A 57671-nucleotide genomic window follows, 5' to 3' on the forward strand; every position below is an offset into this window, starting at 1 on the left:
TAAGAGGATGTTTGAAAAGTTTTTAATGTATAAATAAACCCCTCTCCAAACCTCTCCCCGACGCGGGGAGAGGCTTTGAAACCCCCATTCCCTTGTAGGGAAGGGGGGAAGGGGGGTTAGGTTTCTAGAGATTATCGGGTTCATCTAATACTTTTCAAACAACCTCTAAGGGACTTCCAATTAAAAAAATACTCAAAAATTTCTTGTAGTGCGGGCATCTTGCCCGCTAATCATCAATGACGGGCAAGAATACCCATCCCACAAAATTGGGTAATTTATTTTTTGGTGTTCCCTAAATCCTCAAATCCTGGACATCCTGATTCTGACAGTAAGTATTTATAATATTGATATTATAGATTAATTTAATCAATCTGTAATGACTTTATCATATCTTCTACAGGTTTAATCAACTTATCATAATCATCTATGGGTGCAGTATAAGCAATTAAATAAGCTTGATTTTTTCTCAAAGTCATTACATACATATTTTTGATTTTTTGTTGTTCATTTTTACCAGTGACAATTATTTTTTGTCCTGTTTGATTTGCGATAATAGTTGAACTTCTTTCTATGATATTTGATGATTCTAGGTTACTTTTGATCATCTTCTCCTGGTCTTTTCCGTAATTTTCTAAAGTTCCCGAATATTCAGAACTACTAATAATCAATCTAGCTTTTTGTTGAGGTTGAACAAATGTAACTATTTTACCAATTCCAATGACTGAGATAGGAGTTTCGTCCGCGAACCAACATTCAGGATATTCAATTTCTATATTATGTTCCTGATTTTTATAAGTTGCTAATTTTCCATCACATTCAGAAATAGGACGGTTTGAAAATACAATTATTCCTATGATTACGATTAATCCCAAAGGGGCAATTTTCAGGAATAAATGATAAATTTTAGGTGGTAGTAATGGACTTTTTCTAGATATTATAGATATTTTTTGTAATGCTGTTAATACTTCTGTTACTGTCTGATAACGGTCTCTATGATCAGATTTGACCATTTTATCTAAAATGTCTGCAAGTTGATCACTAACTTTAATTTTACTATAATAACGCCAACTTATTTCTTGGTTATTGTTATCATTATTGATATCTTTAGCCTCTATTCCTGTAAGTGCTTGAATTACAATCATTCCTAGAGAAAAAATATCACTATTGAATTCTGGTTTACCTTCTCCTTGTTCCCTGGGTGCATATCCTTTAGTGCCAATTCTTGTAGGATTATAATTACCATTCTCTTGGTTAATAAGTTCATTACCAATTATTTGAGTATCATCTTCTTGGTTATTAATTGGTTTAACAGGTTTAACTATCCCAAAATCAATGATGACTATTTTATTATCTATTTCTTGTCTCATGACATTACTTGGTTTTAAATCACGATGAATTACACCTTCACCATGAATATATTCCAATACTTCCAGAATATCTTTTAATAATTTAATAACAAATGGTTCACTGATATTAGTATTGGTAGATGTAGGTGGTAATTCTTTCGTTAAATCATGTCCTTTAATAAATTCTTGAACTATGAAAAACTGTTGATTTTCGGTAAAAAACGCTAAAAGTTTGGGTATTTGTGGATGATTGAGTTTTTGTAAAATTCCTGCTTCTCGTTCAAATAATTCTTGAGCTTTTTCTAATTGCTCTGGTTTTGTAGTTAATGGTGTAAAATGCTTAACCACACAAACGGGAGACCCAGGACGTTGGGTATCCTTGGCTAAATAAGTAGTTCCAAATCCACCCTGTCCTAACCTGGTAGTAATACAATAGCGTCCGCCTATAGTCGTACTTATCATCAGATTCACACCCCACCTGATTCCTTGTTTTGGGAAATATGGGGTTAATTATCGCACATTTGTCGCCATATTGGCGAAATTATTTGAGAGGTTAATTAATTTCAAATCCCCAACTCCTTAAAGAAGTCGGGGATATTAAAAGATATAAAAATACTGATTTAGTCTAAACTCCAGTTGCTACTAGCTGTTGATTGGTAACAGGAGTGAAAATATCTTCGTAACTTGGGAAAATTTCAAATACTGAATCAAGCTGGGTAAGTTCCAAAATCAACTTAACTGGAGCTTTAACGTTGCAAAGAACCAACCGACAACCAATTTGACGCGCTGTGGTAAGTCCCTTGACAAGTGGAACCAATCCAGAACTATCCATGAAATCTACTTCTGATAAATCTATAACCCAGAGTTGGTGATGCTGAGGTTCAATTGCAGCCATCTGTTCGCTCAAGATAGTACCACTATCGAGGTCTATACTACCTTGGGGTTTGAACAAAATTACTTGGCGTTCTTGTGTAAGAGTCATAAATTTAACTGAGTATTTAAAACACAAAAGAAAGGGCAAACTGACATCCATACTGTTTATAATTCAACCGCATAATGACTGTTTTCGCAAAGTTTATGAGAATTAACAGCAGCACAGTTGAAAAAATCTTTTTCAGTATTTATGCCGTATAATTTGTTTATATGTCTTTCTAGTATAAGCATAATTTACCGTTAATTTCGGTAACGAACTTATCATTATCTCAAATTACCATAGCAATCCGGTTTGATTGGTGATTGGTGATTGGTGATTGGTCATTGATAAAAACTATTCTTCTTTCTTCTTCTTCCCCCTGAACTCCTGACTCCTGAACTCCTCCTATTGCGGTTTGATTGACACCATAGCCAAAAGCAAGCAAAGATATGGTAAAGGTAAAAATTTGTAAACTCGGTGGTGTTGGATGTCTTTTGAGCTACTTTCACTAGAAAACATCCAAGAAATTGCTCATAATTATGGTTATTTAGCGATTTTTTTGGGAATATTGCTAGAAAATTTGGGCATTCCTCTTCCTGGCGAAACCGTAACGATTGTTGGTGGTTTCCTTGCCGGTAGTAATGAATTAAATTACTGGCTAGTTCTCGGTAACGCTGTGGGAGGTGCTGTAATTGGCGGTAATTGCGGCTATTGGATAGGTAGAGTGGGTGGTTGGCCTTTTCTGCTACAAGCTGGGAAGATTTTCCGCATTTCCGAAGTCCGACTACTAAGTATTAAAGAGCAATTTACGGAAAACGCCGCTAAAGCTGTATTTTTTGGGCGCTTTTTCGCTTTGTTGCGAATTTTTGCTTCGCCACTTGCAGGTATAGCGGAAATGCCCTTCGGTAAATTCCTAATTTATAATCTAGCTGGAGCGACTGCTTGGGGTAGTGTCATGGTGACATTAGCTTTTTTCGCGGGAAGAATTATTTCCCTGGAACAATTGGTAGCCTGGGTCAGTAAATTTGCAATTTTGGCGTTACTGATTTTAGTTGCTGTGATTGCTGTACCAATTTGGTTAGAGTCCCGCGAAGTTAAGCAGCAAACGGAAGAGTAGGTATTGGGGACTGGGGACTGGGGACTGGGCATTGGTAATGAGAATAATGATTTCCCCCTGCTCCCTGCCCCCTGCCTTCTACTTATTCTGCTGCGCCCAAATGCGGGTAGGTAGTCCCCAAACGTAGATGAAGCCTTCTGCGGCTTTGTGATCAAATTGATCTTCTGCGCCGTAGGTGGCTAAATCGGGAGTGTAAAGGGTATTGTCACTCCAACGCCCAACTATGATGGCGTTACCTTTGAAAAGTTTTAACCGCACTACACCGGAAACTCTTTCCTGTGTTTGTTGAATAAAGGCATCTAAGGCTGCTTTGAGTGGACTATACCAAAGTCCGTTGTATACAAGTTTGGTATAGGTTTCTTCTATGCCTCGTTTGTACTGAGTGACATCTGCTGTTAGTGTGAGGCTTTCTAAGTCACGGTGGGCGTTAATCAGAACTATCATGGCTGGTGATTCGTAGATTTCCCGTGATTTGATGCCTACTAAACGGTTTTCAATCATGTCAATGCGGCCAATTCCATGATTTCCCACGATTTTATTGAGTTGTTCAATTAACTCAACAGGCTGTTTTGATGTGCCATTGATAGTGGTAGGAAGCCCTTTTTGGAAGCCAATTTCTAGATATTCCGGCTCGTTGGGAGTATCAGCTATGGCTTTGGTCATTTCATAGATTTCTTCCGGTGGCTCGTTGGCTGGGTCTTCCAATGTACCAGCTTCAATACTGCGACCTAGCAAGTTTTTATCTATACTAAAAGGAGAGGATTTTTTCACGGGTGCAGGAATACCAAATTTCTCACCATAGGCGATGGTTTGTTCCCGACTCATACCCCATTCTCTGGCTGGTGCTAGGATTTTCAGGTTAGGGTTGAGGGCTGTACAGGCAACATCAAAGCGTACTTGATCGTTACCTTTACCTGTACAACCGTGAGCGATCGCATCTGCACCATATTTCGCAGCCGCCTCTACCAGTATCTTAGCAATCAAGGGTCGAGCCAGGGCTGTACCAAGAGGATAGCGGTTTTCATAGAGCGCGTTGGCTTGAATCGCCGGAAATGCGTAGTCTTTAACAAATATATCCTTAACATCCGCTACCAAGGATTCACTTGCACCGGACTTAAGAGCTTTTTCTCGAACTGGTTCTAATTCATCTCCCTGACCTAAATCTGCTGCTAGGGTAATTATCTCCTCTACTCCCCACTCTTGCTTGAGATAGGGAATGCAAACAGAAGTATCAACTCCACCAGAATATGCTAGAACAACCTTTTTAGCGCGACCCATGAATTTCTCCACTTAGGAAAACAAAGAATGAGTCATTATTATATCTGACTTGCCTAGCGGATATTTTTTTATGCAACTGTGACTTTGCTATATTTGTTTTATCCTAAATATGGGTAATAATTTTTTGGGTGCAATTGTGTTTTTGAGTATTGTCATTCCTACATATAATCGTTTACCAATTTTGGAAAAGTGCCTCCGCGCTTTGGAGAGTCAGGAGTTCAGCAATAAAACTTATATAGAAGACTATGAAGTTGTGTTAGTAGATGATGGCTCTACCGATGGTACTTTAAATTGGTTAGCTTTACATAAAGATGAGTTTCCCCACGTCCGCTGTTTTGAACAAAATCATGCAGGTCCAGCAGCAGCGCGAAATTTAGGGGTGGAAAAAGCGCAAGGTGACACAATTATTTTTATTGATAGTGATTTAGTGGTTCTGTCTAATTTCCTCCAAGCTCATACAAATGCTTTGGTACAGGGAAGGGAGAAATTAGGGAGCGATCGCTTTTTTACTTACGGTGCTGTAATTAATACTTGTAATTTCAATAATCCTACGGGTGAACCTTATAAAATCACAGATTTTTCTGCTGCTTTCTTTGCTACGGGTAATGTGGCTATTCCCAAACATTGGTTAGAAAAAGCTGGATTGTTTGATAATAGTTTTCAACTTTATGGTTGGGAAGATCTAGAATTAGGTGTTAGGTTAAAAAACTTGGGTTTAAAATTAATTAAATGTCCTGAAGCCGTTGGTTATCACTGGCATCCACCATTTAGTTTACAGCAAATTCCTAAGTTAATTGATCAGGAAATTCAACGGGGACGCATGGGAGTTTTGTTTTATCAAAAACATCCCACTTGGGAAGTAAAAATGATGATTCAAATGACCTGGTTTCATCGTCTATTATGGGGGATTCTTTCTGTAAACGGATTATTGAATGAAAGAACTATGTCTCCGTTTTTACAATGGTTAATTAATATTGGTAAACCGCAATTGGCTTTGGAAATTGCCCGGATTTTCTTGAATTGGTATAATGTCAAGAGTGTTTATGCGGCTCATGCTGAAACAAAAAGTAAGTAAATCAAATTTATATACATCCTAGCTCATTAGGGTGGGCATTGCCCACCATGATCCATCATGTTAAATTAATAACCCTATTAATCATCGTGATCATCAAAGGGATCATCTAATTCCTGACTTGGAGGTCCAAAAGATGTATAAATTGCCATACCAGTAATAGCAACCAATGCCGAGCAAAAGGCAATTCCAAGCACCGTAGCGGGTTCTAAGTCCATAAATTTAGATACATATTATGAAAGCCATATTTATAGAATATTACAAAATTTAACTTATCGCACATTGTCCCGGAAGTCAGGAGTCAGGATTCCTAACTCCTTCTCTGAACAAGCAACTACTCATCAAGAATCAATACCACGTGAGTTCGGAGTTCGGAGTTTCTCCTTCGGAGACGCTACGCGAACGGAGTTATGATTTTTTCAAGGAGAGAATAAGGGCTTGAGACTCCTACGTGGGGTGAGTTTTCCACAAATTATCGTTATGTCGAACTCACGTAATACCAGTAAAATTCTGGGTATTGCAAAGATTCATTGCCTTTTCTACTCCCTGTTTAAAACTAAATTCTCCACACTCAACAACAAAGTTTAAAACCTGAGACATAACTTTATTCTCAGCAGTGGAAAATCGTCCCAAAACATGAGAAACAGTATGAGAATTATCCCCATCTATTGCGCCCTTTGGCTTACCTATGCCAATTCGCAATCTGGGGAAATTTTGGGTATTTAGATGAGAAATAATGCTTTTCATACCATTATGTCCACCCGCAGAACCGGATAAACGTAAGCGAGTTTTGCCCAAAGGTAAATCTAAATCATCATAAATTACTAATACTGATTCAGGCGGTATTTTGTACCAATTTGTCACGGCTTGAATAGCTTGTCCTGAAAGATTCATATAGGTTAAGGGTTTAAGCAAGCGGATTTTACCCTTACCCGCTGCATTCCCTTCCCCAAACTCTCCTTGAAACTTGCGATTTTCAGCTAGAGAAATTTGCCACGCGCGAGCTAGGGTATCTATGGCTGCAAAGCCAATATTATGACGAGTTTGATCATACTTAGGCTCTGGATTTCCCAGTCCGACAATTAGCTGGGGAATTACCAAAGCCGTTGGTTTTAATTGTTCATCTTTCATCCTTGTATATTTTCTGGCTGGTTTTTTTCAGCTTCAATGTGTTTATGCTCTAATTTAGCGGTTGTTTGCACAGTTTCTTTTAGTTGTTCAGATTCTTTTTTGAACTCGCTTTGAAATTCATTAGAGGCTTCTTGAAAACTGCGAATGGTTTTTCCCAAACTGCGACCAATTTCTGGTAATTTCTTGGGTCCAAAGATTAATAATGCAACTACCATAATGACACCCATTTCTGGTAACCCGATACCAAATATATTCATTCTTCTCTCCTGTGTACAGAAAAACCGCCACAACTACCTTATAGCTTTGGGATCTAGATTAATTTTATCCCTATTTTTCAGCATTTTTTTCAAGAATAAAAAAACCCGGACGAGCCGGGTAGATGCTAATTGTCAGCTTGATGACTGGATAGTCATTAGCCGCCTAAACCGCGCCAATCCACAAGCACATCCTGAATTAACAGAGACTTGTTATAAACTTGGAGAATAATTAGCAGAAATACGAAGAATAAACCCATAAATACAGCCATTAAGGGTGTTGTTCCCCAACCTGGAGATACCTTACCATACTCAGCATTTAAGGGTCTGAGAATATCTCCCAACCTAGTCCGTTGTGCCATAGTTCACCTAAGAATCAGTTGCCAAAGCTTTTTTTAATTTTTTTAGACATTCCTAAGCCTTTACAGGCGAAGGATTCTTGGTTTAAACCTGTATGTTTTAGATTGGTCTAATCACAGATTTAACAGTTCATACTTACTCGTGCAATTGCCACGAATAATTACCCAAGCTTTTATCCAGATAGTGGATAAGTTCCCGGTTGTCTCACGGTACATGGATTAATCCAAAAGCTGTTCTTAAATTATCGCAGTTTGTGATCTTTGTTTAGCGATATTGCTGAAGGTTTTCGCCACATTTACAAAAATACATGATTTTCGGCGTGTTGATGCGGCAATTTTACCCTGCGGTTTTTCACACCACTCTTGCCAAAAATAACCCAATCATCTCCAAAATACCACAATCTACACCATAATCAGGTTGCTTGGGAAAACAAGATCAGATCAAACCCTTGATACCTAATTCTAGGCGTTAATTTATGCTACAAATCCAGTTTATAGTAATCAAATAAATCAAAATTGAGTATCGAGTGAGTATCAAATATGGTTAAAAATTTCCAGGCTAAAGCAGCTAAAGGTTCTATTGGCTTAATGTCAGAGAACAATAGACTAAAGGGGTTACTTCTCATCCAATATCTGCTGCTCATATGTTTGCAGTTGCAAATTGATTAGAGGAATAGGAGCCTCACTCGTTGCTGGTAATTCGAGAGGCTGTGGAACACTCTCTGTTGGCACAGAGACAGGCGAACTACTTTCCTCAATCTTGGGGCGGGTTACAATCAAAATCATTGCCGCTAATATCATGTTAGCGCCAATAAAATCGTGAATCTCAAATGTCTCGCCCAGTAGCCAAAACGAGATAATTGCCGTCACCAATGGCTCCAGGGTTTGCAGGATTGCTACTTCGTTAGCCGGAACCCAGCGTTGTCCTATCATTTCCAACCAAGTAAATACAACAGTATCAACTACCACTAGATAGATGAGACCACTGAGATTGACACTGAGACTGGCAACAATCGCCTCAAAATGAGTAGTTAGTTCGGGAACAGCCCATAACAAACCTGCGACTGCTGGCATCCATAATGAAACTGCAACTAGTTGCACAGTTGGATGACGTTGTACAAACTGCTGAATTGCTATTAAGTAAGCTGTGTTGAACACGGCGCAAAGGAGCAGCCAACCTGCACCGTTAAGAGACTCTCCACTCCCCCAAAACATTACCCCAATTCCGTTGAAGGACAGCACGGCTCCTAGTATGGCTCTGGGAGCTATGCGCTTGCCCAACAACAGATCAAACAGCATCACAAAGATCACGCTTAGTCCGAAGGCGAATGCCCCTCGGTTGGCAGAGAATGTCTCCAGCCCAAAAGTCGCGCTAACACTGGTACACCAAGACAACAGTCCGAGGATTGCCCCATCACGCACTAGGCGGACATTCAGATTACGAAGGAATGGGGCAAAAACTACAGCTGCCATTGTAAAGCGAACTGCTATTAGCACTTCTTTAGAGACCTGACTGATTAAACCCTTAGTAATTGGGAAGATTGAGCCATAGATTAGAGTTGCCAGAATAATTGACAGCACACCCAAAATATATCGGTTATTTTCTGGGGCAGATGTTGTCATCTCAACCTTATCCAAGCTATTTTGGAGTTCTGTTAAATCTTGCTTTGTCATCTCAACTTCCAATAGTGAAACAAATTTAAAGAAAAATAGTAACAGACTTAACTGCTAAGAAACACATTCGGTGGTGTTAAAAGAAATACAGAAAATTGAACCTATGGGTCTACAAAAATATCTCGGTCGTGTCAAAGAGTATGGACGCATTGAAAGACGGTACAGCAGTTTTTACATTCAGTAGACCGAAAACTTTTGAAAGTTGACGAAAAAAATAAGGATTTTAGCCGTCGTTTTGGAGGCTGGCGAACTGCTTGCAGCAGCGCTTCGCTATCGCTTGCCTCCTGCCTTTTTCGATAGTTTGAAGTTAAATACCTAAAATTAAGACCTCATTTTCATTTCTAGACGCTCAGCAACGGGCATTAATTGACGTATCAGATCGAAGTTTCCTACGTTCTTTCTCATCCAATCTAATAAGAATTTTTCTCCTTCATTGAGCTTACCGTCATCATCAATAAAAACCATCTGTTCGCACCAATCTACAAATCCGGAATTAGTCATCTCATAGACTAAAATAAGAGGAGGAAAGTGTGCGAATCCCATGGTTTCAATGACTTCCATGCAAATCAGTTTAAATACTTGTTCGTTTGTCAACTCAGTAGACATAATGAGCTTCCTCTTAATCAGTTCTGTCTTTTATCATACCACAGAATAATATAGAACTAATATTTTATTTTTGAAAAATGTTATCGAACCTAGTGAAACCCCTATGATTGTCTGTATCTCTTCATATAAGTAACTTTGATAAACCAGCTTAATTGCTAATCCCTTCCTCACCTCACGGACATTTGGATTTTGATCTATAAATTCCTGTAGTTCAGCTATGACTCCACCCACCACTGGCATCTCTTGTTGTAAATACTTGTTTATCATTGTTTTCTTTTAGACTGGCACATCCTATCCGTATTATCTCTTGGTTTTTTTCAAATATCAAATATTATTCCTATAACTCTAGGACTTACGCACTGTACAAATTTACCATGATGTGCATGAACGGAAATCCGTCGTTTCAGGCTTTTGGCGATTAACTTCCGATCAATAGCGAACTGCTTGCAGCAGCGCTTCGCTATCGCCCAAAAATAATTAAAAAATCACGTTAAAATGCCCGAAACCCATACCTCATATTTGGTTGATCCTGTCAATGCGTAAGTCCTAAACTCTTGGGCTTGAGCGTACATTATTCAGTTTCTGTCAATGTGTAAGTCCTAACTTATTACTGGAGAGAGTTGCAGGGGCGTACCTCAGATCGACCTTAGGGGCGATAGAAGAAAGGAAGGATTCAGTGACAGATATTTGACTAATGGTAGTTTCCGCTTCAACTAAAACAGCATCACAAATGTCGAATAGTGATTGAGGATATCTATTCATATTCATGTAGGTCAGAGCAGATTCCATCGGAGACATGGATGAATGATAAGCAGCGTTTTCAGCGTACCGACCTGTAAATATATTCCCATGGGAATCTTTTAACGCTACCCCTGCAAAATTTTTCGTATAGGGAGCATAACTTTGATTGGCGGCGGATAGAGCAGCAAGCACAACATCATCGGTAGAACAAGTCTCTAGACCATGAAATACTTTTTCCATTAATCCACTCGTAAGTCCAAGATTTGGCGGTCCAAAGGCCTCGGGTAGGAAATATGGGAGTCTATTTGAAGTATAAGTTTGCTCTATTTGTGTCTTGTTGGACTTTAGGAGAATAACAAAATCCTGATTTACAGTTGCCATCTCGTATAAAAACTGTCGGCAATATCCACATGGTGCCTCATTGATTGCTAAAGCTTGCAAACCAGTCTCTCCATGCAACCACGCATTGATGGTAGCGGACTGTTCTGCATGAACTGAGAAACTAAGTGCCTGCCCTACAAATTCCATATCGGCACCAAAATAAAGAGTTCCAGAATCCACCTGATTCTTGGATTTTGGTTTACCAAGAGCGATCGCTCCTACATAAAACTGCGATATTGGTACCCTAGCATAGGCCGTGGCTACTGGTAGTAACTGAATCATTAACGTACCAATATCAATACCAAGTCGATCAAGCCAAGAGGTGACAACACTTGAGTCAATTACAGCATGTTGGGTAAGAATTGTCCTTAACTCTGATTGAATAGAAAGTGGAACCTGAGCAATCGCCTGTTCTAATGTTACATGGGTCATTTGGGTTATTTCTCCTTTTGTAGCAAAACCCAAACTCCTTCCAGAGCTTTAATTGCTTGGTCTATCTCCTCTTCGGTATTGGCAGCCGTAATCGAAAACCTTAAAGCACTTTTATTTAAAGGTACGATCGGAAAAATAGCCGGAGTAATTAAAATACCATATTCCCAAAGAAGTTGACAGACATCAATCATATGTTGAGCATCTCCCACTAACACGCTGACGATGGGAACGTAACCATAATTATCCACTTCAAATCCAATGGCTCTTGCTTGTGTAACCAGTTTGCGAGTCAAGTGATAAATTTGTTTTCTTAACTGCTCCCCTTCCTGACGATTTACCTGTAGTCCAGCTAAGGCACTTGCCAAACTCGCAACAGGAGAAGGACCAGAAAATATGGCAGTCCAAGCGTTGCGGAAGTTGGTTTTGATCTGGCGATCGCCACAAGTTAAGAATGCTGCATAGGAAGAATAGGCTTTGGACAAACCGGCGACATAGATGATATTATCCTCTGCAAACTGCAGGTCAAAGTAATTCACCATCCCGTTTCCTTTATACCCGTAAGGCATATCGCTGCTGGGATTTTCGCCCAAAATGCCAAAACCATGTGCATCATCCATGTAAATGAAAGCATTGTACTCTTTTGCCAGACGCACGTAAGCTGGCAGATCGGGAAAATCTGCCGACATGGAATACACGCCATCAATGACAATAATCTTTACTTGCTCAAGCGGATATTTTGCTAGCTTTTCGGCTAAATCGTTCAAATCGTTATGTCGATATTGGATGAACTGGGATCCTTTTTGCTGCGCCAGACAGCACGCTTCATAAATACAACGATGTGCAGCTATGTCACCCAAAATGACACCATTACTCCCAGTTAATAGCGGTAACACTCCTATCTGAAGCAGCGTTACAGATGGAAATACTAAAACATCAGGTACGCCTAAAAGTTTGGACAATTCTTCTTCTAACTCTTCATAGATTACCGGGGAAGCAACAAGCCGAGTCCAGCTTGGATGTACGCCCCATTTTTCCAAAGCCGGTGGAATCGCTTCCTTAACTTTTGGATGCAAGTCAAGACCTAAATAGTTGCAAGAAGCAAAGTCTATTACCCAATGTCCGTCAATTAGTACCTTGCGACCTTGTTGTTCTGTGACGACTCTTGTGACTTGAGGAATTTTTTGTTGGTTAACTACGTTTTCTAGAGTGTTGATTTCGTTGGCTAAGTCAACAGGTGAGGCTAGATCAGATTGTTTCTCTTGTACTACTTGGTTTTGGAAATAAGTAATGATGGCAGTTGGAGTGTTATTTTGGAAAAAGAACGTCCCAGAGAGATTCACCCCTAAACGTTTCTCTAGCAGCGTTTGCAGTTCTGATAAATCTAAAGAATCTAATCCCATATCCAGCAGTTTTTGTTCTGGAGCGTAAGCTGCTTCCCGTTGGGAACCCATCACTTTTAAAACGCATTCTTTGACCAGAGCGGCTACAGTTTTGTTTTCCTTAGTTGCAGATGTTGCTGGCAAAGTTGGTACTGATGAACTAATTGCTGAGTTGGTATACAGCGCTTGGCGATCGCCAAGGGGGTGCAAAGCACTATCGCGCAGGTTATATTCAATCAAAATACCCATGCCGAAATTCTCTGCATCTTCTGGACGGTAATTAGCAATAATTCCCCTAATTTCGGCTCCTCCCGACACATGGAACCCCACAATCGGATCTAGAAGCTGCCGTTGCTCGTTGTGTAGCTTCAAATACTCCGTCATCGGCATTTGGGAATAATTGACATAATTGCGACAGCGAGTTACACCCACCACGCTCTCAATGCCGCCTTTCAGGGTACAGTAGTAGAGCATAAAGTCCCGCAATTCATTTCCCAACCCCCGCGCCTGAAACTCAGGCAGAATATTTAGTGCGAGTAGTTGAATAACTGACCCTTGGGGAGTATGTAACGACGGCACTTGCTCATATTTTACATTCTCTAATACCTCAGTGCTGGTGATTGTTTGGGAATAAACCGCACCAATAATTTGATCTTCTGTAATCAGCACTAAATTCCCCTGTGGGTTTAGCTCAAGTCTTCGCCGAATTTCATTAGCAGATGCCTGTAAATGTTCTGACCAACACTGGACCTCCAAGTTAACTAAGGCAGGCAAATCTGACAAATAGGCATTACGAATTTTGTAAGGTCTTTTCTCAAAGTAATTAAGCGTAATGCGAGTTAAAGGAAACGTTTTCGGGTATCTTTTAGAAAGCTCTAATTTTGGAAATAGACCTACTTCTGCAGCAGACCTGAGAAAAACATCGGCTTCGACAAGATACTGCTGAGAAAATCCCTGAAACGCATCGAAATGTAAGTTTTCGCTTTTGTCTAAAAACTGATAGACTACCTTTGGTTCTAAACAATGGACTTCCAAAATCATTAAACCGTGCTTAGTGACCACTCGAGACCATCGTTCTAAGTGTTCTACCAAACTCTGCACCATAACATGAGGAGGAATAAGCTCTCCTTGACCATCGACACAGACTGCTTGGTAAGGTAAGTGAGCACGCTCTTTCACTTCGTTCCTTTTCTGGGGAGGAATAAAGGGACGATCATGGTCGAGGAAGGAACGGATGTGCAGGATATTTTCGGGATCATGAATACCATGAGCCTTTAAAGAAAGCACCATTTGTTCCGGGTTCCCAATATCTCCCTGCAAAACTAAATGGGGAAGGTCACCAAGGGTATATGTGGTAGCTGTTAAAGAAGCTTCGTTATAATCCACACCTATAAGACGCAAGGGATACTCTTTGATCGCTTTTCCCCTAGCAGATTTGAACTGAATGGTTTCCCAGACTCGTTTCAGGAGAGTTCCATCGCCACACCCCATATCAGCAATGTATTTGGGCTGTTCTTCCAATGGTAACTGATTGAATACTGAGAGGATACTTTCTTCTAAATCGGCAAAATATTTCTGGTGTTGAAATCCACTCCCGATCACGTTGAGGGTACGATCAATGTGGCTTTCGTGACCAGAATCATCTGTTTTAAATACTGAAAGACAATCGCCAAACAGTACATCATGAATGCGAGACAACATAGGGGTGTAAGAAGCAACTACGGCGGTATTCAAGGCTCGCCCCCCCATAAATTGACCGAGTTCTGTTAGAGTCAGACGACCTGGTTTAAGATCAGCCCAACCAAGGCGGAAAAATAAGTTGCCCAATTCTTCTTGCACTGTTCTGCTTAATGAGGAGAACAAGGGTTTCTCTTCCGACTCTGCAAGCAAGTTGTGTTTGTGGAGTGTCAGCAGGAGTGGGATCAGCAGTAGTCCATCTAAAAAATCTGCTATTAAGGGATTATCCAGATTCCACAGTTGGCAAGAACGATCAATCCATCTTCCCAGCAACTTTTCTTGTTTTCCTTGTAAATAAGACTCAATTGGTAGGTGGTACAACTCGAGAACGTCTTCTGGAATTTGGTTGTGAATCGCTGCTTCTGAGGTCAGAGAATATTTAAGTTGCTCATTTCGGGAAAGCCAATGTAAAGATTCGAGCATCCTCAAAGCAACTTGGAAATGTCCGGTATTAGCTCCCAGATGCTTGACCATTTGCTCTAAGGAGAGAGGACTTTCATGGGCTAGTAGCTCGAAAAAACCTTTTTCTCGACAAGCGAGGATCACTGGAATCGCAACAAATCCGTGGGTATAGCGGTTAATTTTTTGTAACATTTAGGTACAGTGTGGATGTTCTTGAATATTATGAAGTGGATTTTTCGTTTTGCTAGAGGGTCAAAGTTCTACTCTACGCCTTATGTGAGTTAAAAATGCCCCGGTCATTTTAAGGGTTTCAGACTCCACTTTACTAGCAAGGCCTAGCCTTACGAACGAGATTGCGTTCTTCCAGCCTCCAACTCACATAAGGCGTACTCTACTATTTTTTGATATTTAGTACACTTGCGCACTAGTGTAATAGTTAATATTTCAGACAGGTCTGATGATAATTTTCATTTGCGTGCATAATTAATTATTTGGTAATAGTTACTTGGCCACCATTGCTGCAAGAAGAGCCAGTATAGTCGTAAATATCTACTAAAAAGCCATTGGATAATGCAGTTAATGCAGCTTTATAACCACGTGTATGAATGTCTCGATTTAGTACTGCTGAAGCAGGTAAGATGATCACTCTATCTGCACAAGGACCAACTCCCTCACTGATACTAATAGCATAATTATCGCCGTTAGAAGAAGTATTTTGAACATTGGTAATCTTTCCACCTTGAACTAAATAGTCAGCTTTGGCAATGCCAACTCCGGTAGTTAAGAAAATACCAAATGCGAAGACGAATACTAGTGTTCCCATAAAGAAATGCTTGAAAGCTTTCAACATGATGTAAATATACGTTATGACCGAAATCAAGTAACTGTTTAATTGGCACTCAAATTTTAAAACAATAACAGGACTTATGCAAATGGCACAATTATCTCTGTGAAAACAAACAATTTCTCTCCAATCCTCAAATCCTTAGCGTATTTGTACTATCCCATTATTCAAATAGCACTAGTTTATGATCAGTATTCAAGTCGCTATTGTTTTTTCTGCCGTATCCCCAACCTAAGATGCGACGATATTCACCCATAATGCCACTGTCAATTAAATCATCCTCGTTAACTGCAACATTGACATGAGATTGCGGCGCAACATAGAGCGCATCCGCAGGACAATATGCTTCACACATAAAACAAGTTTGACAGTCTTCCTGTCGGGAGATCACAGGTGGTTGGTTGGGAACTGCATCAAAGACATTGGTAGGGCATATTCGGACACAAGCATTACAATTAATACAGAGTTTATGGCTGATAAGCTCGATCATGATACTGCTCCTGCTACAACTTTAATACTGAGGCTGTGGTTTGAGTGTTTAATACTGGTGGTGTGGCGATCGCATCCTTCACCCAATCACGTCTCACCCAAAGCCTTTCTAAGCCGCCTGTGGCTTGGTAATAAATCTGACTTGGATCGGTTTCGGGATAGTCTATGCGAATATGTTCACCGCGTGTTTCTGTGCGATGCAAAGCACTAAAGTATGCCCATCGTGCTACAGCTACAAGAGCAGCCGCCCGACGAGAAAATTCCATGTCGCGCACAGTATCTTGTTTCGGGTTTCCTTGTACTTGCAGCCACAGCATTTCTAATTTGGCGAGGGAATCCAAAAGTCTCTGCTCACAGCGAAAGTAATTCTTCTCTAATGGGAACATTTCGGCTTGTACACCGCGCACAACTGTCTCGCTATCGAATGTTTCGGAACCGGGGTACTGGGAACGTAATCCGGCTTGACCTGCTGGACGCACAACTCGTTCATGGGCATGAGCGCCCAGACTCTTAGCAAAGGCGGCTGCGCCTTCCCCTGCCCATTGTCCTGTAGATATTGCCCAAGTAGCATTAGGACCGCCACCCCCAGAAGCTAAACCGTCTAAAAACTCCCGCGATGCTGCATCACCAGCGGCATACAGTCCAGGAACTTTTGTACCACAACTATCATTCACAAGCCGAATTCCACCTGTACCACGGACTGTACCTTCTAAAACCAGTGTTACGGGTACCCGTTCTGTATAAGGGTCAATGCCAGCTTTTTTATAGGGTAGAAAGGAGATGAAATGAGACTTTTCAATCACTGCTTTGACTTCAGGTGTAGCTCTATCAAAGCGGGCATAAACGGGAGCTTTCAGGAGGGCATTAGGCAGGAACGATGGATCGCGACGACCATTGATATAGCCACCAAGATCATTACCTGCCTCATCGGTGTAACTAGCCCAGCCAAAGGGAACAGCCCTTGTGACTGTGGCATTGAAAGCGGACGAGATGCCATAGTAGTTAGAAGCTTCCATACTGGAGAGTTCACCGCCAGCCTCCACCGCCATCAGCAGTCCATCGCCTGTATTGGTATTGCAACCTAAAGCTTTACTTAGGAATGCACAACCGCCATTCGCTAGAACTACCGCACCAGCCCGAACAGTATAGGTGCGATGATTTTGCCTCTGTACACCTCTAGCTCCAGCCACGGAGCTGTCCTCGGCTAATAACAGTTCTAGAGCCGGGCTTTGGTCTAAAATTTGCACACCCACACGCAACAAGTTTTTGCGAAGTATCCGCATATATTCCGGACCATAATAACTCTGGCGCACGGATTCCCCATTTTCTTTGGGGAAACGATAGCCCCAATCTTCCACTAAGGGCAAACTCAGCCAAGTTTTTTCAATTACACGTTCAATCCAATGTAAGTTAGCAAGGTTATTTCCTACGTGGTAACATTCTGATACAACTTTCTCCCAATTCTCCGGAGAAGGTGCCATGATGCCATTACCACTAGCAGCAGCAGCACCGCTCGTACCTAGAAAACCTTTATCAACAATGATAACTTTAACACCTTGGGACGCGGCTGCCCATGCTGCCCATGCGGCGGCAGGACCACCACCAATTACCAGCACGTCAGCAGTTAATTGTAGTTCAGTGTCGCTATAGACTATAGGCAATTGCTTTTCCTCCATGTTGGCATTCAAGTTTAGTTTATAGTATGGCTAAAAAGTTTTTTATACTCTTTTCATGATAGAATTCCAGTTTTTCGAGCCGTTGTAACCGTACATATCTTGATAGTAGGTATCAATAAGGTACTCGTTTTCGTGGAGCATTAGCCAGCTTTTTAACTCCGTTAATTTACGCTTTCCTTTTTCTGTTTCTTCTTGGTCATCCGAATCCTCGTCCAACTCCGCGTTCAACTCCCATAGATATTTATTAGTATCTTCAACAATCAAGTAGTCTCCAATTTTGAGACCGTTTTCATGAAAATATTCAACTACTCCCACCGTATTAACATGGGCATCTTCTATGATCAACCAGGGATGAGGAAGTCCAGAAAGCAATTCCGGTGGCATTATTTCACCCATATTGTTACAATCCCCCTCTAAAAAATGAACGCGAGAGTCAGTTTTTGCTTTCTCGTCGAGTAGGGAAAGATCGATATCGATAGAATAGACACAACCTTCTATCTGGAACAGTTCCAAGTGATCCGCTAGCCAAATCGCGCTACCACCACTTAATGCTCCTATTTCGATTATTGTTTTCGGGCAGAGTTCATACAAGAGCATTGGATAAAGGGCAATTTCGGTGGAACCTTTCGCGAAAAGTATCCCTTTCCAAGTTGACAAATCGCGGTTTTCCAAGAGCGCTCTCCAAGCAGACGCTGCAATAGCACATTTATCTTCTCTTTCAGAAATTTTGGCAAAGCGATTGGGTTTAAAAGGTGCGAGTTTATGGGTTGCATCTTTAACAAATTTTTGGTAGCTCATCTGATTTTCTTCCTTTTGACGCTCAGGTTATGTGCCACCCATGCCGTTATGGGTTTGATAGCAGTGAGTAACGGTTAGTAGCTAAAAGATTTTCCTCAAGCCGAAACTTTACTTAAATCCACAAGAGGCGAATTACTTTGTTGACATATTCCCTCCCATCTTACGCCCATAGATAGAATTTAGGGGCTAGCCTTGATATTTTGGTCTAAACTCCAGCTGGAACTCATGTCATGTCTATTAAACACCCACAATTGTCTTTACCGTTACTGATTTATCATCCAATCTATTTTTATGTTTTTCTAGATCAAAGTTTTCTGGAAACACGTACGTTCCAAATAATCGGTCAGTGAAAGTAAACATACCACTCAAATTTCTTCCTTTTGTATCAATATGATGTAAAGCATGAACACGGGGCGTGACATAAATCCATTCCAATATTCCTAACCAGGAGTGCCATTTCACATTGAGGTGTATCCAATTATTATGAATCACTTGATGCAGTGCCACTACGGACATAATTTCTAAGGGAATGTCCATCAATGGAAACCATAAAGATGTAACAGTGTATAAAAGTCCGCCAGTAAAGCTATCTTTGTTTCCGCTCAGCCACCACGATTGCTTTGTTGAATGATGCCATTTGTGAGTCAACCAAAGAAATTGATTACTATGCATTATCCTGTGTAATGTATAGTCAGTGAAGTCCTGCAATATATATGCGGTGATGATCCTCAGCCAGAGAGGCACATACATTAGTCCTGCAAAAGTTGCTGACTCTCCCATAAATAGAAAAGTCAATAGTTTTATGATTACCACAGAAACGTATGCATAAATAATTCTAAAGACGAGTGATATTCCTGCCCATCCCAATTCCCTAAAGAAATTAGCTTTGTATTTAATCTCATGTAAAGGATAGCAAATTTCCCAAAGCCAGAATATCATACCTGTAATCAAAATTACAGTCCAATCTCTTAATAGGATTAATATTGTATCTATCATTGGTCACCTTAATGTACACTACCTAAGTGTACTCTTATTAACAAATTTCCACAATACAAGTCATGAAAAGGCTCAGTTCCTTAGTTCTAGCAGCACTCTTGTTTGTCAGCACATTCCTATGTATAAACACTGTTGCATTAGCAGATACAACTAACGATTATCTGAAGAATGAAAAGCTTTCTGGGCAATTTAGTGTTTCCGTTAAGTTGGATGCAGGAGTGAGATTTACCAATAGGACTAATCAATCGCTACCTAAGACGTTCACAAATCTTGGGAAATGGGCTGCTAGTAATGACACTGTCAACCTCATTTATAATAGTACAGAGACAATTACTTTTCCCCCGCATAAAAGTTTAACTTTTGTTGCGAATGAAACTCTTAGCACAAACAACGACAACTCGGATGGTATTATCGTCAAGTCCTCTGTTCCAGCGTCTTATGCCACTGCTACTAACTTCCCGGCCGGTATTGATGCTGACTTTGTAGCTACTGGGGATTTCAATGGCGACAGTAAGCTCGACCTGGCTGTTACAAATTGGGCCAATAATAACGTCTCGATATTACTGGGAAATGGTAATGGCTCTTTTAGTGCAGCGACTAACTTCCCGGTGGGTACTAATCCGGTCTTTGTAGTGACTGGGGATGTGAATCATGATAGCAAGCTTGACCTGGCTGTTGCAAATTTTACTAGCAATAACGTCTCAGTATTACTAGGAAATGGTAACGGCTCTTTTGGTACAGCGACTAACTTCCCAGTCGGTACTAACCCTTACTCTGTAGCGATTGGGGATGTGAATGGCGACAGTGAGCTTGACCTAGCTTTTACAAATTGGGTCAGCAATAAGGTCTCGGTATTACTGGGAAATGGTAATGGCTCCTTTGGTGCAGCAACTAACTTCCCGGTCGGAACTTATTCCATCTCTGTAGCGATTGGGGATGTGAATGGCGACAGTAACCTTGACCTAGCCGTGACAAATTGGGTCAACAATAAGGTCTCAGTATTACTGGGAAATGGTAATGGCTCCTTTGGTGCAGCGACTAACTTCTCGGTCGGTACTAATCCCATCTCTGTAGTAATTGCGGATGTGAATGGCGACAGTAACCTTGACCTAGCTGTTGCAAATACTAGCAGCCATAACGTCTCAGTCCTACTGGGAAATGGTAATGGCTCCTTTGGTGCAGCAACTAACTTCCGGGTAGGTACTAATCCCTACTCTGTAGCGATTGGGGATGTGAATGGCGACAGTAACCTTGACCTGACTGTGACAAATTATAGTAGCAATAACGTCTCAGTCTTACTGGGAAATGGTAATGGCTCCTTTGGTGCGCCAACTAACTTCCCGGTAGGTACTAATCCCGAATCTACAGCAATTGGGGATTTCAACGGCGACAGCAAGCTCGACCTGGCTGTGACAAATTCTGGCAACAATAACGTTTCAGTCTTGTTGAATAACTGCTTCAAAAATACTTACCTAAATTTAGCCAGAGCTAAGAATTTTGTATAAATAAGCTCACTCTTAAACTCAGCTATGGTAATCAAGAATTTATGTCCTGACGGAGTTACACCAATCTGGAACAAAAGCCAGATGGAATCCCTTCTTGTAGAGGAGTATCTTCCTGCCTGGGTACGCACTAACTACTCAACATTTGTTGAAACAATGCGCGATCCTGCCTTCCCTTGCTTCTGGGGAACTATCGGGGAACAGAAGGGAATGATTCGATACCTGATTGCCTCATCTTTAACCGAGCCAAGCGTGGTTGAGCATACCCTTGACGGTGTCTACAACTATATTAATGAAGTTAACGAAAATGAATTGCTTCAGCACGAGAATGCTGATCTTCTGACACTTGTTATCTTTTTCCCACCTGAACCAACGGTTCTCACAGTAGAGGAATACTCACGTCAGGCATTTAAATTTTTAAATGCGTTGCACAGCCTTGATGCGGTATCTTGTCCCTGTCATTGGTCCGCCGATCCGCAGTCTCCTAACTGGTCTTATTCTCTAGGAGGGTGTGCCTTATTTGTTAGTGTTTCCACTCCAGCAAATCAAAAGCGGCGATCGCGCCACCTCGGATCGGGAATGACTTTTGTCATCACACCAGTTGAAGTTCTCTTGAGAAAACACGGTGGAGAGAATTCGAGTATCTTTCGCCGCGTCCGCGAGTACGACGGCATTCCACCTCACCCTAACTTATTAATTATGCCTGGGAGTAGCAAAGTCGGTAACGAACTGACAGTGCAAGTGCTTCCCGATGATAACGATAGTGAGATCTCATTTGACTTTCAGTATAAATTTAAGGATTAGCCAACAACCAATGACCATTCAACTTGTACAAGATAATTTAGAGTATGGCTTTGTCACCCCAAACGAAACTTCTGATTTTCTGGAAAGGACAATAAATGTCTTCGATCGAGCATACCCCAAATTTTTGATACATGATGTCTGGGCAGATCCAGACTCCTTATCTCTATTGGAAATTTACCCAGAATTCCAGTTTGGCTTAGTAGAAGCTACTACACAGCGTATGATAGCGCAAGGAAACTGTGTCTCTTTAGCATGGGAATGCCCTTTCGATCAGTTACCGGATGAAGGTTGTGACTGGGCTTTAGCCAAGTGGCTTGAAGACCAAAAACAGAACCGTCCACCTAATGCGTTATGCGTAGTATCAATTTCAATCCTACCGGAGTATCAGGGCAAAAACTTAAGCCAGTATATGATTGGATACATGAAAGAACTTGCTCACTCGCACGGTCTTAGTTCGCTGATCATGGCTGCACGTCCAAGCCTGAAATATCTTTACCCACTGACACCCATAGAGCGTTATATTACCTGGCGGGACAAAAATGGTCTTCTCTTTGACCCTTGGTTACGAGTTAATGTCAAACACGGGGCTAAAATTGCAGGCATATGTTTTAAATCCACGACAATTCGCGATACTATTGCTGGTTGGGAAAATAGAGTCGGAATGCGTTTTCCAGAAACTGGTGACTATATTATTTCCCAAGGATTAGTACCTGTCAAAATTGACTATGCCAACAATATGGGAATATACACCGAGCCTAATGTATGGTTATACTACGACATACATTAATATCCACTAAATCATCGGGATTGCGAGGAAATAAAAGAAATGCTTACAGCGGAACAAAAAACAAGCAATGTTTTAGACACTAACTCTATGGCACACCGCATCTGCTAATATTTCAAATAATAATTAATACAAAGGAGGAAAAATCAAATATTATGATAAATATCGAACAATTTCGCCAAAATATAGAGGATTGGATTATCAATGTTGTCAGCATTCCCAATCCTCTAACAGGAAATTTTCCACCCTGTCCTTACGCTAAGGCAGCTTGGTTGAATAACCGCGTTAGTCTTCGTTGGTTTCATGGATCTGAACTGCCAGAGCTTCTAATGGAACAGAGAAAAAGGTGGAATGATGACTTTGAGATGGTGATCTTTGGCTGCGACCCTCAAAACCTGGATGCACAGACGTTGGAAAAGTACATTACGGAGGCGAATTATGTATTACCAGAATACGATTTGGTAGCTTTAGCATCGCATCCAGACAAACAGTATGTCGGTGATGACCCGAATAACGTGAATAACGTAATCATAACTCACCCCAAGTACGTCTTAGCATCAGTACAGTCATTCAGCCAGTTACAAGAGGCTAGTGATGAATTATTTAGATTGGGATATTTTCAGTACTGGTCTGAAGAAAAATTAGCTGAAATGAAGGCGGAGCGAGCTTATCAAAAACTTTCTTATAGCCAGAGAAAGAACAGCCGCAGGATAATTCCTACTTACCATTGATTATTAACCTGATTATGGTGAGACGATCCACTAAATCATTTGGATTGCGAGGAGAAAAAACAGATGCTTACAGTCGAACAAAAACAAGCTTACGTAAATGATGGTTATTTCACGCTAGAAGAAACTGTACCAAAAGCGTTAGTTGAAGAAATACGGCATGAAGTAGAACTTATTACTGAACAAAAACGTGGGGGAGTATTGCCGGGTGACTATGAATGGTGGTCTGATTATACTATCCCTGATCCAATTAAGTATCAAAAGATAATTCAGAGGCTTTTAGATCTGCCTACTGTGATGGAACCAGTGCAAGCTCTAATTGGCTCTGATATCTTGCTATTGATTAGCGATCTAGCAATAATCCGTGCGGGTACAGGATACATTGCCTGGCATCAAGACCATCCTTATATAGTTGAAGTGTTAAATGCACATCATAAATTCAAGTTAACAGGTGACTTAAATGAGGATGATTTTCGATTGTTGATTCCATTAGCCAATCAATCAACGCTATTTATCACTATATATTTACAGGATACCGATGATGCTATGGGTACGATGCGAGTTATACCAAGTAGCCACCAACCAGAACATTCATTCGATCCGTCTTCTGCTGATTCAGTGGATACAGAAATATGCCTTCCATGTCCTGGAGGAGCCGCAATGTTTTATACACCAACTGTCTGGCACACCGCAGCTGCCAATACTTCAACTACCAATTACTGGATGCTAACTCTGATTTTTACAAAGAACAACATCAAACCGCTGGTGGTGGATGCTTTGAAAGGTAGAATATAGCGATCGCAGGCTCAAACATAAAGTTAAATAATGTCAAAATTAATGTCAAATTTTCTGACCTATGCCTTGCTGGCTGGTAAAACTAGGAGACAATCATGACAACTGCCGATCCAATCTTAATCAACAACTGGTACGTAGTCGCAAAGGTAGAAGATTGTAAACCAGGAAGTATCACCACAGCTAGTTTGTTGGGAGTTAAATTGGTACTATGGCGCAGTGATGAACCTAATTCACCCATACAAGTATGGCAAGACTACTGCCCCCACCGAGGTGTGGCTCTGTCTATGGGAGAAATTGCGAATAATACCTTGGTTTGTGCGTATCACGGATGGAGATACAATGAAGCTGGTAAATGCGTACAGATCCCGGCTCACCCTGACATGATACCCCCAGCAAGTGCGATCGCCAAGACCTATCATTGCCAGGAGCGCTACGGCTTAGTGTGGGTATGCTTAGGGAACCCTGTGAATGATATACCTGAGTTCCCCGAATGGGACGATCCAAATTATCACAAGACTTATACTAAGTCTTACTTGATTCAAGCTAGTGCGTTTCGTGTGATGGATAATTCCTTAGATGTATCTCATTTTCCTTTTATTCATGACGGTTGGTTAGGCGATCGCAATTATACAAAAGTTGAAAACTTTGAGGTGAAACTAGACAAAGATGGCCTGACTATGGGTAAGTATCAATTCCAGACATCAAGGATTGTCAGCCATATCGAAGATGACTCATGGGTTAATTGGTTCAGGCTTAGTCATCCTTTATGTCAATACTGCGTTTCCGAATCTCCTGAAATGCGGATTGTGGATTTGATGACCATCACACCGATTGATGAAGACAACAGCGTATTGCGGATGTTGATAACGTGGAACGGATCTCAAATGTTGGATTTTAAAACATTGGAGTCAAAGATGCTAACTGAATATGACGAAACAATAGAAGAAGATATTCGGATCCTACATGCCCAACAGCCAGCGCGTTTACCACTGTTAACCCCAAAGCAGATAAACACGCAATGGTTGCCACAGGAAATTCATGTTCCATCAGATAAATGCACAGTCGCCTATCGTCGATGGCTAAAGGAACTAGGCGTAACTTATGGTGTTTGTTAACCTCAGTTGCATGGCACGAAGAAAACCCATAGTGTTTATTTTGTAGGCACTTTTAGCTTTTGTATATAAAAATTACCAAAAAACAAAATCAAGTACAAAGGGCAATTATTACATATCCCATGAGCAAAACGAAAATAAGGAGTGACTGATGGCAGGTAAATTAGATGGAAAAGTAGCGATTATTACTGGAGCTTCCTCTGGTATTGGAGCGGCTACAGCCTTCGCCTTGGCTGCGGAGGGGGCAAAAGTCGCGATCGCCGCAAGACGTGCTGAATGTTTGGATGTACTAGCAAAACAGATCGCAGCCAGTGGCGGTCAGGCATTACCTATTGTTACAGATGTTACAAATGAAGCTCAGGTAAATAACTTAGTCCAAAAGACCAATCGAGAACTTGGACATGTGGATATTCTGGTGAATAACGCAGGAATTGGTGTATTTGGTACAATTGATACGGGGAATCCCGCAGACTGGAGACGAGCATTCGATGTGAATTTTCTAGGAGTTTTATATGCTATCCACGCAGTTTTACCTCTTCTCAAAGCCCAAAAATCCGGGCATATAGTCAATATATCTTCTGTCGATGGCAGGATAGCGCAAGCTGGTGCTGGAGTTTATAGTGCTACAAAATCGGGTGTCAATGCTCTTTCAGAAGCACTACGCCAAGAAGTGTATAAAGACAACATTCGCGTTACCATCATTGAACCAGGTTTAGTCCATACACCATTCATTGACTTAATTTCTGACCCCATCACCAAACAGCTTAGTGAAGAACAACTTCAGACAATAACACCTTTACAAAGTGAGGATATTGCCAGAGCTATAATCTACGCGGTGACACAACCCGATCATGTGAATGTAAATGAAATTTTGATTCGACCAACTACAGAAGGTAATTAGAGATGTTTCTAAAATATGATACACATGTCCCAATTATCGGTTCCTAAAAAAAATGAAAACAAACAAACATATAGCTATGTGGGCTTGTCCTAGAAGTCGTTCGACTGTCATTACTCGTGCTTTTGAGAATTTGGATGGATGTATTGTCTATGATGAGCCTCTATTCGCCCCATCTGTCTTTATCACAACCTACACGAATATTAACAGTCGTACATTAGAAGAAGAAAACTTAAAGCAATTATTGGCGCAAAATAATTTTGAACCGGACATCAAGAAAGTTATAGAAAAAATAACTGGAAATTTACCGGACGGAAAATTATTCTCATTTCAAAAAATGATAACAGGTGACTATAGATCTGAATTTGGAATAGATTGGGTAAAAAAACTAACTAACTTCTTTTTGATAAGGCATCCTCAAGATATTATTTTGTCTTTCGATATAGCGGAGAAAAAGACAGGTATTACAGAACCATTCACACAACAAATGATTGGGATGAAAACACTTTATCAAGTTTTCCAACAGATTGAACTTATTACAGGACAAACACCTTTAGTTATTCACTCAGATGATATAATTAAAAACCCTCCTTCTGCTTTGGAATGGCTGTGTAAAAACTTAGAGCTTGCATTTGATAAAAGGATGCTGACATGGAAAGCAAATCTAGAAGATTCCAATTATTTATTGTATAAACAATTATTTGCTAATTCTGAGTTTAGCAGTTCAGAAGCATGGTTTGAAACTTTAAGATTGTCCCAAACCAAACATTTCTCCCCTATGAAAAGAAGGAGATAAAATTACCAGATCACTTAATACCTCTGCTAGATGAATCCATTCCTTACTATGAAAAACTCTTACAGCATTGTCATAGTTTTGAATGGTCAGAACACCGAGTTTGATCATAACCGTTCAGACAGGGAATAAAAACGCAATTAGGGAGATATGAACAATAAAATATCCAGCCGTGTAAACTCCAGTGAATAATGATATATATGCTATTTATCGATTAGGAAAACAACTTATGACCAATCAAAATAACCAAGAATTAGAGAACAATTTACCAATCGCCAAGCAGCCATGTCCCGTCAATTCTTATAATGAGTGGGACGCGCTTGAGGAAGTCATTGTTGGCAGTGTTGAAGGTGCAATGTTACCTGCCCTAGAACCAATCAACAAATGGACATTCCCTCCTGAAGAATTGGAATCTGCCCAAAAGGTACTCTCTGAGACAGGAGGAATTCCCTATCCACCGGAGATGATTGCATTAGCACACAAAGAACTAAATGAATTTATTCACATTCTTGAAGCAGAAGGAGTCAAAGTTCGTCGAGTCAACCCTGTAGATTTCTCTGCCCCCTTCTCCACACCAGCTTGGCAAGTAGGAAGTGGTTTTTGTGCCGCCAATCCTCGTGATGTTTTTTTGGTGATTGGCAATGAGATTATTGAAGCACCAATGGCAGATCGCAACCGCTATTTTGAAACCTGGGCGTATCGAAAGCTGCTCAAGGAATATTTTCAGGCAGGGGCTAAGTGGACTGCAGCACCGAAGCCACAATTATTGGACGCACAGTATGACTTAAATTTCCAGTTTCCTCAAACAGAGGAGCCGTCGCGCTTTGTCGTTGCAGAGTTTGAACCAACTTTTGATGCAGCAGATTTTGTGCGCTGCGGACGGGATATTTTTGGTCAAAAAAGTCATGTCACTAATAGGTTGGGCATAGAGTGGTTACAACGCCACCTGGAAGACGAATACCGTATTCACATTATTGAATCGCATTGTCCAGAAGCACTGCACATTGATACCACCTTAATGCCTCTTGCTCCCGGCAAAATACTAGTTAACCCAGAATTTGTAGATGTTAATAAATTGCCAAAAATCCTGAAAAGCTGGGACATTTTGGTTGCACCTTACCCCAACCATATCCCCCAGAACCAGCTGAGATTAGTCAGTGAATGGGCAGGGTTGAATGTACTGATGTTAGATGAAGAGCGAGTCATTGTAGAAAAAAACCAGGAGCCGATGATCAAAGCACTCAAAGATTGGGGATTTAAGCCTATTGTTTGCTCGTTTGAAAGCTACTATCCCTTTTTAGGCTCATTTCACTGTGCAACGTTAGATGTTCGCCGACGCGGAACTCTCCAGTCCTATTTTTAATGTTTATTTTAATTATCGTTTCACAAGAGTGACATAGAGTGGTAAAACTTAGGAGACAATTATGACAAATGCCGACCTAATCTTAATCAACGACTGGTACGTAGTCGCCAACGGAGAAGATTGTAAACCAGGAAGTATCACCACAGCTAGTTTGTTAGGAGTTAAGTTGGTACTATGGCGCAGTCATGAACAGAATTCACCCATACAGGTATGGCAAGACCACTGTCCCCACCGAGGTGTGGCTCTGTCTATGGGAGAAATTGCGAATAATACTTTGGTTTGTGCTTATCACGGATGGAGATACAATGAAGCTGGTAAATGCGTACAGATCCCGGCTCACCCTGACATGGTACCCCCAGCAAATGCACAAGCCAAGACCTATCATTGCCAGGAACGCTACGGCTTAGTGTGGGTCTGTTTAGGGAACCCTGTGAATGATATACCTTCATTCCCCGAATGGGATGATCCGAATTATCACAAGACTTGTACTAAGTCTCACTTGATCCAATCTAGTGCATTTCGTGTGATGGATAATTTCATAGATGTATCTCATTTTCCTTTTGTCCACGATGGCGGGTTAGGCGATCACAACCACGCACAAGTTGAAGACTTTGAGGTGAAAGTAGACAAAGATGGTATTACTATGGGTAACCTTCAACTCCAGATGCCAAGGTTCAACAGCAGTATCAAATATGACTTATGGACTCTTTGGCAAAGGATCAGTCACCCTTTATGTCAATACTACATTGCGGAATCCTCTGGAATTCGGACGGCGGATTTGATGCTGGTAACACCGATTGATGAAGACAACAGCTTGGTGCGGATGTTGATCACGTGGAACTGCCCTGAAATTTCGGACTTTAAAACATTGGAGTCAAAGCTACTAGCCGAATTTGACGAAACAGTAGAACAAGATATTCCGATCATATATTCCCAACAACCAGCGCGTTTACCACTGTTACTGCCAAAGCAGATAAACACGCAATGGTTGTCACAGGAAATCCATGTGCCATCAGATCGCTGCACAGTCGCCTATCGTCGATGGCTAAAGGAACTAGGCGTAACTTATGGTGTTTGTTAACCTCAGTTGCATTGAGTGTATTAAATAAACGCAAGATATTCAAGATATGACAAATCCCCAAATAAGATTGGCAGAAATAACATCAAAAGGATATAAGTCAGCAATTATATCAGAAGCACGAGTCAGCCTACAATTGGCAATTCCCTTAGTCATTTCGCAAATGTGCGAAACGGGTATTTATACAGTGAATGCAGTCATGATGGGTTTACTTGGTACACAAGTTTTGGCTGGTGGTGCTTTGGGTTCGCTCGCTTTTTTGAATTTCTTATTTACCTGCTATGGTATTACCTCAGCAGGAGGAGCACAAGCAGCCGAGGCTTTTGGGGCAAACAAAATAGATCAAGTTAGTCGTATTGCTTCTGGACAAATATGGCTAGCAGTTGCCTTGTCTTTACCTGCAATGCTTCTGCTTTGGCACGGCGATACTATATTGCTGCTGTTAGGTCAACAAGAAAGCACTGTATTACTGGCAAAAATCTATTTACAGACAATTGTGTGGGGCTTTCCTGCTGCACTTGGTCTTCTCATATTAAGAGGCATAGGCTCTGCTGTCAACGTCCCCCAATTGATGACTGTCATTATGCTGGCTGGGCTAATATTGAATGCCTCTGCAGATTATGTCTTAATGTTCGGTAAATTTGGTCTTCCTCAACTTGGTTTAGTGGGAATAGGCTGGGCAACTGTTCTGGTTTTTTGGGTTAGTTTTATAGCGGGAGTTATCTTACTTATTTTCTCCCCAAAAGTTAGAGATTATCAACTTTTCCGCTATATGCATCAGTTTGATAAACAGACGTTTGTCAAAATTTTTCAAACTGGATGGCCCATGGGGATTCAATGGGCGTCAGAAACATCACTATTGAACGTCTCAGCTTGGCTAGCAGGATATTTAGGAACAGTAACATTAGCAGCCCATGAGATTGCAGCCCAAACAGCAGAGATGGCGATGGTGATACCACTCGGAGTCGGCAATGTTGCTGTCATGAGAGTAGCTCAGACCCTGGGAGAAAAAAAACCGTTGGGTGCAAGAAGGGCAGCATCAATTGGGATTACGATTGGTGCCATTTTTGCGAGTGCTGCGGCACTCATTTTCTGGTTGCTTCCCTATCAAATCGCGGGAATTTATTTAAATATAAACAATCCAGAGAATATCGAAGCAATTAATACAGCAACTTCTTTTCTCGCTTTGTCGGGATTATTCCAAATTTTTTACAGTATTCAAATGATTACTGTTGGAGCTTTGATAGGGTTGCAAGATACGTTCGTTCCAGTGTTAATGAACTTAGTTGTCTGGGTTCTTGGCTTGGCAGGAAGCTATTTCATGGCAATCATTTTAGGTTGGGGAGGTATCGGTATCTGGTTAGGTATGGTTTTGAGTCCACTCCTATCTGGAGTCATTTTAATGGTTCGTTTTTATCAAATGATTGCCCATAAGATTGCCAATAGTAATAACGGGGAAGAGAGTCAAATTATACCCGCCGAAAAGGTGTTGAAATGCATATCTTAGGAATTTCAGCTTACTACCACGATAGCGCTGCCGCTATGGTTGTCGATGGCGAAATCGTTGCCGCAGCCCAGGAAGAACGTTTTTCAAGACGAAAGCACGATGCTAGTTTTCCTATTGGAGCGATCGCTTACTGTCTAAAACAAGCAGGAACCAAGTTACAACATATCGATCAAATTGTTTTTTACGACAAGCCATTAGTCAAGTTTGAGCGATTGTTGGAAACCTATTTAGCCCATGCGCCAAAAGGATTTAGCTCGTTTATCACAGCCATGCCAATCTGGCTAAAAGAAAAGCTTTACCTAAAAACAATCCTAAAAAAAGAATTGGCACTCTTGGGGGAGTGCAAAACTTCTCAATTGCCGCCTCTATTATTTACCTCACATCACCAAGCCCATGCGGCTTCTGCTTTTTTTCCCAGTCCTTTTGAGCGTGCTGCCGTTTTGTGCTTAGATGGTGTAGGAGAGTGGGCAACCACCTCCGTTTGGATGGGATTGGGGCATCAACTCACACCCCAATGGGAAATTCATTTTCCCCACTCCCTCGGTTTGCTTTATTCAGCCTTTACCTACTACACCGGATTCAAAGTTAACTCAGGTGAGTATAAACTTATGGGTTTAGCTCCCTACGGCGAACCCAAATATGTAGACCAAATTCTCAACCATCTGTTGGATCTCAAAGAAGATGGCACTTTTCGGTTGAACATGGACTACTTCAACTACACGGTTGGGTTAACCATGACCAATCATAAGTTCCACAATCTGTTTGGGGAACCACCACGCCAAGCAGAAGGAAAAATCACCCAAAGAGAAATGGATCTAGCCAGTTCCATCCAGAAGGTGACTGAAGAAGTGGTACTGCGTTTGGCGAAAACTGTCAAAAAAGAACTGGGTGCAGAGTATCTATGTTTAGCAGGTGGTGTCGCCCTCAATTGCGTAGCCAACGGACGAATTCTGCGAGAAAGTGACTTCAAAGATATTTGGATTCAACCCGCAGCCGGAGATGCAGGTGGTGCAGTCGGAGCAGCATTAGCGATTTGGCATGAATACCATGCCAAACCCCGCATTCCAACAGCAGGCGATCGCATGAAGGGTTCTTATCTTGGACCTAGCTTTAGTGAAGCTGAGATTCTCGAGTATCTCAACTCTGCTAATATACCTTACCAGCGACTCGCTGATAGCGAACTTATGCCTCGCCTCGCAGAAATTTTAGAACAGGGAAATGTTGTTGGCTGGTTTTCTGGGCGAATGGAGTTTGGTCCGCGTGCTTTGGGGAGTCGTTCGATTATTGGCGATTCACGGAGTCCCAAAATGCAATCGGTCATGAACCTGAAAATTAAATATCGTGAGTCCTTCCGCCCGTTTGCTCCTTCAGTCTTGGCTGAGCGAGTCTCCGACTACTTCGATCTTGATCGTCCTAGTCCTTATATGCTACTGGTAGCACCAATCAAAGAGAATCTGCACATTCCCATGACACAAGAGCAACAGCAGCTATTTGGGATCGAGAAGCTGAATGTTCCTCGTTCCCAAATTCCTGCGGTCACTCATGTTGATTACTCAGCTCGTATTCAGACAGTTCACAAAGAAACCAATCCTCGTTACTATGAGTTAATTCGTCATTTTGAGGCACGAACTGGTTGTGCTGTCTTGGTCAATACTTCGTTTAATGTACGCGGCGAACCAATTGTTTGTACCCCCGAAGATGCTTATCGATGCTTTATGAGAACTGAAATGGACTATTTGGTTATGGAGAATTTCTTGTTGGTCAAATCTGAACAGCCACAGGGAAATAGTGATGAGTCGTGGCAACAAGAATTCGAGTTAGATTAACTCAGGAGTGAATATTTCCCACAAAAAAGTAGTAAATAAAGATGGAACAGATAAAGGAACTTGACCAAAAAGGATTGCGTGAATTTGGACTGATTGGCGGTTCCATAGTGGCAGTTTTATTTGGCTTTTTACTACCAGTTATACGCCATCATTCCTTGTCAGTTATCCCTTGGGTTATTGCAGTAATTCTCTGGATTTGGGCAATAATCGCACCCGCAACTTTAAATTTTGTTTACAAAAACTGGATGAGGATTGGACTTGTTTTAGGTTGGATACAAACACGAATTATTTTAGGGGTTTTATTTTACATAATGATTACCCCAATAGGATTGATGAAGCGGCTTTTGAATCAAGCTCCAATGATGCGAAGCTTAGATCCAGAGTTGCCCACTTATCGCCAATTGAGCAAGTTAAGAACTACAGAAAGTATGGAGAAACCATTCTAATGCTAAAAGACACTTTAGATTTTCTTAAAGACATTGGCGGATTTATTAAAGAACGAAAAAACTACTTGTTGATTCCCCTGATTTTCACACTGGTATCCTTGGGGGCGCTAATTGTGTTCGCTCAATCTTCTGCGATTGCGCCGTTCATTTACACTCTTTTTTAAAAATTGCCATATGAGTAACTTAAAGGGTTGGGTAAAGACTGCATTGATCGGAACGTTGATTTTCTGCGGGCTAATCTTTGGAGTGGTGTTCGTTGAAATTGGTTTACGTATCGCTGGGATCGAATACATAGCATTCCATACCATTGATGAACAAAGAGGTTGGGTAGGGCGACCTCATGTTTCCGGGTGGTATCAAAGCGAAGGTGAAGCTTACATCCAGATGAATAGTGATGGCTTTCGAGATCGAGAACACATCAAGGTCAAACCAGAAAATACCTTCAGGATAGCGCTATTGGGAGATTCCTTTACAGAGGCTTTGCAAGTGCCGTTGGATCAAGATCTTGCGGCAGTTATAGAACGAGAACTAAGTAGTTGTACAGCTTTGGCTGGACGAAAGCCGGAAGTGATTAATTTCGGGGTTACTGGTTATGGAACAGACCAAGAACTAATTACCCTACGGGAGAAAGTTTGGGACTATTCACCTGATATAGTAGTGCTGGATTTTTATACTGGCAACGACATTGTTGATAACTCCCGTGCTTTGAGTCAGAAATTCTATGTTAATGAACTAGGTTCACTAAAACCGTTTTTTATCTTTCAAGACGGCGAGCTGGTTGTTGATACTTCGTTTGTCAATACAGATAATTATCGCTCAAAGCTGACATGGTGGGGCAAAACTTATATGAAAATAAAAGACCACTCACGGATTTTACAGGTTTTGAACATCGTACAAGATGCTCTTAACAACTCTAATAGGGGGTTTTCTGCTCAAGCAATAGAGGAGCCGTTATTTAGTGATGGAAAACACGATCCAAAGTTGAGCGGGTTTTATGATATCTACAAACCACCTACTGACCCTGAATGGCAACAGGCATGGCAAATCACAGAGAAACTGATTAGCTTAATGCACGATGAGGTGATTGCCAAAAAAGCAGATTTTGTAGTTGTTACTTTTGGCGGTCCATTTCAACGCGATCCTTTAGTGAGTCACAAAGAAATGCAAGCATTTGGTGTGACTGATTGGTTTTATTCTGAGAAGCGAATTACAGCTTTGGCTGAGGGTGAGGGCTTCAGTGTACTTAATCTCAGCCCGACTTTGCTGGACTATACCGAACAAAACAATACTTGCCTATACGGGTTTGACGATAATCTTGGCTGTGTAGGGCATTGGAATGCTTCGGGACATCAGTTGGCAGGAAAAATGATTGCGTCTGGGCTTTGTCAACAAGAAAGGCAGAAAGCAGTCCCGATGGCTAGATTGTACCCAAGCGGGAATTTTGTACGCTAAGAAAAACTCTGTTTTTATTCCCACCATTTTATTCACTTCTTCTACTAATTTTTGCCTAATTACCTGGTCAATTTTTTTTTGCCTTTTTCCACTTTTTCACCAAGCCCTATATAAATTCTATTCTTCAGGGCTTAAATTTCCTCCTTTTTTACCATTTTTCCGCCCAGTAGATAATCTCTGAAGATGTTACATCAATTGCGACTCCATGACTATTCCCATGATTCCATTTTGAGCCAGGTTGGCCTTTATCTTCAGCTTTTAATACTAATATTTCATAACTGCTAGGAAAAGTTTCTGTTTCTGAATCGCTAGTATAAAAGAATGTTGTTGGTACGCCGTTGGGTTGATTACTATGATCATTTGTATTCCCACCCCGGTATTGATGCTGAGAGATTTTTTTGTATTGTTTCAGGAGGTTTTCAATCTTTGCTTGTGGTTCTTTGAGACGAATTTGCAAAGAACTACTTTCGGGTGTGATTCCGGGAGAATAAGCCATTTGTAAAACTTGAGCATCACTAGGAATTTGTCCGGGAAAATGTTGAATTTGTTGAAGATCAGCCCATTTGTGATGACGAATTTCTTGATATTGTGATGTATCTGTAATTAGCTGTAGTTGTTTGGTTTTACTAGTAGCTTTATTAATCAGAAAACCGCCAATAACTAGACCAAAACTACCCAAGGACAGTAAAATTATTGTAGCGAGTTTAACTAAAATAGATTGCTTCATTTGGTTGGGTTGCATCTAGCTGGTAGATTAATATCCCAACCTTTAAAACAGTAGTCCTGATAGTTTTGAATCTAGCCTGAGTTAGATTGACAGGAAAATTTTCATTTGGTTAAATTGATGACAAATTTAAAAAGAACCAATGATCATTCCTGCCAAAATTAGAAAACCAATCCAGACGTTTTGACGAAACATTTCCCCATAGGCAGGATGAGGTATTTCTGGCTGTTGTAAGCGGATAATTTGCCAAATCCAAGCAATGGTAGCGAGGATTAAACTGATCCAAAATGCTGTATTTAAGTGAACGAAGAAACCTACTCCAGCTAGGAGAATAACTGTCCCCATGAGGAAAATAGCGATCGCTGTCGGGGCATATTTACCAAAGAATATAGCGCTAGAATTAATACCTATACGTTGATCATCTATGCGATCGCTCATTGCATAGATTGTATCAAATCCTAATGTCCATAGTACCGTCGCCCCCCAAAGTAACCACGTCGGTGCTGTAATATTGGCTGTAACTGCACTCCAACTAATTAAAACCGCAAAACCCCAAGCTATGGAAAGTACCAATTGGGGAACGGGAAATACCCGTTTTGCACCAGGATACAGGACAATCACCGGAACGGCAGCTACGGACAACCAGAAGCTTAATGGATTAAGATAGAAGGCGATAACTGCGGCACAGGCGAGGGAGACTATCCCCACCACAATCCCAATTTTAACGGAAAGGGCGCGAGATGCCAGGGGGCGATCGCGTGTTCTTTCAACTTGGGGATCAATATCTCTGTCCCATAAATCATTAACCACACAACCAGCCGCACTGGTGGCCATACTACCGCAAATAATTACTCCTACTAGGGGCATAGGCGGTTTACCAGCAGCGGCTAAGAATACAGCCCATAATGCGGGTATCATCAGAATTAACCTACCTTCCGGTTTATTCCACCTTAACAGCCGGATAATTACAAGCCATAATGGTTCTTGGTTGGTTTTTGGTGTTTTCAACATATGAGACGATTGTGCATAGTACCTTGATTACACCATAATTTCATTAGCCATAAACAATCAGGTACTTTGCAAACAAATAAAGTTAAGTAAGTAGGCGTTAAAAATTATCTTTATAGCAATGCAAGCAAAAGTAAATAGGTTTTTAGTGATTTTACGTTTTTTCACAGAGTTTGATTTTATCGTGTTAAACTACTTAAGTGAAGAATAATTATCACTAACAATGGAAATTACCACTGTTTCACCCCAGTCCATGGACTTGATGCAAATGCTTACAGGGTATTGGGTGTCTCAATCCATTTATGCCGCCGCGAAGCTAGGCATTGCTGATTATATTACTGATGAGGAAAAGAGTTATATTGAACTTGCAAATACAACTCAAACCCATGAAGAGTCCCTTTATCGTCTTTTGAGAGCATTGGCGAGTGTAGGCATCTTTATTGAGACAAGTCCTGGGTATTTTGCTACAACTCCCATGGCAAACCTGCTCCGTAGTGATGTGCCTGATTCATTACGAGATGTAGGAATTATGCTAGGTGATATCGAACATCAATTAAGTTGGGGTAATATTGTCCACGCTGTTAAAACAGGTGAGAGCGGATTTGAAAAGTCATTTGGCATGAATCTGTTTGACTATTACTGTCAAAACCCGGAGGCTGGGGATATTTTTGATCGATCTATGACCGGTTTTTCTAAAATTGAAGCTGCCGGGGTAATTACTGATTATAACTTTACAGGAATTAACAGTTTAGTTGATGTGGGTGGAGGGATGGGAAGTTTACTAACCTCGATTCTCCAAGCTTATCCGCAAATGACGGGGATATTATTTGATTTACCTCATGTGATTGAGCGGGCTAAATTAAGTATAGCAAATAAAAGAGGTAATACTGACGATGAAACAAGCGATCGCTACCAATTAGTTAGCGGTAGCTTTTTTGAGCCATTGCCACCCAAACAAGACGCTTATTTGCTCAAGCATATTATTCATGATTGGGATGACGAAAAGGCGATCGCCATTTTGCAACAATGTCGTCAAGCGATGGCAGCCCATAGTAAAGTTTTAGTAGTGGAGTCAGTTATACCTTCAGGTAATGAGCCTTTTCCCGGCAAATTTATGGACGTTAATATGTTGGTGATGTGTACCGGAGGCAAGGAAAGAACCGCTGAAGAGTTTTTCGATATATTTAAAGAAGCTCAACTTGAATTAGTGAGAATTGTGCCAACGCGAGGAATGGTAAGTGTTGTAGAAGGGCAAGCGATAGGTGGCTAATGTTCCCGAAATATCTGAGTAATTAACTGAACTGGTATTGAGTTTTTTTCTGTAGTTAACAATTAAAAATACGGATTGGGCAGGATTTTTGTGAACTTTGTAACAGTTAGCTAATTTATAGTCTCCATTAATGTAATTAATCTATTTTGATAATGGGGAGACCTCAAGACGATATTTTTATCTATTTTTCGAGCGATAATCCAGATGCTAAATTTAATCCCTGTTGACAACAGAAATCTACTCAATCAACCAGTTCCAGAAAATCAGATGATTGCGGCTATTGATATTGGTACAAATTCTCTACATATCGTAATAGTAAAAATTGAAGCTGCTTTACCATCTTTTACCATTATTGCCAGAGAAAAGGAAACGGTGAGATTAGGCGATCGCAATTTAATGACTGGCGACTTAAAACCAGAAGTTATGAGTAAAGCGATCGCCTGTTTAGGCAGATTCAAAACCCTTGCTGAAAGCTTAGGAACAAATAGCATTGTGGCTGTAGCGACAAGTGCCGTCCGTGAATCTCCCAATGGCAAAGAATTTCTTCATCAAATCGAAACTGAAGTTGGCTTAATCGTTGACTTGATTTCTGGACCCGAAGAAGCCCGTCGCATCTACTTAGGTGTCTTGTCGGGGATGGAATTTAACAACAAACCCCACATCATCATTGACATTGGTGGCGGTTCAACAGAATTGATTTTAGGAGACAGCGAAGAACCCCGTAGTCTCACCAGTACCAAAATTGGTGCAGTGCGCCTAACCGGAGAATTAATCGCCTCAGATCCCATCAGCGAAACCGAATTTAAATACCTCCAAGCCTACGCTAGAGGAATGCTAGAACGTTCTGTCGAAGAAGTCCAAGGAAAACTCAAAATTGGCGATTCTCCCCAGTTAATTGGCACATCTGGGACAATAGAAACCATTGCTACCATCCATGCGCGGGAAAAATTAGGTCTTGCTCCCTCCACCCTCAACGGCTATCAATTCAGTCTTCAAGACTTGCGAACCTGGGTGAATCGCCTCCGCAAAATGACCAATGTGGAACGGGCAGCGATCGCCGGGATGCCAGAGAAGAGGTCAGAAGTAATACTGGCAGGGGCAGTAATTTTACAGGAAGCGATGACCTTGTTAGGAGTCGAATCCTTAACAGTCTGTGAACGTTCTCTTCGAGAAGGCGTAATTGTAGACTGGATGCTGACTCATGGCTTCATTGACAACAGACTACGGTTTCAAAGTTCCATTCGAGAACGCAGTGTATTAAAAACTGCCAAAAAATACCAAACTAACTTAGAACATAGTCAGCGAGTTACCGCTTTTGCGTTAGATATATTTGACCAAACCAAAGGACAACTACATTATTGGAATGCAGATCAACGCCAATTACTATGGGCTGCTGCCATTTTACACAATTGTGGTCACTATGTCGGTCATTCATCACACCACAAACATTCATACTACTTAATTAGAAATAGTGAATTACTCGGTTATAACGAAACCGAAATCGAAATCATCGCCAATATAGCCCGTTATCACCGCAAATCTCCACCCAAGAAAAAGCACGACAGCTATCGAAATCTACTCCACAAAGAACATCGAACAATGGTTAATCAACTCAGCGCCATTTTAAGATTAGCTGTGGCTTTAGACAGAAGACAAATAGGAGCTATTTCTTATATTAAATGTGACTATATTCCCAACTTCAAAGAATTTAAGATGTCCATATTTCCATCTACCATTGATGATGAATGTTCCTTAGAACTGTGGAGTTTAGATTACAAAAAAGGAGTTTTTGAAGAAGAATTTGGTTTAAGATTCGTAGCAACATTAATGAATACAGCACATTTTATCTGAACTACATCTTAGCCCCCTCATTGCTTGCGGGGAGGGGGTTTGGGGGTGGGGTTATTGTACCTCATAACATCTAGAAGTGCTGTATATTCATGAAATCTGCAGAGGAATAGTTACTTGATTATTTCCTCCAAAATTTCTACAGCCTTTTTGACATTATTATAGTAGCTCAATATATTGTGGTAGCTCATACCTATACTTTTACCATGAGCTATTTTGTGGCGATTTTCAACCACATTATCTATAGCGGTTTTTATTTGATCATTTATTTTATTAGTGAATTCATTTGCCCAATCTGAGCTAAATTCAAGCAATATTCTTTTAATTTTCTCTGTTTTACAGTTTGTTATATCATCTATCTTTTTTCCAACAAATTTTTGAATATTGACTGAAGCTTTATTTTCACAATATTTTTCTAATAAAACTCTCAAAGATTCCTCAATGAATCCTGATACCAATATACATAAATATTTTGACCATTCACTTTTAATCTCTAGTTCTTCAAAAAGGGCAACTTTTTTAAATAGATTATCTATTCTCTGACGATGAGCTAATATAGATGGATTCATAAATGAGTATTTCTATAAAGCTCTTCCACATACTCCAGTCTCTTCATAAGATTTTTTTTACTTGTGGTAGAGTGTTTAGTAAGTGACCAGAAATGCTGATCATTTGTGAGTAATTCGTAGGCTTTTTTGAATTTTGAGCATTCCAAACCTTTAGGAGTTAGAAGCATCAGGCTCTCAAAAAGAAGTGTGTTGAATGATTTTTTAGGATAAAAAACTTCCGATCCTATACAATTTTCAAGAAAATCTATTGTACTGAAAAACAAATTTTTTATTTCATTTTCAGAAATTATATTCAAGTCTTTATTTTCTAACATGAATTTATTAAGAAAATCAATCATATTTCCTGAATAATGCACTAAATCAAAATGTAGAGCCAAAAATCTTAAAATAAGCTCTTGTCCATTAGAAATAATATCATCCTTATGATAAAGCTTTCTCCAGGTTTCATTATTTGATAAATCTTGAAGCAGTTCACTAAAAGAACCATGATAAATAGCATTGCGAATTTCCTGGGGATTTAAAGGCGTTCCAGTAGTATTCAGTCGTTCAAATAGATAAAATATCCCCCGTGGATCATAACTTTCAGATATGATTATACAGTGGATTATTGCATTATCAAGCTCACGACGCTCGGATGAAGGTAATGTCGAATAAGTTAATCCTTCTAGCTGTTGGACAACACCTTTAAGTTTAAATACTTTTCCATTTGGAAAAAATCCTTGAAAGAAATATTGTAAAGTTTTCAGACGTTGTTGTCCATCTATAACCAGATATTTTTTAGAAAACTTATCTTTAGCGAGAAAGAGTGAAGGACTAGGAAGACCTAATAACAAGGTTTCAATAAAGCGTGATGCTTCTTCTTCTTTCCAAACATACTGTCTCTGAAACTCTGCAATAATAAATTCTTTTTCTTCCATTCGTTTTACTAATGTATCAACAGGAAAATCAGCACCGTAATACTCAACTTCTAGTCTTGGACTTTCGGTTTCTTGTATGTCGTAGTTCATAGGTTATTTATACATTTATACTTACTATATTAGTGCAATGGTTGCACATCCTCTTAGATCGTAGCCCATCTGCCAGTTTATTTAAATTATATCTATCAGATTGCCATAAACCGCGTCTCTGGGTGAACTAACCTTACGGCTAACACCTATAACCAAAAATTATATATGTATAAATATCACAATACAAATTTATTATATTTACGGTTGCACAGCCCTAACCACACCTTGATATATTCACAGAAGTATTTATCAAAACAAAGTAAAAAAAGCAACACTTAAAAATACAAATTTATTTTATAAAAAATCAGCCGAGCCGTGCTAAAGTTTTGATCTTGTTATCTTCCTTAGCTGCTTCAGCTTATGTATCTGCCTTCTTTACATCCACAACACCTTGAAGAATTAGTCAAGAGCAGTGGTATAAACTTAGACTTAATTCTTTTAAACTTTAAATCGCTTCAGGGCACCAGTGCTTATGAATATTTGCTGATTTCTGACCAACTCCCGCGCACCAATACAGGGATGATTAGAAATGCTTGGTTGCAGCGTTATCATCATGTTACCGCAGGTGGTTGGTGGTGTTCGGGACTGGACCCCCTTAACAATTGGCATAATATGGAATGGGGATGTTTTAAGCCCAACCAACCGCGACAAAATCAAAAAGGTAAATCCATCAAATATGAGCATCCTCCTAGCACACCCACACGCATATTTTGTTTACGCATATCCTTAGCAATTTGGCAAGAAGTTGGACAACGTTACAACTTAAGTTTACCGGAAAATATCACCATTAATCATGATGGTGAAGCCGAAGGTTTTTGGCCATGGGTAATTAAAAATAAAATAGCTATTGTTATTTGTGAAGGTGTGAAAAAAGCCGCAGCCCTTTTAAGTCAGGGATATGTTGCGATTGCGATTCCCGGTATCAATAGCGGTTATCGGGTCATTAAAGATGAATTTGGCAAAGTTACCCGGCGGCAATTAATCCCTGATTTAGCCACATTTACACATACAAAACGCGATTTTTATATTTGTTTTGATTTTGAAACCCAAGCCAAAAAAATTGCCGCTGTCAATAATGCTATTTCCCAACTCGGTTATTTATTTCAACAACAAAACTGCCCTGTTAAAGTTGTCGAACTTCCAGGAAAAGAAAAAGGAGTTGATGAATTTATCCTTGCCAAAGGTGCAACAGCCTTTGATAAAACTTATTGTCAAAGTCTAGATTTAGATATTTATATTGCCCAAACCAAACCTCACACAGAGTTAACAATTCCGGCAACACTGACTATTAACTGTCCTTATTTGGGAAACATTGCCTTTCCTACATCTGGTTTAGTGGGAGTTAAATCAGCAAAAGGTACAGGTAAAACCACAGCCCTAGAAAGCATTGTTCAACAAGCAAGAAACCATAATCAACCAGTTTTATTAATTACCCATAGAATCATCTTAGGACGGTTTTTATGTGATAAAATCGGCATTAAATGGGGTTTTGAACATCAAGAATGGAGTATAGAAGCTGATGAATTACCTGTTACTTATCCTTTAGCAATTACCCCATCTTTAGGATTATGTGTAGATTCAATTTGGAAATTAAGACCCGAAGATTGGCGCGGTGCAATATTAATTTTAGATGAAGTTGAACAATCTTTATGGCATCTACTCAATAGCAATACCTGTAAACAAAAACGAGTTAAAATTCTCCGCGTTTTTCAACAACTAATTTCTACAATTCTCACAACTGGAGGATTAATCATTGCCCAAGATGCCGATTTATCAGATGTATCTTTAGAATATTTACAGACTTTATCAGGAATTAAATTAACCCCTTGGGTAGTTGTCAATGAATGGAAACCGGCAAAAGGTTGGGATACAACTTTTTATGATTCACCCAATCCTACACCCCTAATTAATCAACTGGAATTAGACCTAATTGCTGGACGAAGATGCTATGTAACTACCGATAGTCGTTCTGGACGTTACAGTTGTGAAACTATTGAACGTTATTTAAGGGAACGTTTACAAAAACTCAGAAGAGAATTTCCTGAAACCTTGGTAGTTAGTAGTCATACTACTAACACACCTGGTCATGCAGCCGTTGATTTGATAGCAGCAATAAATCAAAAAATCACTGATTATGATACTGTTTTTGTTACTCCCAGTTTAGGAACAGGAATTAGTATTGATGTCCAACATTTTGACCGAGTTTATGGTATTTTTCAAGGGGTAATTCCTGACTCAGAAGCCCGTCAAGCTTTAGCAAGAGTTAGAGATAATGTTCCCCGTGTGATTTGGTGTGCTAAACGCGGTATTGGCTTAATTGGTAGTGGTAGTACAAATTATCGGTTACTATCTCATTGGTATCAAGAAAATCAAAAAGAAAATTTGGCTTTATTAAGTCCTTTACACAAAATAGATGTAGATTTACCTTTAGTTTATGATCCCATTCATTTACGCACTTGGGCAAAATTATCTGCTAGGGTAAATGCCTCTATTCGTCTTTATCGGCAATCTATGCAAGATGGATTGATAGCTGATGGTCATTATATTCAAATGCGAAGTAATGAAGTACAAAACAACATTCTCCGTGATTTACGTTTAGCCTTTTTTGCCACTGAACCTAGTGATTTAGAAAATCGTAAACGGTTAATTGTCGAAATTGTGAAAGCGCAAAAAGATTGGGCGCAAAGTCGTCAAAAAGCTAAAGAAATTAAACGCAAAATCAAGGACATTAAGCAGCAGAATCAATTAGCAGCAGCCAATTCTGTAGCTACAGCCAAAGATATTAACTATCTAGAATATGAACAACTATTGACTAAACATTCTCTCAGTAATGCCGAACGTCATCAGGTTAATAAATATATTCTCAGGCAAAGGTATGGAATTGTCGTTACTCCCCAACTGAAATTACAAGACGAAAAAGGATATTATGGGCAATTGTTAATTCATTATTATTTAACTCATGAAAGTGAATATTTTCATGTCAAAGATCAACAAGAATGGAGTCAGCAGTTATTGTGGGGTGAAGGTAAGGTTTTTCTCCCAGATTTAAGAACTTATACCCTCAAAGTGGAAGCTATGCGGGCTTTGGGAATAATGCAATTTTTGGAAATAGCAAGGGTATTTACTGAAAATGATCCTGACTTAATTTGGTTGAAAAATGTGGCTGTACAAAGTAGTAGACACATTAAACGGGCTTTGGGAATTGATTTAGTTAGAGGTAAAGAATCTGTTTCGGGAATTAAGTTATTAAACAGATTTTTAAGTTTGTTGGGTTTGAAGTTGCAACAAGTTAATGATGGTTATACAATTGATTTAGAAAGTCTCAATGATGGTAGAGACAAAATATTTGCAGTTTGGCAACACCGTGATGATTTGATGTTAACTTCTTTACGTAATATGGAAGGAGAAATGGTGGATTTGTCTGGAAAGTCTCGGTATGAAACTGTATTGATAAGTTGACCAGATCCCCGACTTCTTTGAGAAGTCGGGGATCTACAGGGATATACCTGTATTTATGGTAGAATCTATTTTGTGCGTCTACAAGTTACAAAATGAATAAAAATATTAATTTTGATGTTATTAATGCTTTGCACCAACAGGGTTTAGATCATTATCATGATGGTAATTATCAACAGGCGATCGCTAATTTTGATGCAGTTTTAGAATTATACCCTGATTTCTCGATAGCTTATATTAATCGAGGTAATATCTTTCATATTTTAGGGAATTATGAAAAAGCGATCGCTGATTATAATCAATGTATAAAAATAAATCCTAATTTTGCGGAAGCCTATCATAATCTTGGTAATAGCTATTATGCTTTACAAGAATATGAAAATGCGCTTTCTAATTATAATTTTTCTCTAGAAATTAATCCTAAATTTGGTGCAGCTTACTACAATCGCGGTTTAGTTTATGCTCGTATTCAAGATTATCACCAAGCGATCGCTAACTTTAATCAAGCATTAAAAATAGTTCCTGATGATATTCAAGCATACTCTGAACGAGGTTTAGTCTATAGTAATTTGGGAGATTATGAAAGTGCTATTCAAGATTATAATCAAGCATTACAAATCAATCCCACATTAGCTTTAGTATATGGTTTTCGAGCTAATGCACATCATCAATTAGGAAATTATGAAAATGCTATTCAAGATTATAACCAAGCATTACAAATCAATCCCCATTTAGCTACAGCGTATTATGGACGGGGAATGGTACGAGAGGCTATGCAAGACTTTGTTAATGCAGTTACAGATTATACTCAAGCTATAGAAGTGTCTCCAGAATTTGCCCCGGCCTATTGTAAGCGAGGTGATGCTTATAGGTTGTTGGGTAATATACAAACGGCTATTCAAGACTACAATCAAGCCTTGCTAATAGATACAGATTTTTTAGCTGCTTATTATCATCGAGGCAATAGTCGTTATGCAGTTAAGGATTTTGCTGGTGCAGTTAGTGATTTCACAGAGGCTTTACGCTTGAATCCCCAGTCTGCTGTATTTTATAGCGATCGGGCTAATGCTCGTTATGCCCTGAAAGAATATCAAAAAGCTATATCAGATTATACTCAAGCCATCAGCATTAACCCCAGTTTAGCTGAAGATTGGTTTAATCGAGGTCGGAGTCGCTTTCTGATTGGAGAATTAAATACCGCATTAGCGGATTTAAACCAAACGATACAATTACAGCCCCGTTATCCTTTAGCTTATTTAGTCAGAGCAGATATCCATAAACATTCGGGTAATCAGTTAGATGCGATCGCCGATTTTCGTAAATCTGCTGATCTCTATTATCAGTCAGGAAACACGCGGTACTATCAGGAGATTACCAATCTGATTTCTACAATGTCTCAGACAGGTGACAGGTGACAGGTGACAGGGAATAGGGAATAGGGAATAGGGAATAGGGAATAGGGAATAGGTGACAGGTGACAGGGAATAGGGAATAGGGAATAGGGGACAGGTGACAGGTGACAGGTGACAGGGAATAGGGAATAGGGGACAGGGGACAGGGAATAGGGAATAGGGGAGAAACTTCTTTCTTCCTCCTGACTCCTGACTCCTGACTCATCAGTTAATTTCTCGATAGTGTTTTTGAAGATCCTCAATTGTGAATAAAGCCTCAAATTGCAACCCAGCCGACTCATATAGCTCCCCACCGCCCTGCAATCTATCTATGAGGGAAATTACCCTATCTACCGTATAACCAGCAGCCTGTAGCCGTTCTACAGCCTTGAGGGCAGATTGTCCAGTTGTTACCACATCTTCCAAAACCACGACCTTTGCCCCCTGGGGTAAACTGGGACCCTCAATGTAAGCCATTGTTCCGTGTCCCTTAGCTTCTTTGCGAATAATTAAAGCTGGTATCAGTCTATTTTCGTATACGGATACTACACTAACTGCGGATACAATAGGATCAGCACCCAAGGTTAAACCTGCCACAGCTTGAGTATCTTTAGGTAACATTGGTAATAATAATCTAGCCATAGCCAAAGCACCTTGGGGGTCAAGTGTGACTTGTTTACCATTAATATAGTAAGAACTCTGTTGTCCAGAGGAAAGAACAAAATCACCTTCCTGATACGCAAGCCGGCAAAATAAATCTAGTAACTTTTGACGGAGAGTGCTTAAATCAGTGGTAGTTGCCCAAATGTTTGGGTTGCTAGAAACTTCGGCGGAATAAGACATTACAAACAATTAAAAGTTGTGTTAAACCAAAATTGAAACTCAACAGAGTTATCTTTATTAAGCATAAATTAAGATTTACCCAAAAAGTAGCGAGAATTAAATTAATTTAATTCTGTCCGCAGCAACGAGTGTGGTTTTCTCTCTGAAAGTGTCAATCCCCCTCTTCACTAATGACTACCTTACCCCGAAAGACAAAGTAATTGTAGATGTTGTAAAACAACATAATTGGAATCAAGAACCCAATGAACGTAATCATAAAGACCATTGAAGTGGCAGAAGAGGCAGCTTGATAAATAGTAATAGTTGGGGGAATAATGAAAGGAAAGGCAATAAATCCCAAACCAATAAACGTTAGTAGAAATATTAATGCCGTGTAAACAAATGAGGCAATTTCCTCTTTTCTATCTAAACTTTTCAGTAGCAACCAAATCAACAGCATACCCAATAAAGGAATCAGGGCAAAAATATAAACCTCTGGTTGATGAAATAGCCTAGCTCTAGCATTTTCATAGACAATGGGTGTACTAATTGTAATTAAAATCGCGCCAATGAAAGTTGTCCAAGCTGCTAATTTTGCCGTGCGAAAGTGAGTTTCCTGTAATGTCCCTTCAGTCTTTAAAATCAAGTAAGTTGAACCAATCAATACATAACCTTGCACAAGTGTCAATGCCGTTAATAACGATTGCCAACTTAACCAATCCCATATTCCACCAATAAAATGCCCAGCCGCATCAACTTTGATTCCTGCTAATACACCACCCAAGGCAAATCCTTGAAATAAAGAAGCAATGAAACTACCGATTCCAAAAGCAAAATTCCAAAAACTTTTATTCTCAGAATGTTCCCGAAATTCAAAAGCAACAGCCCGCAAAATTAACCCTACAACCATCACCATTAAAGGCAAATAAAGGGCATTGAGAATTGTCCCATAAGCTAAAGGAAAAGCCCCAAATAATGCCCCAGCCATCAACACTAACCAGGTTTCGTTAGCATCCCAGACATTACCCAAACTAGTCATTAATAGACTACGACGCTGTTCATCAGAAGAAGTTAAAGAGAGGATACCAACACCTAAATCAAAGCCATCTAAAAGCACATAAAGAAACAGAAATAAACCCAGAATTACAAACCAAACTTGTGGTAAAAAGTGCAATAAAGCTTCCATAAAACTTCTTTTTATTGTGGTGTTTCCAAAGGACGACTATCGGGAATATGACTCACCGATTCCGTAGCAATTACTGTTTTGATTTCACTTCCGGGTATGGGTAAATTCAAATCTGGTCCTTTGCGAATAATACGGCTACCAAAATACATGGCTGAGACGAACAGCACACTATAAAGAAGAGTAATAACTGTGAGTGAAAATAACACCTCACCTGGTTCTAAATGAGAAGCTGCATCAGTAGTACGAATTTGCCCGTATACAGTCCAAGGTTGTCTTCCCACACAGCGAACAATCCAGCCTGATTCAATTGCTAAATAGCCTAAAGGTGCAGACAAAATCCAAGCTCGTAACAACCATTTTTGCTGAGTTATATTTTGATTACTCAGTTGACCTCTTAGCCATTGAATAATACTCCACAGCATTAATCCGACTAAGAAAAAGCCAATTCCTAGCATTAAGCGGAAAGAATAATAAATGAGGGGAATCATTGGTGGACGGTTTTCTGGTTTCCATTCTTTGAGTCCCAAAACAGGCTCAGAAAGTTTAGGTTTGAGTTCTAAAATGTAACTTAAACCATTGGGAATAGAAATTTCCCAATCATTTTTTTCCGCTTTGCCATTAGGAGATGCTAATATACTCCAATTTGCAGATTCTCCAGCGGGAATTGTTTCCCATTGTGCTTCCATTGCTGCTAGTTTGGTGGGTTGATAGTGATAAACTTGATCGCCACTAGCATGACCAATTAATACTTGTGCAGGGGCAACAAAAATGGCAATGGCTAAAACTATTTTTAAGGATTTGCTAAAAAATTCCTGCTGGCGATTATTAAGAATGTACCAAGCACTAATGCCGCCAATGACAAATAAAGAAGTCTCCAAAGTTGCCAAAAACATATGGAGAAAACTATTCACCATGAAAGGATTTAAAATGGCTTGGAAATAGTCATTAACAATAAACTTGCCATTCACCATTTCTCCACCACTAGGAGTCTGAAACCACGAATTAGCCACTAAAATCCAGAACGTGGAAAGATTCGCACCAAAGGCGACCAAAATAGTCGCTAAATAGTGAATTACTGGAGGTACTCGCTCCCAACCAAACATCATAATTCCTAAAAAAGAAGCCTCTAACATAAATGCCATTGAGCCTTCAAATCCCAGAATACTACCTAAAAAATCTCCCACTGCTTCGGATAATGGAGCCCAGTTAGTCCCAAACTGAAAACCCATTGGTAAACCTGATGCAACTCCAATACCAAAGTTGAGTAAATACAGTTTTGACCAAAAACGAGCATGATGATAATAAGTAGGATTTTTGGTTTTTAACCATAGTCCTTCGACGACAATTAAGTAGATAGACATACCTGTAGTAAGGACAGGCCATATCATGTGAAAAATCGCTGTAAATGCAAATTGCATCCGCGATAATGCCACGGTGTTAGATAAAATTTCCATACTCTTGAAACGAGTTACGCAAAAACGCTAAATATGTATTTAGGATATACAGTAATTTTGTGTTTATCCGGTATTACTTCCAAAAGTTTTAACCTTTGAAATATTTGACAAATCGTCATTTGATTTCTTTTACCTTTTTTTGTAATCTGTCATCTATCCCCAGGAATTAACTGCCAAAATATAGCAATTTCCATGCCAGTGAGGTACAAGAAGTCAGAATTAAACGCAGATAAACGATGAAGCTGCAAAATTTGGGGTAAACGTTGAGCCTGATAAAATAGCCCAGCATTTGGGGATACCACGTGAGTTCGGAGTTCGGAGTTTCTCCTTCGGAGACGCTACGCGAACGGAGTTATGATTTTTTCAACGAGATTATAAGGGTTTTTAGCCTATTTTCTTATAAAAAAGGCTTGGGTGTTAGCCAAGCCTTAATATATACCAGGTGTTTACCATATATAGATACTTTAAACCTTAAATTACTCCTATTCATCTTCCTATCAGGTGTGTACAAATTCAATAAAATCTGATATGACGGATGTTTATCTGGTTTTTGAGCCAGCGATCGCTGGCTCGAAAATTGCCGAAAATTTGATCAGGTAGGCCAAAAGACCTACCCTACAGCTATTCTTTCAAAATAGTCTTGGATGCCATTCTTGTCTTCTTGCGATCGCTTTCGGTGAGTTCTTCCCCGGCTTGTAAGCGAGTTGCCGAAACTTGTAACACAGTTGCTGCACAGGTATCACCGATTTGTAAGGCAGTATTAGCAGCAGTTTGTAACATTGTGGCAGCACCAAGGCGATCGCCTAGTTCTAATTTTGCCTCAGCTAATTGAGTTTGCCGATATTTAGCCAAAAGCAGAATCGAGTTTAGCACCTGGGAATTGAGAGCAGGTTCATAACTCTTGGTAAAATTGGCATATATTGGCACTAAGGGAGAAAGTAAACCCTCTTTATTCAAGGATGGGTCATCATAGCGAATTTGGATATGACCAATGACTTGTTTCCCTTCTGGTAATTGTCCCAGATAAATATTCGCTAAAACAACCCGTTCGCCATCCTTCATCAAATCCCCTAACCGCACGATTAAAGTCCCATTAGCATCGGTTTCGACGGGTAATTCAATGGTATCTGGCGCAACTTGGGCAACGGGTTTGAGTTCCGCCAGACGCACAGCAGGGACTAAAGATAGGAGTAAATGGGCATTTGTTAATCCCACCGATTGTACCCGCCGAAACAGCCGCGCAAATTGAGTTACAGCTTGTTCTGGGTTCTCAATATAAGCTAGAGTCCCACCCCCAGCATCAGCAATCTTTTCCAATAAATCTGGATTCCAGTCATCACCAAAACCCAGAGTGTTAATTGTTAGGCTGAGTTTGGCGGCTTTTTTGGCAAGTTGCAAACAACGTTTATTGTCATTTGGTCCAATTTGCCACTTCCAAATCTGTAACCCGTTATCCCCATGACCATCTGTGAGTAAGAAGGCTTGGGAAACCGCCCCTTTTGTGCCTTTGAGTAGTTCTGTAATCCCCAAGGATAAACCTTCGGCGATGACAGTCCCGCCAGCAGCCTTTAGCTTGGCTCTTAACTGGGTTTTGATGCTTTCAATATCTTGGATGATTTGGTTGGGGATAATGACTCCAGACGTGCCAGCAAAACCGACGATGGAAATCCTGTCACCAGCTTTTAATTGATCCAATAATTGCTCAACTGCTTGAATGACGATATTCATGGGTTCACCAGACATAGAACCACTTTGATCGAGAATCAAACAGAGATTCAAGGGTAAACTTTGTTCAAATTCAGCCGGAATGGCGGAAATAGAAATTGAGAGTTGACGTTGATTGCTTTGTTGGGCAGCATCAACGTTGGTATCATTTAGAGCCGATGTGAGTTGAACTTTCATTGAGGGGAAGCATCTTGCAAAACAGTTTTTGAGACAATTCTGGTTTTTTTGCGATCGCTTTCTGATAACTCTTCCCCAGCTTGTAAGCGGGTGGCGGAAACTTGCAATACCGTTGCCGCACTAGCATCTCCCATTTGCAGCGCAGTTTTGGCTGCAGTTTGTAACATCGTTGCTGCACCAGCCCGATCACCCTGCTGTAATTTCGTTTCGGCTAACTGGGTTTGACGATATTTGGCTAAAGCTAAAACCGACCGTTGTACCTGGGGATTTGGTGCTGGTTGGTATTCCCTGGTGACATGAGCATAAATTGGTAGATTGGGGGAGTATAGCCCGACTTGGTTATGGGCGGGGTCATCGTAGCGGACTTGAATATTAGCGATCGCCTGTTTACCTTCTGGCAACTGTCCCACATAAATATTAACTAAAACTACCCGTTCCCCGTCTTTCATTAAATCGCCCAATCTCACCACCAAGCGCCCATCGCTTTCCGGTTGTACTGGTAACTCAATGGTATCTGGGGAAACTTGGGCAATGGGTTTGAGTTCTGCTAACCGCACATTGGGCATTAAGGATAATAATAGTTGAGCGTTAGTCAATCCCACTGTTTGCATTCGACTAAATAAGCGACCAAATTCCGATACAGCCTGATCTGGGTGTTGAATATAAGACAACGTACCCATGCCAGCATCAGCGATTTTTTCTAAAACTTTATCATTCCAATTGTCACCAAATCCCAATGTATTTAGAGTTAAATTATAGCTGGCGGCTAATTGGGCAAATTTCCAACAGCGATCGTTATCACCATGTTCATTTTCCCCGTCCGTGAGTAAAAATGCTTGGGAAACGGTATCATGTTTACCCTTGGCTAATTCTTCAATTCCTAAGCGTAAACCCTCATCAATGGCAGTTCCCCCATCAGCTTTGAGTTGCATTATCTGTTTTTTAATATGTTGGCGATCGCTAATTAACTGATTGGGGACTAAAACCTTGGCCCGGTGGTCAAAAACAACTACACTGAGGCGATCTTCAGGAGTGAGACGATCTACCAATAAACAAGCGGCATTTTTCACGGTTTCTAGGGATTTTCCCATCATTGAACCGCTATGATCGAGAATCAAGCATAAGTTCAATGGCACAGTCCGATCTATTGTTTCACCACCAGCAGAAACGGAAACTACTAATTGACGTTGAGTGCTAGTTTGATTTGCATCTATACCAGCATCATTAAGCGCTAGTTGTAAATTAATCTTCATAATTTCAATTTCCTATCTAGTTTAGACAGATACAATTTTATAGATAACTTCAAACCGCATCCTCTATACTACGGAAAATAAGTTAATTTAGGAGTCACAGGCTGAGAATCACTGGAATAAAAGCCTTAACTTTTCCTAAAACAGAGACTGAAATATGAACAAATAAACATGAAAATTGATATAATTTAATTATTCAAAAAGTAATTTTTTAGGGTTTCTGCTAAAGTAAAAGGAGATTCTTTAGGAAAGAAGTTTAATTTAATTCCTGTTTCTTCAGATGCTTTTAAACGAGCTTTTTCATAACAATCTGCAAATATTTCTATAAATAGAGGTTGCAAACTAGGACTATCTTCTAATAATAATTCAATACAAATACGTTGCTCTGTAATCGTACTGCGCCAGCTTTCACTACGTTTTTCAGGTTGATATTGCCATTTTAGTAAGTGCATTAATAGCACAATTAAACGGCTCTTTAACTCCCGTTTTTCACTTTTTCCCATGCTTTCAATTTCTTCTATCAGATTTGCTAAATCAATTTCTGCAAATTTCCCTGCTTTTAATTGTTTACATATTGTTTCTATCCACAGATAAAAATCTTGGTCGTAAAGATTATAATTGGTAATGACTGTTGGTTGATGTGTTGTCATAATGATTTCTAACCTCCTGCAATAATCTTATCAGTAAATCATTCTATTGTTTCTCTTTCTTCATAATTCACCTTGAGGATATCTAATAATTGGGTCATCTGCTAAACAGCCATAAGTTCTATTCATAAAATTATGCCATTCTAAATCTTTGAGTTCTTGATTTTGGGCAATTTCGATTGTTTGATTAACAGCTTCAAATGTTACTGTTACTTCTAATTCTGGTTCTTTCATCTCCAGAGGGATATCTAAATGAAGCATCCCATCTTTACCTACGTAAGAACGAATTTTGATACTTTGCATATTTTTATTATCTGCTATTTTATTTAATATATCAAATCATCAGTCTTTTTCCAAATCTTTATGTGAATTCTTCATGGAGCGTTTATGTAAAACTGTATGAAATAACTACTACTAAAAATAGCATTCCCAGTCTCCGACTGGGAACGAGGGATAAATAGAGAGTAGAAACCCCACACCCCTGGGCGGGGAAACTTTTGACAAATTAAATTGGTGTTACCCAATATTTAATTCCTTGGACAATTTTTGGTTGTAATCCAAATTTGGGTAAATCATCTTCACTCCAGCCTAAATAAGTCCAATGGGGAAGATCACTAACTACAGTTTGAAACCAGCCATTTTCATTTAAAGCCTGTCTTTGGGCTGATGTTGATACTTGTAAATCAATTGCTAATCCCCACAGATGTTGTGATGTGCCAGGGGGGGCAACTAAGCCAAGAATTTTTGTTTCTTTTCCGGCTTTTACTTGTGTTAATGTTTCGCTATTTGCGTATTTGTTCCAAAATCTTAAATTGGTGGCAAAATTGCGAAGACAATCTCCAGCGTAACCTGATTTTAAAGCAATGGTTGCTAAATTTTTGGCTTGATTTAAAGCGGTGGCGGCTGTTTTTTGTAAATAACATTCTTGTGTGTCATTTACTAAAGCTATATTGATTGTGTCTTGAAAAGATTGGGTTGCTGATTCGTTATCTAAAATCACTTTTCTTGGTAAGTTAATTCCTGGCTTTTGATTAATAAATACTGTCCCATAAGCACGCAGTAAAGTATATTCAAAAGTGTCAACTTCGGGAATTGTGGGGATTTTGTTGGCGATTACTGCTAAGAAACGCTGTTGATCATCTAATTGCTGATTGGGAATAAATTGTGTATTTACAGATGTTGTTGGGCTATGACAAGGTATGTCGGAGTTAGTTATACAGTCTGCCGTGATTTGAGGGGTTTGTGTTGGCTGACTTTGGGAAATTTTGTGAATAGAGACTAAGCTAACACTAACAAAAATAATTATAGTCACAAATGCTGCTATTTTCAGAACTAGTTTCATGAAAATATTACTTATTTTGAAAATTCCGGTTTCATCATATCGCAAAATCTCGTCATTTTTTTGTATTATTAGGTTAATTACTTTCGTGTTTAATCATTTTTATCAAGATAATGACTTTTAAAAACTCTCGCATTCAAACCTTAGTTATTTATGGCATACTAGGAGCGATCGCCCTGGTGATGCTATTTCCATTATTATGGTTGATCAGTACAGCCTTAAAATCACCAACGGAAAATATCTGGCAGTCACCACCCCAATTACTACCCAATCAACCAACATTAGAAAACTTCTCCAGAGTTTGGCAATCTCTACCTTTTGGAACTTATTTATACAATAGTATATTAGTATCAGGATTAACAGTTGGTTTAAATTTGTTATTTTGTTCCTTAGCGGCTTACCCCTTGGCTAGACTATCATTTGTGGGCAGAAATGGGATTTTTATTGCCATTGTGTCCACAATTATGATTCCCTTCCAAATTGTCATGATTCCTTTATATATTTTAACAGTGCAACTAGGATTGCGAAATAGTTACTTAGGGATAATTTTTCCGAGTTTAGCATCTGCATTTGGTATATTTTTACTCCGACAAGCTTTGATAAGTGTGCCAAAAGAAATTGAGGAAGCGGCTCGCTTAGATGGCAGTTCTGAGTTAGGATTATGGTGGTGCGTAATGCTACCTGCCATTCGCCCAGCCTTAATTACTTTGGCTATCTTTGTCTTTATTGGTGCCTGGAGTGACTTCTTGTGGCCTTTAATTGTCATTCAGGATGAAAGTTTGTATACTCTACCATTGGGGGTAGCTAAGTTAGCGGGAACATTTTCCTTAGATTGGCGGTTAGTGGCTGCTGGTTCAGTAATTTCTATTACTCCAGTGTTAGTATTATTTTTGTTTTTACAAAAATACATTGTCCCTACTGATACGGGGAGTGGAGTCAAGGGTTAAAAATGCAGATAAAAAAATGGCGTTGCTGATTAAGGGAATTTTCAACACCAACCTACTTACCTCCTGACTCCTAGCATTTAGAAAAATGATCAATTCTCCATTACAGTTATTAGTTTTAAGCAATGGTCATGGGGAAGATATGATTGCTGTGCGGATTATTCAGGCTTTACAACAGTTATCTTCTCCACCGGATATTTTTGCTTTACCAATAGTGGGTGAAGGACGTGCTTATCAAAAAATAGATATTCCTCTGATTGGTAAAGTGCGAACTATGCCTTCTGGTGGTTTTATTTATATGGATAGCCGTGAATTAATGCGTGATGTTGGCGGGGGGTTGGTGCAGTTGACTCTTAATCAAATTCAATCTATCCGCCGTTGGGTAAGTTCACAAACTAAGTTAGGTCATCACAAGGCTGTTCTTGCTGTGGGGGATATTGTTCCTTTGCTGTTTGCAGCGATGAGTGGTGCTGATTATGCTTTTGTGGGGACGGCTAAATCAGAATATTATGTGCGTGACGCAATGGGATTGTTACCCAGGAAATCAAGGTCTGCATGGTGGGAAAATTTTTCTGGTTCGATTTACCATCCTTGGGAAAGGTGGTTGATGAGTCGTGGTCGTTGTCGGGCGGTGTTTCCTAGAGATTCTCTAACTACGGAAATTCTCAAAAAATGGTCAATTCCTGTTGTAGATGTGGGGAATCCCATGATGGATGGGTTACAGACAAGTTTGACTGCACAACATTTCTATCGTCCTGATGCTGAACTCGAAGAGATGATTCGTCCTTTGATTGTGACTCTTTTGCCCGGTTCTCGTGCGCCGGAAGCTTACAATAATTGGGAAGTCATCATGATTGCTGTATCAGCGCTGATGGCTAGTTTACGACGACCAGATTCTTTGTTTGGGGCTGGGGGGACGATGATTTTTTTAGGGGCGATCGCTCCTGATCTAGATTGTAGTATTTTATCGCAAAGTTTACATATCCAAGGTTGGCGACGGTGTGATCAATCTCCTTTACCAATTTCTGACCCCGACAGTTTGACTTTTCAACAAAAAAATTCTTACTTCATCTTGACCCAACAAGCCTATAATGATTGCTTGTATTTAGGTGATGTGGCGATCGCTATGGCTGGAACAGCAACGGAACAATTCATCGGTTTGGGAAAACCTGCGATCGCTATCCCTGGTAATGGTCCTCAATATAACCCCGGTTTTGCAGAAGCCCAAAGTCGGCTTTTAGGTATATCTCTCACCCTCGTCAACCAACCATCACAAGTTCTCCCAGCCATCCAATCTCTCCTTAAAAATCCTGACATCCTCCATGAAATTGCTGAAAATGGCATTCAACGCATGGGACGTGCGGGTGCAGCACAACGGATTGCAGAATGTTTACAAGAAAGGGTTATTGGTCATTAGTCATTGGTCATTGAGAAAAATCTTCTTTCTTCTTTCTTCTTCCTCCTCCTGAACTCCTGAACTCCTGACTCCTGACTCCTTTTTTCCTAAACCACCAAACCGGAACGTAAAGCCCGAACGGCTGCTTGGGTACGATCATCAGCACAGAGTTTATTTAGAATATTGCGAACATGAGTTTTGACAGTACCTACTGTAATATATAACTTCTCCGCAATTTGTCCATTGCTGCAACCAGCCACAATCAATGCTAAAATTTCCAACTCCCGTTGGGTGAGGGGGTAAGTTTCTAAAACCTGTTCATATTCTGTTTCTAGGGCTTCAATTTTCACCGTTTTCGGCTTATCCAAGGATTGATGATCACCGGGGACACCTTGACGCATTTTCCGTAATACTATATTGGCGATCGCCGGATCAATCCAAGAGTTACCATGAAAAGTTGCTTGTACAGCCTCAATAAATTTATTAACACTTGTATCCTTCATATAATAGGAATCCGCCCCGGCGGCAAAGGCTGCCAAAACCACATTCTCGGAATTATTCATCGTCAAAATCAATATTTTGGTCTGCGATTGTCCTGTTTCCGTTTGATAACGTCTAAACTTGCGCGTCAATTCAATCCCATCCATATCGGGTAAACCGATATCTATCACAGCCACATCCGGTTTAGTTGTTTCTAAAAGTTTTAGTCCCAAATTCGCACTAGCCGCCTCACCCACCACCTTAA

The 57671-nt window shown here is 40.1% G+C and carries 52 protein-coding genes and 1 pseudogene (1 of these 53 running past the window's edge); 23 read left to right on the forward strand and 30 right to left on the reverse strand.

Annotated features, from left to right (window positions below):
* Nucleotides 1-362: 362 nt before the first annotated feature.
* Together IQ226_RS03020 and IQ226_RS03025 are read right to left on the reverse strand one after the other, a co-directional pair.
* Complete coding sequence (locus IQ226_RS03020) at nucleotides 363-1808, reverse strand: serine/threonine-protein kinase (protein WP_193891946.1); 1446 nt, start codon at nucleotides 1806-1808, stop codon at nucleotides 363-365.
* Between the two features lie 163 nt (nucleotides 1809-1971).
* On the reverse strand, nucleotides 1972-2328 hold the full coding sequence (locus IQ226_RS03025) for an STAS domain-containing protein (protein WP_193891949.1): 357 nt from the start codon (nucleotides 2326-2328) through the stop codon (nucleotides 1972-1974).
* A gap of 418 nt (nucleotides 2329-2746) precedes the next feature.
* On the opposite strand from IQ226_RS03025, the gene IQ226_RS03030 reads away from it, so the two are divergent.
* Nucleotides 2747-3376 carry a DedA family protein gene (locus IQ226_RS03030; RefSeq protein ID WP_193891951.1) on the forward strand — a complete coding sequence of 210 codons (630 nt, stop codon included), beginning with the start codon at nucleotides 2747-2749 and terminating at the stop codon, nucleotides 3374-3376.
* A gap of 78 nt (nucleotides 3377-3454) precedes the next feature.
* Here the strand turns inward: IQ226_RS03030 and IQ226_RS03035 are convergent, their stop codons facing one another.
* Entirely contained in the window at nucleotides 3455-4654 is a 1200-nt protein-coding gene (locus IQ226_RS03035; RefSeq protein ID WP_193891953.1) for an argininosuccinate synthase, read from the reverse strand.
* A gap of 109 nt (nucleotides 4655-4763) precedes the next feature.
* Here IQ226_RS03035 and IQ226_RS03040 point away from each other — a divergent pair, with 109 nt between their 5' ends.
* Nucleotides 4764-5729, forward strand: a complete 966-nt coding sequence (locus tag IQ226_RS03040) for a glycosyltransferase family 2 protein (protein WP_193891955.1) — start codon at nucleotides 4764-4766, stop codon at nucleotides 5727-5729.
* A gap of 77 nt (nucleotides 5730-5806) precedes the next feature.
* Here IQ226_RS03040 and psbN read toward each other — a convergent pair whose 3' ends face one another.
* From psbN to IQ226_RS03105, 14 genes and pseudogenes are all read right to left on the reverse strand, one after another.
* A complete protein-coding gene (gene psbN, locus IQ226_RS03045; protein WP_027402855.1) occupies nucleotides 5807-5944 on the reverse strand; it encodes a photosystem II reaction center protein PsbN in 138 nt (45 codons plus the stop codon).
* Nucleotides 5945-6215: 271 nt separating this feature from the next.
* Entirely contained in the window at nucleotides 6216-6857 is a 642-nt protein-coding gene (gene pth, locus IQ226_RS03050; protein ID WP_193891957.1) for an aminoacyl-tRNA hydrolase, read from the reverse strand.
* Nucleotides 6854-7114 (reverse strand): TatA/E family twin arginine-targeting protein translocase, encoded by a 261-nt coding sequence (locus tag IQ226_RS03055; RefSeq protein WP_193891959.1) that lies wholly within the window; start codon nucleotides 7112-7114, stop codon nucleotides 6854-6856. The genes pth and IQ226_RS03055 overlap by 4 nt, the downstream gene beginning before the upstream one ends.
* 155 nt (nucleotides 7115-7269) lie before the next feature.
* Nucleotides 7270-7473, reverse strand: a complete 204-nt coding sequence (psbH, locus tag IQ226_RS03060; RefSeq protein ID WP_193891962.1) for a photosystem II reaction center phosphoprotein PsbH — start codon at nucleotides 7471-7473, stop codon at nucleotides 7270-7272.
* Nucleotides 7474-8085: 612 nt separating this feature from the next.
* A complete protein-coding gene (locus tag IQ226_RS03065; RefSeq protein WP_193891965.1) occupies nucleotides 8086-9144 on the reverse strand; it encodes a DMT family transporter in 1059 nt (352 codons plus the stop codon).
* A 321-nt stretch (nucleotides 9145-9465) separates the two neighbouring features.
* Entirely contained in the window at nucleotides 9466-9750 is a 285-nt protein-coding gene (locus IQ226_RS03070) for a hypothetical protein (protein WP_028088625.1), read from the reverse strand.
* A 69-nt stretch (nucleotides 9751-9819) separates the two neighbouring features.
* Nucleotides 9820-10017, reverse strand: a pseudogene (locus IQ226_RS24860) (IS630 family transposase); the annotation flags it as partial.
* A gap of 318 nt (nucleotides 10018-10335) precedes the next feature.
* Nucleotides 10336-11304 carry a cytidine deaminase gene (cdd, locus tag IQ226_RS03075; protein ID WP_193891968.1) on the reverse strand — a complete coding sequence of 323 codons (969 nt, stop codon included), beginning with the start codon at nucleotides 11302-11304 and terminating at the stop codon, nucleotides 10336-10338.
* Between the two features lie 5 nt (nucleotides 11305-11309).
* Nucleotides 11310-15014: an aminotransferase class I/II-fold pyridoxal phosphate-dependent enzyme gene (locus tag IQ226_RS03080; RefSeq protein WP_193891971.1), complete on the reverse strand. Its 3705-nt coding sequence runs from the start codon at nucleotides 15012-15014 to the stop codon at nucleotides 11310-11312.
* Between the two features lie 295 nt (nucleotides 15015-15309).
* Nucleotides 15310-15672 carry a DUF5992 family protein gene (locus IQ226_RS03085; protein ID WP_193891973.1) on the reverse strand — a complete coding sequence of 121 codons (363 nt, stop codon included), beginning with the start codon at nucleotides 15670-15672 and terminating at the stop codon, nucleotides 15310-15312.
* 157 nt (nucleotides 15673-15829) lie between these two features.
* Entirely contained in the window at nucleotides 15830-16156 is a 327-nt protein-coding gene (locus IQ226_RS03090) for a 4Fe-4S binding protein (protein WP_193891974.1), read from the reverse strand.
* Nucleotides 16157-16169: 13 nt separating this feature from the next.
* Entirely contained in the window at nucleotides 16170-17816 is a 1647-nt protein-coding gene (locus tag IQ226_RS03095) for an FAD-binding protein (RefSeq protein ID WP_370567072.1), read from the reverse strand.
* A gap of 57 nt (nucleotides 17817-17873) precedes the next feature.
* The gene (locus IQ226_RS03100; RefSeq protein ID WP_193891976.1) at nucleotides 17874-18629 is read right to left on the reverse strand and encodes a CmcI family methyltransferase; all 756 of its coding nucleotides are present in this window, start codon (nucleotides 18627-18629) and stop codon (nucleotides 17874-17876) included.
* A 237-nt stretch (nucleotides 18630-18866) separates the two neighbouring features.
* Nucleotides 18867-19625 carry a sterol desaturase family protein gene (locus IQ226_RS03105; protein WP_193891977.1) on the reverse strand — a complete coding sequence of 253 codons (759 nt, stop codon included), beginning with the start codon at nucleotides 19623-19625 and terminating at the stop codon, nucleotides 18867-18869.
* Nucleotides 19626-19687: 62 nt separating this feature from the next.
* On the opposite strand from IQ226_RS03105, the gene IQ226_RS03110 reads away from it, so the two are divergent.
* From IQ226_RS03110 to IQ226_RS03175, 15 genes are all read left to right on the forward strand, one after another.
* Nucleotides 19688-21130, forward strand: coding sequence for a VCBS repeat-containing protein (locus tag IQ226_RS03110; RefSeq protein ID WP_193891978.1), 1443 nt, complete (start codon nucleotides 19688-19690; stop codon nucleotides 21128-21130).
* 24 nt (nucleotides 21131-21154) lie between these two features.
* Nucleotides 21155-21931, forward strand: a complete 777-nt coding sequence (locus IQ226_RS03115; protein WP_193891979.1) for a YqcI/YcgG family protein — start codon at nucleotides 21155-21157, stop codon at nucleotides 21929-21931.
* 10 nt (nucleotides 21932-21941) lie between these two features.
* Nucleotides 21942-22718, forward strand: a complete 777-nt coding sequence (locus IQ226_RS03120) for an N-acetyltransferase (protein ID WP_193891981.1) — start codon at nucleotides 21942-21944, stop codon at nucleotides 22716-22718.
* Nucleotides 22719-22870: 152 nt separating this feature from the next.
* The gene (locus IQ226_RS03125) at nucleotides 22871-23446 is read left to right on the forward strand and encodes a hypothetical protein (protein WP_193891984.1); all 576 of its coding nucleotides are present in this window, start codon (nucleotides 22871-22873) and stop codon (nucleotides 23444-23446) included.
* A 63-nt stretch (nucleotides 23447-23509) separates the two neighbouring features.
* Nucleotides 23510-24238 (forward strand): phytanoyl-CoA dioxygenase family protein, encoded by a 729-nt coding sequence (locus IQ226_RS03130; RefSeq protein ID WP_193891991.1) that lies wholly within the window; start codon nucleotides 23510-23512, stop codon nucleotides 24236-24238.
* Between the two features lie 95 nt (nucleotides 24239-24333).
* Entirely contained in the window at nucleotides 24334-25353 is a 1020-nt protein-coding gene (locus IQ226_RS03135; protein WP_193891995.1) for an aromatic ring-hydroxylating dioxygenase subunit alpha, read from the forward strand.
* 148 nt (nucleotides 25354-25501) lie between these two features.
* On the forward strand, nucleotides 25502-26251 hold the full coding sequence (locus tag IQ226_RS03140; RefSeq protein WP_193891998.1) for an SDR family oxidoreductase: 750 nt from the start codon (nucleotides 25502-25504) through the stop codon (nucleotides 26249-26251).
* A gap of 52 nt (nucleotides 26252-26303) precedes the next feature.
* The gene (locus tag IQ226_RS03145; protein WP_193892001.1) at nucleotides 26304-27044 is read left to right on the forward strand and encodes a hypothetical protein; all 741 of its coding nucleotides are present in this window, start codon (nucleotides 26304-26306) and stop codon (nucleotides 27042-27044) included.
* Nucleotides 27045-27270: 226 nt separating this feature from the next.
* The gene (locus IQ226_RS03150; RefSeq protein ID WP_193892004.1) at nucleotides 27271-28404 is read left to right on the forward strand and encodes an amidinotransferase; all 1134 of its coding nucleotides are present in this window, start codon (nucleotides 27271-27273) and stop codon (nucleotides 28402-28404) included.
* Nucleotides 28405-28465: 61 nt separating this feature from the next.
* Nucleotides 28466-29485 (forward strand): aromatic ring-hydroxylating dioxygenase subunit alpha, encoded by a 1020-nt coding sequence (locus IQ226_RS03155; RefSeq protein WP_193892007.1) that lies wholly within the window; start codon nucleotides 28466-28468, stop codon nucleotides 29483-29485.
* 46 nt (nucleotides 29486-29531) lie between these two features.
* Complete coding sequence (locus tag IQ226_RS03160) at nucleotides 29532-30989, forward strand: MATE family efflux transporter (RefSeq protein ID WP_193892010.1); 1458 nt, start codon at nucleotides 29532-29534, stop codon at nucleotides 30987-30989.
* 35 nt (nucleotides 30990-31024) lie between these two features.
* Nucleotides 31025-32815, forward strand: a complete 1791-nt coding sequence (locus IQ226_RS03165) for a carbamoyltransferase (protein ID WP_255539949.1) — start codon at nucleotides 31025-31027, stop codon at nucleotides 32813-32815.
* A gap of 41 nt (nucleotides 32816-32856) precedes the next feature.
* Complete coding sequence (locus IQ226_RS03170; protein WP_193892016.1) at nucleotides 32857-33261, forward strand: SxtJ family membrane protein; 405 nt, start codon at nucleotides 32857-32859, stop codon at nucleotides 33259-33261.
* Nucleotides 33261-33425: a DUF5989 family protein gene (locus IQ226_RS25820; RefSeq protein ID WP_228039215.1), complete on the forward strand. Its 165-nt coding sequence runs from the start codon at nucleotides 33261-33263 to the stop codon at nucleotides 33423-33425. The genes IQ226_RS03170 and IQ226_RS25820 overlap by 1 nt, the downstream gene beginning before the upstream one ends.
* Nucleotides 33426-33435: 10 nt before the next feature.
* On the forward strand, nucleotides 33436-34713 hold the full coding sequence (locus IQ226_RS03175; protein ID WP_193892019.1) for an SGNH/GDSL hydrolase family protein: 1278 nt from the start codon (nucleotides 33436-33438) through the stop codon (nucleotides 34711-34713).
* A 148-nt stretch (nucleotides 34714-34861) separates the two neighbouring features.
* Here IQ226_RS03175 and IQ226_RS03180 read toward each other — a convergent pair whose 3' ends face one another.
* Together IQ226_RS03180 and IQ226_RS03185 are read right to left on the reverse strand one after the other, a co-directional pair.
* Nucleotides 34862-35440 carry a hypothetical protein gene (locus IQ226_RS03180; protein WP_193892022.1) on the reverse strand — a complete coding sequence of 193 codons (579 nt, stop codon included), beginning with the start codon at nucleotides 35438-35440 and terminating at the stop codon, nucleotides 34862-34864.
* A 126-nt stretch (nucleotides 35441-35566) separates the two neighbouring features.
* Nucleotides 35567-36448 carry a 4-hydroxybenzoate solanesyltransferase gene (locus IQ226_RS03185; protein ID WP_193892025.1) on the reverse strand — a complete coding sequence of 294 codons (882 nt, stop codon included), beginning with the start codon at nucleotides 36446-36448 and terminating at the stop codon, nucleotides 35567-35569.
* A gap of 265 nt (nucleotides 36449-36713) precedes the next feature.
* Here IQ226_RS03185 and IQ226_RS03190 point away from each other — a divergent pair, with 265 nt between their 5' ends.
* Nucleotides 36714-37715: an acetylserotonin O-methyltransferase gene (locus IQ226_RS03190; protein WP_228039216.1), complete on the forward strand. Its 1002-nt coding sequence runs from the start codon at nucleotides 36714-36716 to the stop codon at nucleotides 37713-37715.
* A gap of 204 nt (nucleotides 37716-37919) precedes the next feature.
* The gene (locus tag IQ226_RS03195; protein ID WP_193892031.1) at nucleotides 37920-39566 is read left to right on the forward strand and encodes a Ppx/GppA phosphatase family protein; all 1647 of its coding nucleotides are present in this window, start codon (nucleotides 37920-37922) and stop codon (nucleotides 39564-39566) included.
* A 110-nt stretch (nucleotides 39567-39676) separates the two neighbouring features.
* Here the strand turns inward: IQ226_RS03195 and IQ226_RS03200 are convergent, their stop codons facing one another.
* Both IQ226_RS03200 and IQ226_RS03205 read right to left on the reverse strand, forming a co-directional pair.
* Complete coding sequence (locus IQ226_RS03200) at nucleotides 39677-40132, reverse strand: HEPN domain-containing protein (protein WP_193892034.1); 456 nt, start codon at nucleotides 40130-40132, stop codon at nucleotides 39677-39679.
* Complete coding sequence (locus IQ226_RS03205; RefSeq protein WP_193892037.1) at nucleotides 40129-41139, reverse strand: DUF262 domain-containing protein; 1011 nt, start codon at nucleotides 41137-41139, stop codon at nucleotides 40129-40131. Before IQ226_RS03205 ends, IQ226_RS03200 begins: the two co-directional genes overlap by 4 nt.
* Before the next feature lie 360 nt (nucleotides 41140-41499).
* On the opposite strand from IQ226_RS03205, the gene IQ226_RS03210 reads away from it, so the two are divergent.
* Nucleotides 41500-44598 carry a plasmid replication protein, CyRepA1 family gene (locus IQ226_RS03210; protein WP_193892040.1) on the forward strand — a complete coding sequence of 1033 codons (3099 nt, stop codon included), beginning with the start codon at nucleotides 41500-41502 and terminating at the stop codon, nucleotides 44596-44598.
* Nucleotides 44599-44690: 92 nt separating this feature from the next.
* Entirely contained in the window at nucleotides 44691-46010 is a 1320-nt protein-coding gene (locus IQ226_RS03215; RefSeq protein ID WP_193892043.1) for a tetratricopeptide repeat protein, read from the forward strand.
* 201 nt (nucleotides 46011-46211) lie between these two features.
* Here IQ226_RS03215 and pyrE read toward each other — a convergent pair whose 3' ends face one another.
* From pyrE to IQ226_RS03255, 8 genes are all read right to left on the reverse strand, one after another.
* Nucleotides 46212-46829, reverse strand: a complete 618-nt coding sequence (pyrE, locus tag IQ226_RS03220; protein ID WP_193892046.1) for an orotate phosphoribosyltransferase — start codon at nucleotides 46827-46829, stop codon at nucleotides 46212-46214.
* Nucleotides 46830-46980: 151 nt separating this feature from the next.
* Nucleotides 46981-47994 carry a cytochrome d ubiquinol oxidase subunit II gene (gene cydB / locus IQ226_RS03225; protein ID WP_193892049.1) on the reverse strand — a complete coding sequence of 338 codons (1014 nt, stop codon included), beginning with the start codon at nucleotides 47992-47994 and terminating at the stop codon, nucleotides 46981-46983.
* An 11-nt stretch (nucleotides 47995-48005) separates the two neighbouring features.
* Nucleotides 48006-49448, reverse strand: a complete 1443-nt coding sequence (locus IQ226_RS03230; RefSeq protein ID WP_193892052.1) for a cytochrome ubiquinol oxidase subunit I — start codon at nucleotides 49446-49448, stop codon at nucleotides 48006-48008.
* Between the two features lie 621 nt (nucleotides 49449-50069).
* Nucleotides 50070-51350: a VWA domain-containing protein gene (locus IQ226_RS03235; RefSeq protein WP_193892055.1), complete on the reverse strand. Its 1281-nt coding sequence runs from the start codon at nucleotides 51348-51350 to the stop codon at nucleotides 50070-50072.
* Nucleotides 51347-52603: a VWA domain-containing protein gene (locus IQ226_RS03240; RefSeq protein WP_193892058.1), complete on the reverse strand. Its 1257-nt coding sequence runs from the start codon at nucleotides 52601-52603 to the stop codon at nucleotides 51347-51349. The genes IQ226_RS03235 and IQ226_RS03240 overlap by 4 nt, the downstream gene beginning before the upstream one ends.
* Nucleotides 52604-52788: 185 nt before the next feature.
* Entirely contained in the window at nucleotides 52789-53250 is a 462-nt protein-coding gene (locus IQ226_RS03245; RefSeq protein ID WP_193892061.1) for a DUF29 domain-containing protein, read from the reverse strand.
* Nucleotides 53251-53310: 60 nt separating this feature from the next.
* Nucleotides 53311-53550 (reverse strand): hypothetical protein, encoded by a 240-nt coding sequence (locus tag IQ226_RS03250; RefSeq protein ID WP_228039217.1) that lies wholly within the window; start codon nucleotides 53548-53550, stop codon nucleotides 53311-53313.
* A 202-nt stretch (nucleotides 53551-53752) separates the two neighbouring features.
* Entirely contained in the window at nucleotides 53753-54589 is an 837-nt protein-coding gene (locus tag IQ226_RS03255) for a D-alanyl-D-alanine carboxypeptidase family protein (protein ID WP_193892064.1), read from the reverse strand.
* Between the two features lie 110 nt (nucleotides 54590-54699).
* Between IQ226_RS03255 and IQ226_RS03260 the strand changes: the two genes are divergently transcribed.
* A complete protein-coding gene (locus IQ226_RS03260) occupies nucleotides 54700-55533 on the forward strand; it encodes a carbohydrate ABC transporter permease (RefSeq protein WP_193892067.1) in 834 nt (277 codons plus the stop codon).
* A gap of 85 nt (nucleotides 55534-55618) precedes the next feature.
* Entirely contained in the window at nucleotides 55619-56947 is a 1329-nt protein-coding gene (locus IQ226_RS03265) for a lipid-A-disaccharide synthase-related protein (RefSeq protein ID WP_193892070.1), read from the forward strand.
* Nucleotides 56948-57033: 86 nt separating this feature from the next.
* On the opposite strand, the gene IQ226_RS03270 is transcribed toward IQ226_RS03265, so the two are convergent.
* Nucleotides 57034-57671, reverse strand: the 3' portion of a protein-coding gene (locus tag IQ226_RS03270; RefSeq protein ID WP_193892226.1) for a response regulator transcription factor. Its footprint extends 85 nt past the window's final position; 638 of the gene's 723 nt are visible here — the last part of the coding sequence; its start codon lies beyond the right edge, outside the window; the stop codon is at nucleotides 57034-57036.

Source organism: Dolichospermum sp. LEGE 00240, assembly GCF_015207875.1.
In the GTDB taxonomy this organism is placed as follows: domain Bacteria; phylum Cyanobacteriota; class Cyanobacteriia; order Cyanobacteriales; family Nostocaceae; genus Dolichospermum; species Dolichospermum gracile.

Coding starts and splice junctions, on each gene's coding strand:
- IQ226_RS03020 (WP_193891946.1), bottom strand. CDS start 1,808: ATGATAAGTACGACTATAGGCGGACGCTATTGTATTACTACCAGGTTA.
- IQ226_RS03025 (WP_193891949.1), bottom strand. CDS start 2,328: ATGACTCTTACACAAGAACGCCAAGTAATTTTGTTCAAACCCCAAGGT.
- IQ226_RS03030 (WP_193891951.1), top strand. CDS start 2,747: ATGTCTTTTGAGCTACTTTCACTAGAAAACATCCAAGAAATTGCTCAT.
- IQ226_RS03035 (WP_193891953.1), bottom strand. CDS start 4,654: ATGGGTCGCGCTAAAAAGGTTGTTCTAGCATATTCTGGTGGAGTTGAT.
- IQ226_RS03040 (WP_193891955.1), top strand. CDS start 4,764: ATGGGTAATAATTTTTTGGGTGCAATTGTGTTTTTGAGTATTGTCATT.
- psbN (WP_027402855.1), bottom strand. CDS start 5,944: ATGGACTTAGAACCCGCTACGGTGCTTGGAATTGCCTTTTGCTCGGCA.
- pth (WP_193891957.1), bottom strand. CDS start 6,857: ATGAAAGATGAACAATTAAAACCAACGGCTTTGGTAATTCCCCAGCTA.
- IQ226_RS03055 (WP_193891959.1), bottom strand. CDS start 7,114: ATGAATATATTTGGTATCGGGTTACCAGAAATGGGTGTCATTATGGTA.
- psbH (WP_193891962.1), bottom strand. CDS start 7,473: ATGGCACAACGGACTAGGTTGGGAGATATTCTCAGACCCTTAAATGCT.
- IQ226_RS03065 (WP_193891965.1), bottom strand. CDS start 9,144: ATGACAAAGCAAGATTTAACAGAACTCCAAAATAGCTTGGATAAGGTT.
- IQ226_RS03070 (WP_028088625.1), bottom strand. CDS start 9,750: ATGTCTACTGAGTTGACAAACGAACAAGTATTTAAACTGATTTGCATG.
- cdd (WP_193891968.1), bottom strand. CDS start 11,304: ATGACCCATGTAACATTAGAACAGGCGATTGCTCAGGTTCCACTTTCT.
- IQ226_RS03080 (WP_193891971.1), bottom strand. CDS start 15,014: ATGTTACAAAAAATTAACCGCTATACCCACGGATTTGTTGCGATTCCA.
- IQ226_RS03085 (WP_193891973.1), bottom strand. CDS start 15,672: ATGTTGAAAGCTTTCAAGCATTTCTTTATGGGAACACTAGTATTCGTC.
- IQ226_RS03090 (WP_193891974.1), bottom strand. CDS start 16,156: ATGATCGAGCTTATCAGCCATAAACTCTGTATTAATTGTAATGCTTGT.
- IQ226_RS03100 (WP_193891976.1), bottom strand. CDS start 18,629: ATGAGCTACCAAAAATTTGTTAAAGATGCAACCCATAAACTCGCACCT.
- IQ226_RS03105 (WP_193891977.1), bottom strand. CDS start 19,625: ATGATAGATACAATATTAATCCTATTAAGAGATTGGACTGTAATTTTG.
- IQ226_RS03110 (WP_193891978.1), top strand. CDS start 19,688: ATGAAAAGGCTCAGTTCCTTAGTTCTAGCAGCACTCTTGTTTGTCAGC.
- IQ226_RS03115 (WP_193891979.1), top strand. CDS start 21,155: ATGGTAATCAAGAATTTATGTCCTGACGGAGTTACACCAATCTGGAAC.
- IQ226_RS03120 (WP_193891981.1), top strand. CDS start 21,942: ATGACCATTCAACTTGTACAAGATAATTTAGAGTATGGCTTTGTCACC.
- IQ226_RS03125 (WP_193891984.1), top strand. CDS start 22,871: ATGATAAATATCGAACAATTTCGCCAAAATATAGAGGATTGGATTATC.
- IQ226_RS03130 (WP_193891991.1), top strand. CDS start 23,510: ATGCTTACAGTCGAACAAAAACAAGCTTACGTAAATGATGGTTATTTC.
- IQ226_RS03135 (WP_193891995.1), top strand. CDS start 24,334: ATGACAACTGCCGATCCAATCTTAATCAACAACTGGTACGTAGTCGCA.
- IQ226_RS03140 (WP_193891998.1), top strand. CDS start 25,502: ATGGCAGGTAAATTAGATGGAAAAGTAGCGATTATTACTGGAGCTTCC.
- IQ226_RS03145 (WP_193892001.1), top strand. CDS start 26,304: ATGAAAACAAACAAACATATAGCTATGTGGGCTTGTCCTAGAAGTCGT.
- IQ226_RS03150 (WP_193892004.1), top strand. CDS start 27,271: ATGACCAATCAAAATAACCAAGAATTAGAGAACAATTTACCAATCGCC.
- IQ226_RS03155 (WP_193892007.1), top strand. CDS start 28,466: ATGACAAATGCCGACCTAATCTTAATCAACGACTGGTACGTAGTCGCC.
- IQ226_RS03160 (WP_193892010.1), top strand. CDS start 29,532: ATGACAAATCCCCAAATAAGATTGGCAGAAATAACATCAAAAGGATAT.
- IQ226_RS03165 (WP_255539949.1), top strand. CDS start 31,025: ATGGTTGTCGATGGCGAAATCGTTGCCGCAGCCCAGGAAGAACGTTTT.
- IQ226_RS03170 (WP_193892016.1), top strand. CDS start 32,857: ATGGAACAGATAAAGGAACTTGACCAAAAAGGATTGCGTGAATTTGGA.
- IQ226_RS25820 (WP_228039215.1), top strand. CDS start 33,261: ATGCTAAAAGACACTTTAGATTTTCTTAAAGACATTGGCGGATTTATT.
- IQ226_RS03175 (WP_193892019.1), top strand. CDS start 33,436: ATGAGTAACTTAAAGGGTTGGGTAAAGACTGCATTGATCGGAACGTTG.
- IQ226_RS03180 (WP_193892022.1), bottom strand. CDS start 35,440: ATGAAGCAATCTATTTTAGTTAAACTCGCTACAATAATTTTACTGTCC.
- IQ226_RS03185 (WP_193892025.1), bottom strand. CDS start 36,448: ATGTTGAAAACACCAAAAACCAACCAAGAACCATTATGGCTTGTAATT.
- IQ226_RS03190 (WP_228039216.1), top strand. CDS start 36,714: ATGCTTACAGGGTATTGGGTGTCTCAATCCATTTATGCCGCCGCGAAG.
- IQ226_RS03195 (WP_193892031.1), top strand. CDS start 37,920: ATGCTAAATTTAATCCCTGTTGACAACAGAAATCTACTCAATCAACCA.
- IQ226_RS03200 (WP_193892034.1), bottom strand. CDS start 40,132: ATGAATCCATCTATATTAGCTCATCGTCAGAGAATAGATAATCTATTT.
- IQ226_RS03205 (WP_193892037.1), bottom strand. CDS start 41,139: ATGAACTACGACATACAAGAAACCGAAAGTCCAAGACTAGAAGTTGAG.
- IQ226_RS03210 (WP_193892040.1), top strand. CDS start 41,500: ATGTATCTGCCTTCTTTACATCCACAACACCTTGAAGAATTAGTCAAG.
- IQ226_RS03215 (WP_193892043.1), top strand. CDS start 44,691: ATGAATAAAAATATTAATTTTGATGTTATTAATGCTTTGCACCAACAG.
- pyrE (WP_193892046.1), bottom strand. CDS start 46,829: ATGTCTTATTCCGCCGAAGTTTCTAGCAACCCAAACATTTGGGCAACT.
- cydB (WP_193892049.1), bottom strand. CDS start 47,994: ATGGAAGCTTTATTGCACTTTTTACCACAAGTTTGGTTTGTAATTCTG.
- IQ226_RS03230 (WP_193892052.1), bottom strand. CDS start 49,448: ATGGAAATTTTATCTAACACCGTGGCATTATCGCGGATGCAATTTGCA.
- IQ226_RS03235 (WP_193892055.1), bottom strand. CDS start 51,350: ATGAAAGTTCAACTCACATCGGCTCTAAATGATACCAACGTTGATGCT.
- IQ226_RS03240 (WP_193892058.1), bottom strand. CDS start 52,603: ATGAAGATTAATTTACAACTAGCGCTTAATGATGCTGGTATAGATGCA.
- IQ226_RS03245 (WP_193892061.1), bottom strand. CDS start 53,250: ATGACAACACATCAACCAACAGTCATTACCAATTATAATCTTTACGAC.
- IQ226_RS03250 (WP_228039217.1), bottom strand. CDS start 53,550: ATGCAAAGTATCAAAATTCGTTCTTACGTAGGTAAAGATGGGATGCTT.
- IQ226_RS03255 (WP_193892064.1), bottom strand. CDS start 54,589: ATGAAACTAGTTCTGAAAATAGCAGCATTTGTGACTATAATTATTTTT.
- IQ226_RS03260 (WP_193892067.1), top strand. CDS start 54,700: ATGACTTTTAAAAACTCTCGCATTCAAACCTTAGTTATTTATGGCATA.
- IQ226_RS03265 (WP_193892070.1), top strand. CDS start 55,619: ATGATCAATTCTCCATTACAGTTATTAGTTTTAAGCAATGGTCATGGG.